Raw genomic sequence first — 57,671 nt, forward strand, 5'->3', positions numbered from 1 at the left:
ACGGCATGGGTGGTGAACGTACGTTTTACGATGTACAGCGCCACGCTTGCACCGTACTTGCAAAAACTTTCCACTGGCAGAAAAGCCTTACTGGCGTACATGCTTTCTGACCAGGCGTTTGGAGTGAGCATGAGTCGTTTTGTTTCAGCACAAGCTGAAATGGATCACCGTTGGTATTTCTTTGGCTCAGCCCTGACGGTTTGGACGGCATGGCAGATCAGTGCAGTAGCCGGGGCGTTGCTGGGTTCGCTTGTTCCTGCCAGTCTCGGTTTCGACTTTGCCTTTCCACTCAGTTTCACTGCATTGATGTTTGGCGCCTTGCGAGACCGACCAACTGTGGTGGCGGCTGTAGTGGGGGGCATGGTCGCTGTGATGGCGAAGGGACTTCCGTATAACACTGGTTTGGTGCTGGCAACGTTTCTTGGCATTGCTGCGGGATATTTTGCAGAAAGTCTGAATCTGCAAAAAGGAGCAGCGGTATGAGCACGTTATCCATCTGGCTGCTTTTCCTTGCAATTGGGTTGGGCACATTTACTCTGCGTTTTTTGTTCATTTATCTTTTCGGGAAGATCGTAATGCCCGAGTGGTTGAGCCGCGCGTTACGTTTCGTCCCTGCGGCAGCGCTGGCAGCCTTGGTCTTCCCTGCGTTAACCCACCCAGCAGGGCATCTTGATGTTTCGTTAAATAATTTTCGATTGATTGCAGGTTTAGGTGGGGCATTGGTGGCGTGGCGTACACGCAATGTCTTGCTTACCATCCTTGTAGGAATGGCGGTCTTATGGGCGCTTGAAGCGGTGTTTGGAATTTAAAAATCCCCGCCAATTTGGCGGGGATTTTTTCACTACCTGCAAGAGTACAGTGTCATATTTTGGTTTCGTGGTCCGCCCTGACCTTGAACTGAGCTTACACTGCTGAAATCATTGACGACAGCACAGGATGAACTCAACCAATTGGTTATATCCTGTTTGTTGCCGCGGTCGCCGCCGTATAGAACATAACGGAGTTCGCCGTTCGCGACCATCGTGGTAAGGTCATCCGCGGTGACGACCTCGTCCTGCCCGCCGAAGCCGCCCATATAGAGTACCGGACGACCGGTTGCCAGTACCAATTCTGCCCCCTGCTGGGATGATGGTACAGCGACCAGGTATTCCACATCCTGTGTATTAGCTTGCAGGAAGTCTACCAACTCAGTGTTTGCGGTTTCGCCGCCATTTCCACCTGGCGCCGGACTGCCGAGGAAACCATCTTGCCCAGTTTGAGCCTGACCTTCATAGGCAGTGGGTAGATTGTTGTTCGAGCTGGATGTGACTGTCATTACACTCCAATAGGCAGGGATGATAAGCGCTGCGCTTAATATGATGGCATACGCTGCGCGCCTCGAGACTGCCATGAGTAGGATCCCCAGCCCAAGCAGAATACCCGTCCCGATCATCCACCACGAAAACTCATTGTATTGTGAGGCTGCAAAGACTTGAAAGCCAAGTGTGACCAGTACTGTGAGGATCAACCCGATCACTGTCCAATTTTTATTTTTGCCCCAGGAGTACAACTGGGCAAAGCCGATTCCAACCATTGCACCCAAAGCCGGAGCGAGCATGATGGCGTAGTAAGCATGGAAGATACCTGAAACCATGCTGAAGAAAACTACACAGGTGAGCAGCCAGCCGCCCCAAAGGATGAGAGCTTTGTGTACACCTGACTCAATCGGGAGTTGAATGCGTGAGCCGAAGAGCGCCAACAAGACACTGATGAGTGCAAAGGGCAGCAACCAGGACATTTGCTTGGAGAGTGGAGAAGTGAAGAAACGTAATACACCGGGGGAGCCTGTTTCCTGACTGAAGGGTGTACCGCCATTCTGTCCATTGGGTCCACCAGCAGGCATTTGCCCGTTTGGAACCTGTCCATTCTGGGGAATCCGATCTTGTGGAGCACAAGCCAGGGCGGTTTGGTTGGGCGGTATGATGCACGAGCCGTTGATGGTATTTCCGTTCTGCGTTGTGAACGAACAGGATGCCCCCTCAGTTTGTCCTTCACAGGCGTTCAGGGCGGCAGGCGGCGGACCTTGGAACTGACCCTGCTGACCTTGACCGGGATTCTGCTGAGGCTGAGTCTCTGCATTGGAGGGCTGACCCGGCTGAGTTCCAGAAGGAGGCGCGCCTCCTCCGCCGTTACTTTCCAAACGAGAGACACCGTTATGCCCGAAGATCAATCCCATTACGGTGTTGTCATCGCTGGAGCCGATGAAAGGGCGATTCTCTGCGGGGACAAGGTCTACAACGACTGCCCATGAAAGCGAGACCGCTACAAGCAAAACAGTGGCAATACCAAGGTTGATGATCTTCTTCAACCAGCCTTCTTTCGAGCCAAAGAAATACAATGCATAGAATGCGGGTAAAGGCAGAAAGGCTTGCAGCATTTTGATGTTAAAGCCCAAGCCCACAATGAACGCACCGAGTAAGACCCAGCGCAGCTTGCCCGACTCTGTGGCTTTGATGAATGCCCATGCTGCTACTAATAATGTAAAAACTAGAATACCATCCATAGTGTTGTTGCGATTGGTGGCGACGAACACTGGAGTGATCGCCATGACAAGGGCGGCGGTGATGCCCGCTAATTCACCCATGTATTTCTTGACCATGCTGTATAACAGACCAATGCCGAACACGCCTGCCAGGATATTGGGCAGGGAGACGCTGAATCCGCTTACGCCGAGGAAGTAGGCGAAGATGGCTTCGATCCACAGCCCCAGCGGGGGTTTATCGACCGTGACCGAACCGCCCGGTTCGGCTGCGATGAAGAAAAAGTTACTCCATGATTTGAGCATGGATTCGACCGCGGCCGTATAGTACTCATTGGCATTGCCGATCGAGTTGATGTTGATCATGTGCAAACCGAACGAAGCGACCATGATGATAATCACGATAAGTGTGCCAATGGTCACACCGGGCAAAATCTTTTTGCCAAGGGTGGAAGGTTGTACTTGTGAAGGAAGGGTTGCTGTTGTCATTTAGAACTCCTAGTTTTACGATGACTATGGTCTATCGTGTATGGTCGAGATGTTTGAACGTCCAGGTTCGATTTGCAAAATAATTCCAAAATACCACCACTCCTGTTGCAAGCACTTTGGCGGGCAAATAGCTCCATTGAGCTGAGCCGAGCCACGTACTGAAAATACCTTCCAACGATAGCACGATCAGGTTGCTCAATCCCAAGCCCACCAAACTGACCATGGTGAACTGCACCAACTGCCTGCGCCAATCGATGTTGACGGTGTCTCGGAAAGTCCACAGGCGGTTCCAGGTGAAGTTGTTGAGTAAACCCGCTGCGAACGATAGACTGTTGGCAGCCAGTGTTGGAAGCCCTGCTAATTTGAGCAGGGTGAGGATGCTGAAATCGAGCAAAGTACCGATGGCGCCAACGGTGAGAAACCGTGCAAAGCGGGTAACTTCTTGTTTCGGAAGGGGAGTGGATAAAGTTGCCATATGCGTCCTTTTGATTTGTAGATTGTGCTTTTGCCAAATACCAGTTGCATCTTCCCAAAGTTTAATTTTTTACTGAAAAATAATAGAGTGTTTCCAATCATGATTCCGAAAATTCACCCATGACTACTGTCATGGGTGCTTGTGACAGGTCATGACACCCGTCACACCCCTGAAAAATCCCTTCGTGATAAGATGCAGGCATGCGCACAACAGATGACTCAACCCGTGTTCTCCGTATTGCCGCCTGGATCTGGCTGGGTTTCCTGTTTGGTATGGCGTTGATGGATTTTGCGCTTTATACACCTCAAGTCCAGCAGTTCTTGGGCGGTGGGGTACGGCTGCAGTCAGCCTTTCCAAACCAGCCATTGCTACCAAACCCTGGCAATACCTTGGGGCAGCCTCCGCGTAGTATGTATTCACCGGTCTACATTTTTTATTTTGCCAATGGATTGATGGCGTTGATTTTCCTGATCTTTACTTATTGGGAGGATGTTCAAGAGAATATCGGTAGAGCTTATTATCCCTTTATGCTGGTTGTCATTTCAGCTGCGCCCATTCTCATTAGTGCGCTGGTTGTACCGCGCTTTCCGCAGGGACCACTCTCGAATGCAGAAGGGATGGCGTTGCGTCAGTTGCCCGTGATGTTCGTTGCCCTGGCTCTTGTGGCATGGAAGTATCGTTTTACACACGTTGTCTTTTTTAGCCTGGTTGTCACCACTTTTGAGCTTGGTTTGACAGCGATCAATCCATTTGAAAATCGCAACATATCTGTTTATTTGTTCATTGCCATTATCCGAACCATCAGTTTTGTTGCTGTTGGTTTCTTTATTAGCTTCCTTGTTTCCCGCCTGCGCGAACAACGGGAGTCACTGCGGGAAGCGAATGCCAACCTCACGCATTATGCGTCCACGCTGGAGCAGCTCACAGTTAGCCGTGAGCGCAACCGTCTTGCACGTGAGCTGCACGATACGCTGGCTCATTCACTCACTGCCATATCCGTTTCGCTTGAAACTGCCAAAGCTTATTTTGATATCAATCCCGAACAATCACGTGAGATGATCGATATCTCACTCGAATCCACCCGCAAAGGTGTGGATGAAACCCGCCGCGCTTTGAAAGCCCTGCGCTCATCTGACTTGGTGGACTTGGGATTGAATCTCGCCATTCGGAAAGCGGCTGAGTCTGCCGCCTCTCGCTTCGGGTTGGACCTCGAATTGGATCTGCAAGACCCAATGCCTTCCCTCAGCCCAGACGTGGAGCAAACCATCCTGCGAGTTACCCAGGAAGCCATTGAGAACCTCACCAAACATTCGCGCGCGAAAAAATTCAGCATTCACCTTTCCAGTAATGGGCTTACCACCCTCATGGTTACAGATGATGGCGTTGGCTTTGACATGCATTCACGCGAAACTTCCGGTCATTTTGGTTTGGTTGGCATGCGTGAACGCGCTGAACTTTCCGGTGGGAGATTGAAAATTGAAAGCGATAAAGGCAAAGGTACCCGCGTGGTACTGACAATATAATCCTGATCGATGGGCGAATCTATGAAAATTCTTCTTTGTGACGACCAGGCAGTTATCCGCGACGGATTGGAAATGCTTCTCACTCTTGAGAAAGATTTTCAGGTTGTTGGTTCTGCTCAAGATGGTTTTGAAGCCATTGAACTTGCCGGGAAAAAGACCCCTGATCTCGTGCTGATGGATTTGAAAATGCCAGGAATGAACGGCATTGAAGCCACACGCGAGATCCGCAAGAAATATCCAGCTATCAAGATCCTGGTGCTGACCACCTATGACGATGATGAATGGGTGTTCGACGCCATCCGTGCGGGCGCTTCCGGGTATTTGCTTAAAGACACACCGCGTCAGAAGATCATCGAAGCCATTCGCGGTACGATGGATGGTAAATCTTTTGTAGATCCTGCCGTGGCGGGCAAATTGCTCAATCAGGTTGCCAGCAATCAGACCCAGCCTGCATCCGTTCTGACCGGTAAGCTTACCGAGCGCGAACTGGATGTATTACGTCTGCTTGCCAAGGGAATGACCAATTCGGATATAGCTGCACAACTTCATCTATCTGAAGGTACTGTACGAAACCATGTCAGTGCCATCCTGGAAAAGTTGGGCGTATCTGATAGGACGCAAGCCGCAGTGATCGCGATACAACATGGGTTATAAAAGAGAAGGTCACCTCCAAGGTGACCTTCTCTTGTTTTATGGCTTGCATTCTTTCTGAAGTAAAGTTTCTGCTTCTGAAATATCTACAGTCCCCGAAACCCTGGTCCACATTGTATTCAATGCCGGGCAGAGCGTGGGCTGACTTTTGATTGTTTTCTCGGTCAACTTGAGTGCGGTATCCATATCACCAGTGTGTACGAAGGCTTCGATAAAAGGCAGATATTCTACAGGCAGGGTGGGGGCGAGTTCTTCTTTTTGCGCATTTTTGTAGATAGCTGCCACATCTTCCCAATTCCCTGCCTGGCGGGCGAGTTCGGCTTGGGCGTAGGTGTAGCACCAGCCATGTGACGGCTCATTCCCGAATAGTTTTTTTTCCATGGCAGGGGTTGATGCATCCGTACGGATCAGCGCCGGATCGGATAGTGCAATAGCATCGGTCAGATAGAAACTTGCGCCGGGAACAGTTTCGGCATTGTTATAAACCGGATCCAAAACACGCAGGCAGCCATCCGCTTCTTTGTAAATGACCACACTGTTTGATGTGTTGCCGCTAAATTTGACGGTACGATAGGTCACTTCGATCGGGTGATCGGCTTTGATCTCCGCGGCTTCAAATCTTGTTTTGAGGTATTGCAATGCATAGGGTAGTTCGCGTCCTTCAAAGTCTGGGGCATACATCCAGTTCAAGGTGGACATCAGTTGGTAGTCTGAGAGATATTTCAACGGCAGTTCGTAGGTCAGTACGGTTGTGCCTTCCTGCAAGTCTGGCATACGCCAAGCCATTTGCCAGAAGAGGTCTTGCATATTTGCCCAATCGCGACGGTAGGTATTCGCCGAGGTGAATTGATATGCCGTAGATATGCCGATAAGAAGGCTCAAGAGGATGAGTTTGGCGCGTCCTTCACGTAAGAGTAGATCTGCCAGCCCAATGATGAATAAACTTGCCCCGAGCATGATCGAGACGAAGAAGCGGTCATAATCGAACTCGATCTTCAGGGGGAGACCCGCAGCCCACGAGGGCAGACGCCCGGCGAAAATGGTGACGATGCCGATGAGGATAAACCAGTAGTGCGTGCCAGAAGATGGCAGGTCCTTGTTATGCGATTCGTAATTCGCTTTTGGTAGTTCAGAATCAGCATTACGTTGTGCTCCGCTAAGGAAATAAACGACCAAACATGCCGCAGTGAAGATCACAAATGCTATGACCTGCGTAGCAGACCCGTCCACTGGCGAGAAAATGCTGAAGGTGCCCAGCCAGGAAACGAAACCGGAAAGCGAAAGTGTGGTGACAAATTCATTGAGGAGGGCAAGCGGGGAAAGTAAAGAGAGAAGACTGATCTGATAGGAGTTGTATGCATCTGAGCGGTGATAGGAATATGTCCATGCGGCGTTGATGGTCCATACGATCAGATAGGGCAGCCATTGAATAAAGGTCTTCTTGATCAGGTCTTTTTTATTTGCAATGGATTCGGCAAAGATCACAAGGATAAAGAAAAAACGCAGGATCTCCAACCCGAAAAAATATTCGGTGGTGAATAGCCCCAGAGCTTGCAGGAGAATGGCAAGCGCAGTGCTTGGTAGTGATGGTTTACCGCTCCGCAAAAGACTTACTGTGAGGATGAAAGAAGAAAGGAGGAGGAAAAGCGGAATTAACTCTTGATTGATGTGGGTCAGGGCGACCCATTGCTGTCCGTACGCGGGGTATACGGTGAAGAGCAGGATGACCCATAGGACCGAACGCTCACGGGTGGGAAAAACTTTCCGAAGCAGCGACCATACCTGAAGTCCAAGAATGAGGCGGATGATCAAGCCAAGCAGCTGCCACGTGAAGGGCTGCCCGCCAAAAATGGCGGTCGTTGCGGCAAAGATATATCCCAGCCCTGGGCGGAAAGGGCGAAAGGCTTCAATGAATTCGATGGGACCGAAGAAGTGCAGGAACCATGCAAAAGGCATATCGTCCCAGTAAAAGCCCATCCATGGGGTGAGTAAACCGTATGCCAGAAGAACCAGTAGGGATAATGCGGCTGGAATTGCAAATGGTTTTTGCAGGAGTTGTTTGATCTTTTCTTTCACAGGGTGATTTTACCATTCTGACTGCGGCGGGTATAATCCGAATCATGAATCGGAATAAGCTTATTGATGTTGCGATCTATATTGGGTTGATCGTTGTTTTTCTTGTGCCGCGCCTTGCAGGGATTGGGTCGTTCGTTACACTCGATGAACCTTCCTGGTTAAGTCAGGGTGCCAACTTCTATTATGCCTTGGGGCAGCGTGAATTTGAGAACACGGTCTATGAATACCAGCCTGCTGTTACAACCATGTCAATCATTTCGCTTGGCATGTTGTTGTACTTTCCTGAATATCGCGGCTTTGGTCAAGGATACCTTGATTATGAAAAAGGACGGCTTGATCCGTTCATGATCCAGCATGGCAAAGACCCATTGATGCTGTTGATCTATTCACGCGTTATTCAGGTCTTTGTATTGCTGGTGCTTTGTTTGACCTTGTATTTTCTACTGCAAAAATTCCTGCCAAAGCCGGTGGCAGTGTTTGCGCTTGTGTTTGCGATGTTCGATCCCTTTTACCTCAGTCAGCATCGCTTGATGGATCATGAGGGCATGGTCTCGCTCTTTGTGCTTATCTCGTTGATATCGTTTGCGTTATACCTTTTTAAAGAACATAAGTTTGCCTTTTTGATTCTGTCAGGTGTGGCGGGCGGCTTTGCGCAATTATCGAAATCATCTGCCGTTGCCATGCTGGCGGCAATGGGTGTGATGCTGCTGTGGCGAATGATCCAGGATCGTGAGCAGGGTTGGGTGAAGGTCTTTATTGATGGCTTGAGATCTTTTGGGATTTGGTTCGCTATTTTACTTGTCACCTATTTTGTGTTCTGGCCTGGTATGTGGGTGGCACCTGGCAAAATGCTCTATACTGTGTATGGCAATGCTTTCAGTTATGCCTTTCAAGGTGCGCGTCTTAAAGTCACCGAAGAATTGGATGTTGCCCAGTTCAGCCTGAACACACGGTTGGGGGATATCTGGGAGGTATTCAAGATCCTCCTGTATCGAACCACACCGTGGACCTGGCTTGGCGTTCTTTTGGGATTTGCCCTTCCGTTCACCCGGGACTCGGAGCATGCTCCGCGGAACAAACTTTTCTTCACACTGCTGTTGACCAATGGCATCGCCTTCGTGCTCTTGATCGGCATTGCGCAGGGTCGCAACTCTCCGCATTACATTCTATCGAGCTATCTCTCCTTCAATTTACTGGCAGGGTTGGGGTGGTTCCATGCCGCTGAGTGGCTGGTCAAACGCATCCCATCCATTCGCCAAACGGGTCAGGTCGTTTTGCTTTCCGTGGTGATGCTCGCTCAAACGGGGAGCGCCCTGATGAATTATCCTTATTACTTTACTTACCGAAATCCCATTCTTGCGGCGGCGGGATGGTATAGAGAGTTTCCGCATTTCCCTTATTGTGAAGGTTTGGAGCTTGCTGCTCAATACCTTGCAGAGTTGCCCGATGCGAAGAACACGACGGTCTTTGCTTATTACAGCCGTGGATGTGTTTCGTATTACTATCCCGGTCCCACAATTAGCTACCGCCCGTATTATTCAGATGGCGACCATACGGAAGACTTGCTGAATAACCTGCGAGCTTCGGAATATTTGGTCGTATATTACGCCAATCAGGGACAGTTGGCGCATCACTTAAATTTCGTCAATGCCATGGCGAAGGCTGAACCGTTCCATGTTATCTGGCTGAATGGATATGAATATGTGCGCATCTATAAAGTGGATGATCTACAGCCGGAGATTTTCGAAGCGTTGGCACATTTAAAATGACGAGCTTCCTGAACACACATCGCCATACGTTGTTGCTTGCCCTGTTTTTGCTTGTTTTTACCCTGCCATCGCGCTTGATCAAAATTGACCGTGCAATCGATATTGATGAGCCCTGGTGGGTGATCTCCGGTTCGAATTTTTATTATGCTGTTACGCACAGGGATTTTCAGGATACTTATTTTGAATACCACCCCGGTGTGACGAATATGTGGATCATCTCCACTGCCATGCAAGTGTACTTTCCGGAATACCGTGGCTTTGGGCAGGGGTATTTCGATCAGCGTAAACCTTTCTTTGAAGAATTCATGCGAGAGAATGGTAAAGAAACACTCAATCTCGTTCGTATCAGTCGTTACATTCAAACAGGGGTGCTGGCGTTGCTGGCGTTGACAGCTTTCTTCTTGTTGAGTTCATTGGCGGGTCAGCATACTGCATTCCTTTCCATGTCCCTGGCAATGATCGCCCCATTTTTCCTGGGACATTCGCGCCTCCTCAATATGGAGGGGATGGGGGCAATGTTCGTACTGGTCTCCTTGTTGGGGATTCACATATACTTTACGCAAGGTCGAAAAACGATCTACCTTTTACTCTCTGGTGCAGCATTCGGGCTGGCGCAGTTGAACAAATCCACTTCGATCGCGCTTTTGGGAGTGATCGGTGTAATGCTTTTGGTGGAGTTGCTAAAACAAAATGGCAGGTCGTTTGGAGCAAGGTTTGGGGATGTAGTGCGAGTCTTTGCCATTTGGTTCGGTGTGGCGGCATTGGTCTATTTCATTTTATGGCCCGGAATGTGGGTGGACCCGGCACGGATGCTGCGCGAAGTATATGGCAACGCATTTAGTTACGCCTTCCAGGGTGCCCGCCTCGACGTGACCGAGGAACTGGATCCTGCTGAATTCACCGTGAACACCCGCCTCGACGGAGTCTTTCTCTATCTGCGTTATTGGATGTCAGGGACGACCTTTATTACCTGGTTTGGCATTGTGTTTGCGGTCTACTTCTTGTTTTCAAAAGATAAAGATGGTATGCCTGCACACGTTAGATCGCTGATCGGGTATCTGGCATTACTGGGAATCCTGTTCGTATTGATGTTCGGCATTGCACAGGGGCGGAATCATGCGCACTACATCATGAATACCTTTGTCTCATTTGATGTCATTGCAGGTATGGGGTGGGGGAATGCTTTGCTGTGGGCTGGGCAGCGTTGGAAGGTGGTAGCAAGAGCAAGTGTTTCTGTGGCAGCATTGGTCGTCATCACACTTGCCCAGATCGGGTCTGGTTTGCCATATGCGCCATATTACTTCACGTACAAAAATCCGTTAGCGAAGGAAGCCGCAACCTATGCCTATGGTGAAGGCTTCTCTGAGGCGGCAGAATATTTGGCGCAAAAGCCGAATGCAAAGGATCTGCGAGCTTATGTTTACATTGGGATGGGCACATTCTCCTATTATTTTCCTGGTGAGACGGTGGTGTTGAAGCGCCCGAACGTCCTGTTCAACGATTTTGTGACTATTACTGAGGAGATGCGCAGTGCCGATTATTTGGTGTTGTACCCGATCGCCCGCGAGAAGCATCCTGAAACTGAAAAGATCTTGAGTGAATTCGAAGGTGTAGTAGCGCCAGAGAAGGTCATCATGATCAATGGGTTGGAGTATCTCCAGATCTACCGGGTGGCGGATATCCCCGAGTCGGTCTATGAAGCGTTGTTGAAAAAACACGAACCGTAAGCAGATAGACGGCATCGCGAGATGCCGTCTATCTGCTTAACCAGCCCGCAGCGTAGGAATCTGTCTGAGGATCACTGGGGCAGGCTCAAGTCAGGGGAGGCGGGCGCGTCACCTTACGCCTTTGTTATGAAAGTACCATACACCTCCGGCTGGAATGTAGAGTAAAATTTCCCTCACATTAAGCCATGAATTTCAATTCAATGAACGGTCGTTTCTCTGAAAAATCGCTGGGACGCATCCTGACGGGGATCGTTTTTCTCTATCAAGTTGTTGCAGCGGTTGTGCTTGTTTGGGCGTTGGTACTTGCTGTTCAGTGGGTGCGTGAGCCTTTTATCGGCTCGTTTTATGAACATTCATTGATATTTAACGACACGGGCGGTTCCAAAGGTGCCTGGGCGTTCAGTGCGGAAGTGAAAAATTGGGATCAAATTCTGGCAGTCAATGGGGTCAGGGTTAAGAATAGTCAGGATATGCGTGACGCGATCGTGGGGAAATTTGCGCCTGGGGAGAACATTACTCTGACTGTGGAGTTCAAGGATGGGGAAGTACGTGACTTGCCCCTCGAATTGCAGCAATTTCCAGACAGCGACATCAGTATTTATCTGGTACTCCCAACCATCCTTAGTTTGATTTTCATGGGATTGAGCATTTGGACTTTTGGCTTACGCCGCAATGAGCCAGCAGGGCGTGCGTTCACCATGTTCGCTTCATCATTCTCGATTGTTACTGGCACGATCTTTAATTTGTGGACCACCCACGAATTTACGCATCTGTGGACATTGGCTGCTGCACTAACAGGCGGCTCTGCGATCGCGCTTTCCCTTTCTTTCCCCGCTTCTCCTCGAATCATTATCAACCGTCCCTACCTCCGTTGGGTGGGGTTTGCTGTTAGTCTTGTTCTGGCAACTATGGCCTTTCCCTCCATTTTTGATGCTGGGAATCCGAAAGCATACATACCTCTTTGGCAGAATATTTTCACTTATGATGCCATTTGTATTTTATTTCTACTTGGGTTTAGTTTTTATTATGCGGCGTATTCCCAGTCGCCAGTTGTAAAGTCACAGGCACGCAGCACTTTGGTGGGAGCCTTCTTTGCATTTACCCCACTGGGAGTATTCCTGGCATTGGGGAAGGTTCTTAACATCGCTTTTTCTCCGTTGTTCTTTTTGCCGGTTGTGATCTTCCCAACTTTAATGGGATATAACATCATGCGTTTCCGCTTCCTGCGCACAGACGATCTTGCGCGGCGGGGTGTGATGTATGCAGTTCTGACGGCTCTTGTTACCTTCGGGTATGCGTTAGTTGCGGCGGGGGCAGGCTTGTTGTTTGGAAATGCGCTTCCTGAAAACTATCTGGCAGGAATCGTGATTCTGGTGCTTGCGCTGGGGCTTGAACCGCTGCGCGTCCGTTTACAAAACCTGACCGATTCGCTTTTTTTTCGCGGCTCACGCGTGATTGCCGAACAGCTGGAAGATTTTTCTCATAGGTTGACGACCACTCTGGACCTGAACTCCATTGGGTCGCTTCTGCGTGATCAGATCGCCTCAACCCTTGCTCCAGATCATATTCACATCTTTACCTACGATTCCCTGAATGACTTTTTTGCGGCTCTTCCTGTGGACGGACGCAATCCCACTACGGATATTCGCTTTCGGGCAGCGAGTCCGTTGGCTGAATATTTCAAGAAGGAAAGCCTGCCTTTATATTTGGATAATGTGGCCAACCTTCCGGATCAGTTAAAACCGGAGCAATCACGGATTGCATTATTAGGCGCACGTTTGTTTATTGCTTTCCCCGGTAAAGATAGACCCAACGGCTGGCTGGCATTGGGCTCACGTCTGACGGGTCAGCCGTATTCACCGGGTGATCTTCGTTTTCTTGAGAACATTTGCGATCAGGCATCTGTTGCAATTGAACGCGTACAAACCGTTGCTCACCTAGAACGCCGCATCCAGGAAATGAATGCATTGACCCGCGTTTCGCAGGGTGTCAACGTCACCCTGACATTTGATGATGTGTTGGAATTGATCTATGCCCAGACTGCCCAGATCGTTCCGACTTCGCATTTCCACATCACACTGTATGATAAAGACAGTGACTATTTCTATTATGGCTTTTGCCTTGAGAATAACGAACGCATTCACGAGCGGGAGAACCAGCCGTTCTCTGCGAATGTTGGGCTTTCTCCAGAAGTGATTCGTAAGAGCCGCCCGATCATGACTCAGGATTACATCCGCGAATGCCAGGCACGCAACCATACCCCCACCATCGAAAATATCTTTGCGTGGATCGGTGTGCCGCTTAATGCGGGCGCGGAATCCATCGGTGCTCTTAGTGTGGGCAGCCGCGACGGTTCCACGGTCTACACTCGTGCGCAAATGGAATTGCTTCAGGCAATTGCCGATCAGACCGCTGGTGCCATCGTCAAGGCGCGTTTGTTGAAAGAGACCCAGGAACGTGCCCGTCAGTTGACGACTTTGAACGAGATCACGCGTCAGTTGACCTCGACGCTGGAGTTGAACCCGCTTTTGCAGAATATTCTTGAGAATGCGGTTGGTATTTTGAATTGCGAAGCGGGTAGCTTGTTTTTGGTGGACGATCAGACGGATGAACTTGTCTTCAGAGTGACGGTTGGTCCGGTGGCAGGTAACTTGATTGGTAAACGCCTTGCACCAGGAACGGGAATCGTAGGTCGCGCTGTCGATATGAAAAAACCCGTCATTGAAAATGAAGAGCATAGCACTACCAACCGCTTCAAGGGCGTCGATCAGCAAACAGGGTTCGTCAGCCGCTCCCTGTTGGCTGTGCCGCTGCAAGCTCAGGATCGTGTCATTGGCGTGGTGGAAGTTATCAATCGCCGCGATGGTCTTCCTTTCGTTCAAAATGATCAGACCTTGCTGGCTGCTTTTGCCGGGCAGGCAGCGGTTGCGATTGAAAATGCGCGCCTTTATACTCTGACCGACCAAGAGCTTGCCAGTCGTGTGGAAGAGTTGTCAGTCATGCAGCGCATTGACCGTGAATTGAACGCCAGCCTCGAAATGGACCGGGCCATGCGCATCACGCTTGACTGGGCGTTGCGACAGTCTGGGGCAGAGGCGGGGTTGATCGGCATCCTTGAAGAAATCAAGCTGCGTGTAATGGCGCATCAAGGGTTGGATGATCAAATGGCATCCATTCCTGATCTGGTGATGAAGGTTGAATTGCCTTCCATGCTTGCTGCTATTGAAACTGGTTTGCCGCAAAACGTGGAAGTGGCAGTCGAAGCCTCGAAGAATAAATTATTGGTGTCCTCTCAAACGCAAATGGTCATTCCGATCCGCCGTGAAACAACGGTTATCGGTTTGTTGTACCTTGAAAGCACCGGCGGCTCGCAGGTGGATATAGATTTTCTGACCCGTCTTACCGATCATGCTGCCATTGCCATCTCAAATGCCCAGCTATATAGTGAGGTTCAACGTGCCAACCTGGCAAAAAGTGATTTCGTATCCTTTGTGGCGCATGAGCTTAAGAATCCAATGACTTCGATCAAGGGATATACAGAATTGCTTGCAAGCGGCGCGGTTGGACAGATCACCGAAATGCAAACGAACTTCCTGTCCACCATTAAATCAAATGTGGAGCGTATGTCCACACTTGTATCCGATCTCAACGACAATTCCAAGATTGAAGCGGGACGGCTGCGCCTTGAATTCAAAGCCACCAAAGCAGTTGACCTTGTGGATGACGTTATTCGCACGTTCAAACGCCAATTGGAAGACAAGAAGCAGACCCTCGAGTTAAACATTCCTACAGACCTGCCTGCCATGTGGGCGGATCGCATCCGTGTGGGGCAGGTGCTTACGAACCTGATCAGCAATGCATTTAAGTACACCCCTGAAAGTGGTTCCATTATTGTAGGCGTGGAAGATAGTCCGAATCATTGGGATGCAGAAGGCGCGCCCCGCGTTATTCACTTGTCTGTGAAAGACAGCGGCATTGGTATGACCCCAGAAGACCAACAAAAGATCTTCCAGAAATTCTTCCGATCCGATGACCCCAAAGCGCGTGAAGCGCCGGGAACCGGCTTGGGGTTGAATATTACTAAAAGCCTTGTGGAAATGCAGGGTGGTAAGATCTGGTTCGAGAGTGAATATCGGCAGGGAACCACTTTCCATTTTACGGTTCCGGTGGCAGAGGAGTAAAAAATGCCGATCATTTCAGCAGTGGGAACCGCTCAGGCCTTGGATGGACGCGAAGCCGGGTTGCAGGCTACACATCAGGCATTGAACCGACTCGGGGCGAATGCTCCTGTTTTGGCGATGGTTATTTCATCGCATCAATATCAGCCGCGTGAAGTGTTAAATGGCGTATCCAGTTTGTTGGGTGATACACCTCTGATCGGATTTAGCTCACCAGCAGGAATGACTCGTGAAGGCTACCATCCGCACTCGGTGGTGGTTGCCATTCTAAGCGGAGATTTTCAAGCAGAGACGCTCTGGCTGCCGGGGTATGCACAGTCTGGGCGTGAAACAGCTTCAAAGATCGAGCAGCATGTCTCGGCGCGGGTGGAGCGGCAGTCCGTTCTTTTTTTTGCAGATGGTTTCAATGGGGATGCTGAGCAATTTTGTAATTCGCTTTCCACCACGTTAGACGTCATGGGTGCGCTTTCAAGCGGTGACCTTCATACAGGGAATACCTATCAGATCAGCGGGAGTCAGACCGGCTCCGGCGGCATGGCGGCTGCTTTGTTGCGTGGCGGTATCCATATTGGAGTTGGTGCGGATCATGGTTGGGATCCGGTCGGGAATCAATTTCGTGTAACTCGTTCGCGCGGATTCTGGTTGCGCACACTGGATGGACGTCCCGCTTCTGAAGCATACGCGGCTTTGTTCGGTTACCCGGCGCGTGATTGGGCATTTCCACCGCTCAGTTATCTAGCTCGCTTGTACCCGTTGGGCATAGAGCAAGGTGATGGAATGGTGCTTCGCGCTCCGATCCGTGTGGAAGCCGATGGAAGTTTTCGCATGAATGCCGTCATCCGTGATGGGGTGGATGCATTCCTCCTGGTGGGGAGCCGCGCCTCATGTGAACGAGCTGCAAAGACCGCTGCACAACAAGCCTTGCTCAAGCTTGGCGACTCCAAACCCAAGCTTGCCCTTGTGCTGGTGGATACTGCCTGGCAAATGTTGCTCAAAGCCCAGCCCGGTGCAGAGGTCGCAGCAGTGCAGGAGATCTTAGGCGAGTCTGTCCCAATTATTGGTGGTTACACTTTGGGGCAGGTATTCAAACCTGAAGATGACGAGGTCAAACCAAAATTTTTAAACCAGCATATTCTGGTCATCATTTTCGGTGAACCAAAGGAATAACCTGAAACCGCAGGATGCCCTGCGGTTTTTATTTTCGCATAGCCATTAATATTGGGGGATTTTTTTCGTTACCTTGCAAGATGGTAAACCCTTCACCTGCCAGATTATTGTATACTGAACTTATACATCGAGGCTGGCTATGACTGGCAAAAAAATTTCATCAAAGAAAACAACCAGACAACAAAGTCCTGAGTTAGAAATTCAAGCGGGAGATGCAAGCGTCGCCGTTGGCGGCTCAATAACGGACAGCGCCATTATTCATGGGCAAACCATCGTGCTTGCAGACCGCTTCTGGCGTGACCTGCAACCTGCAATTCCAGCAGACACCATAAAACAGGCTACGGCTGCATATCTCGCGTACCTTACCGATCGGCATTATTATCTTAGCCTTAAAGGTATGGGGGTTTCAGACCGGGTTCCGCTGAAACTAAAACTGCTTGATCTGTATGTGCCTCTTAAAGCACGTATGGAACTCCCGGAAGGGGAGACTTGGAAACGCGACTTGAGCCTTGCCGGGCGTGACGTTGCCGAATACGAAGACCCGTTGCATTTTGGCGACCCTGTTCCCTTGTTGAACGTCTTGAAGAATTATTCAGGGGTCATTGTATTGGGTGACCCAGGCGCAGGGAAGACCACCTTTGTAAAATATTTAGCAGTGCGATTGGCGCGCGGTGAAGGCGCCGATATGGGGTTAAAGGATTACCTGCCCATACTGCTTCCGCTTGCCGCATTTGCGAACGCACTACAGAATAAAGATACACGCCTGGATGATTTTATTGCCGAGTATTTTTCGGCGATTGGATCAGACCTGCCGATCGGACCCATGCTGGGGGAGGCACTTAAAGCCGGGCGCGCGCTCATCCTTTTGGATGGTTTGGATGAAGTCCGTGACCTGAACTTGCGTAACACCGTTGTTGAACGCGTGGTGGATTTTTATACTTTCCACCGTCACCAAGGTAATAAGTTCGTGCTCACCAGCCGTGTGATCGGGTATCGTGCCGTGCGTCCATCTGCAGAAAACCTGGCTGAATGCACCATCGTGGACTTTGACGACGATGAGATCGAAGGTTTTGTCACCCGTTGGACAAGTGCGCTAGAAAAGCAGGCACAGGGGCATACCTCGGTTGCGCAGGCAGATGCCGAAGCCGACCGCCGCGAATTGTTGGATGCCATCAATCACAACCCGGGCGTGCGGCAGTTAGCTTCTACGCCTCTTTTGCTGACAATCCTGGCTTTGATGAAACGCCAGGGTGTTACTCTACCTGAACGGCGCGTTCAACTTTATGACCAATACGTCTCGACCTTGCTTTCAACCTGGAATCGTGCCCGTAGCATAAGCGGACGTGCCCCAGGGCGAGACATCGACGAAATCCAGACCGTGCGTATCCTTGCACCGCTTGCATTGTGGATGCACGAAGTCAGCCCGGGGGTGGGTTTGGTAGGGCGTGAGGATATGCGCCGCAAGCTGGAGGAACTCTTTCACGAGCGCGGCGAAAGCTCACCACATCAGGCATCCCGTCAATTCATGTTGGATGTACGCGAACATGCTGCCTTGCTTCTTGAACGTGGACCTGGGGAATATGGGTTCATCCATCTTACATTTGAAGAATACCTTGCCGCGGTTGCATTGGCTTTCATGGGGCAGGGCGATTCAAAACCCATCATTGACACCTTATCTCGTCATGTCGGCGAGCAAGCCTGGCGCGAAGTTACACTATTGACCATTGGGTATTTGGGCATTCGTCAACAACTGCCAAAGATAGCTGGTGAGGTTGTCGAGGCGTTGGTGGATGCGCAGCCCGGACCCGCAGGTGAAGCGGTTGTTTTGGCTGGTGATGCCGTGCTTGATACGTGGCCCAATGGTGTGCCTCCACGCAGCCGTGACCATGTCATCGACGCCTTGGTGACTGCCATGCAAGACGAGGGCATTCGCCCTGAATTGCGGCGGCATGCGGGGATCTTGCTGGGGCGACTTGGCTGGAGACCAGGCGACTTGGATCGGTTCGTGGAAGTTCCGTCTGATGAGTATCAAGCCGGAGTTAGGAAAGAGCCGAAGCGTATTCCGCATAACTATTTTGTCGCGCGGTATCCCGTCACCAATATTCAGTTCGCACGCTTCGTCAAAGAGGATGGTTACCAGAACCGGGAATTCTGGAGTGACCTTGGCTGGGAATGGCGTACCGGCAAATATGACCAACGCACCATGGAAGGGGTTGAGCGCGACTGGTTGGAGCATCGTCCGCTTGCCAAACGTAACATGCCGTATTATTGGCACAACATCGAGTTGAGCAACCCGATCGTACCAGTGGTGGGGGTATGCTGGTTCGAGGCTGAAGCTTATTGCAAATGGCTCTCGAAGAAGATCGTGGCAGTGCCAGATGGGTATTATGTGCGTTTGCTGACCACCGATGAATGGGAGCGCGCTGCACGCGGTACTGACGGGCGCGAATATCCGTGGGGTGATGGCTTCAACAAAGCCGCCGCCAATACATGGGATAGCGATAGCACCGGTTCGGGATTGGGCGGTACCACCGCAGTAGTAACCTTCCCGCAAGGTGCCAGCCCTACAGATACCTGGGATATGAGCGGAAATGTCTGGGAGTGGACTGGCTCCTGGTATGACGAAGATAAAAAATACCGCATCGTTCGCGGCGGCTCATGGATCGGCTATCAATGGTTCGCCCGTTCGTCTTTCTGCAACTGGTCGATCCCATTGATGTTCAATGATGATCTCGGATTCCGTGTAGCGATCGCACCAAAAGATTCATAGGAGTGTATATGGCAGGCAGATCAAAAAGCACCAGAATAAGCGGAGGGGATCATAGTGTTGTCGTGGGCAACCAGATCAATAACACGAACATTGTCATTGGAGGGAGTGGCAACGCCTCAAGTACCACGATAAACCTCCCGGCGATCTTCGACAGACTTTATGAAAAGCTGCAGGATAACAAGGCGATCCCTCCTCAGGAAATGGCAGATATAAAGGCAGAACTGCAAGATGCTCAGCAGGAATTGGAAAAGCCCGAGCCAGATGAGTCTTTTCTTGCACGGCGCTTCCGAAACGTTAAACGCATGGCTCCCGAGATCGTGGAAGTGGCGTTCGAAACGCTGAAAAATCCCATCAGTGGTGTATCTGAGGTCATAAAAAAGGTTGCGCAAAAAATGACTGAAGATGCAGGCCCAAAAGAGTAAAATGAACTGGCGGAGACCCTCCGCCAGTTTTATTTTGAAAGGATGAAAATGAAGCGTATATTTCTTCCCATTTTCGTTTTGACTCTCATCGCCTGCTCCGCACCTGTGGACGTGCCTCCGCCTCCTACCTCTATTTTTTCTGCTACGCCGCTGCCAACCTATTCCACATTGATAGCTATTCCTGCCACCTCCATCCCGGCAACAACACCCACAGTGGGCTTGAATGAAGTCCCGGCTTTGCTCACTTCCATTCCTGAAAATTACAATCCCACCTTTTGCCAGGATACCCGTGCTTTGCAGCTGGTAAGTCTCTTGCAAACTTCCATTAAGTCCCGTAATGGAGAATTGCTTGCATCTCTAGTCAGCCCGACCAGTGGAGTGGGAGTTCGTTATCTGCGTGGGGGTAATGTAGTTACTTATTTCGACAATATCAAGTTCATTTTTGAAACCACCTATCAGGCAGATTGGGGACCAGGCATTGGTAGTGGGGAACCGGTGAAAGGCTCATTTCAGGATGTCGTATTGCCCTCACTTGAAAAAGTATTTGAAGCTAATGCTGTTGTCACATGCAATGAACTAAGAACAGGCGGCGTAACTTATCTTGCGGAGTGGCCCTACAATGGCATGGAGTATTACTCTATCCATTTCCCGGGCACCGACCAAAATGGCGGCTTGGATTGGGAAACCTGGGCGGTTGGCATGGTTCGTGAAGAAGGCAAACCCATGCTTGCTGCGCTTGTCCATTTTGTCTGGGAGCCCTAGCTCTTCTTTTTGTACAGCAAAGTGGGTCCCCTTTTCTGACTTCCGAAAAGGGGACTTTTTTGTTTGTAAGAAAACATCCGTTGCGCTCTTCTATAAAATATATTATTGCAAAAAGTTGCAATAAGGAGAAATATGTCCTGTGCCAATGAATATTCCCCTCAACTGCGCGCCCGCGGCTACCGAATGACCCCCCAGCGGCTGGCGATTCTGCATGTGCTTCATCATTCACGGGGACATATGTCACCGGTTGAAGTTTACGAGCAGGCTCGCCATGAATTGCCCGGTCTAACCGAAACCACGGTTTACCGAACTCTCGAATTCCTTGCCGAGAATGGTCTGGCGCGCCCGGCATTGACGGGGAACGGGCACCTTGTTTACGAACTTGCGCGGCATGAGCACCATCACCTCATTTGCCGCACTTGTGGGAATGAAATGGAGGTGGAGCACGAACTTATTAAGTCTATGTATCAAACTCTTGAAACTGCGAGTGGCTATAAACTAACCGATAGCCACCTTACATTTTTTGGTTTATGTCCGAATTGTCAATCATAAAAAGGAGATAACACTATGTTTTATTCCCCCGTACCTTTACACATCCCCGACGGTTTTCTCAGTCTGATCGTTTCGGTCATTTGCTGGGTGATCACTGCCTTGGTGATCGGCGCTGCCATCTCACGTACGAACCGGTCTTTGGGCGAGAAACAGATTCCGCTTATGGGTGTAATGGCAGCCTTTATTTTTGCCGCCCAAATGATCAACTTCCCAGTCGCGGGCGGTACATCTGGTCACTTATTAGGCGGAGCGTTGGCGGCGATCGTGCTTGGTCCTTGGGCTGCCATGCTGGTGATGACTTCTGTCATTGCGGTACAGGCATTACTCTTTCAGGATGGTGGACTGCTTGTGATGGGCGCTAACATCATGAACATGGGGCTTGTGACTGCTGCCATCGGGTATGGACTTTATCGTTCTGTGGCTGGGCGATCGCGTACTGTCAAGCTTGGTGTGGCAGGTTTTGCCGCCTGGCTTTCGGTGATGGCAGGTGCTCTATTGACTGCTCTACAACTTTGGTTGAGTGGGACTTCTCAATTGAGTATTGTCATCCCTGCCATGTTGGGTGTGCATACATTGATCGGGCTTGGTGAAGCCTTGATCACAGTTTCAGCATTGGCATTCATCATTCAGACCCGCCCCGACCTGTTGGGTGAGGGGTCTGAATCGGCAAAAGCCAGCCAGAATTGGGTCTATGTTGGCGGTATCATTTCTCTGGTGGTTGTGCTGCTTTCACCGCTGGCTTCCGCCGACCCGGATGGCTTGGAGCGTGTCGCCATCAATATGGGCTTTATCGATGCAGGGCAGTCTTCTCCATTCCAAATCATTCCTGATTACACCATTCCATTCCTGGGTGAAACTGCCTTATCTACAATTATGGCTGGAGTGGTGGGTGTGATCGTAGTTGCCGCCATTATTATGCTTGTCGGTCGAGGAATGAAGGCGAAGTCTTCATAAGTAGACATAGAATCGAGGTGCGTAAATTTATAATTTATGCACCTCTGAATAGGTTCACATGCACTTTGATGCTTTTGATCGGTATCACGAAAAAGAAAGTTTTTTTCACCGCCTCGATCCGCGGGTAAAGACGCTTGCAACGGTGGTATTTATCGTCTCGAATGCCTTGCTGCCGGATGGCGCCTGGCTGGCATTTGTTTTTGCCTGGCTATTTCTACTTGGCTGTAATCTTCTTTCAAAACTTGGGTTTGGCTATACCCTTAAGCGTTCCATCATTGCATTGCCATTCGCTTTGATCGCGATCACGGTTTTATTTTCCATTCCTGGTGAGGCATTGTTATCGTTTCGGTTTTTGATGCGTGATCTGACCATCACGGATGCAGGTTTATTGCGCTTCGTCAGTATCCTGATCCGTTCCTGGCTCTCAGTGCAGATGGCGATCCTGCTGGTAGCCACAACGCGCTTCCCGGATCTGATCCATGCTTTGGAGCATCTGCGTGTGCCTGCGATCCTGACCACCATTATTGCATTTCTTTATCGGTATCTCTTCGTGCTGACAGATGAGGTCTTCCGCCTGCTGCGGGCGAGGGAAGCCCGTTCGGCGGCAGTGACAGGTTCGAGATCCGGTGGAGGCGTGTTGTGGCGGGCGAAGGTGGCGGGGAATATGGCGGGACAGTTATTCCTGCGCAGCTACGAACGTAGTGACCGTATCTACAATGCGATGGTTGCACGTGGATACTCCGGTCATCTTTATACGTTGAATGCGCATGAGATGAAATCTACAGATTATTTTGCAACAGCGTTCGCGGTTGCTGTTATTTTTGTAATACAGATCATTGGAAGGTTCTAATGCCGGTTACTCATATAAAAAATCAATTTACCCAGCCAGATAATAACGGGGATGTACTCGTCGTCCGTGACTTGCACTTTTCCTACCCGGATGGACATACGGCATTGAACGGCGTGTCGCTTAATTTGCACGAAGGTGATAAGGTTGCGCTGGTGGGTCCGAACGGCGCGGGCAAGTCCACGTTGATGCTGCATCTGAATGGGATATTGATGGGGCAGGGCGATGTGGATATTGCAGGGATGCGCCTCACTCGTGAAAATCTACCCGCCATTCGTTCCATGGTAGGGCTTGTTTTTCAAAACCCGGATGACCAACTTTTTTCACCAACTGTCTTTGAGGATGTGGCATTTGGTCCATTGCACATGGGCTTACCTGAAGCAGAAGTGCGCACACGCGTGGATGCTGCACTCGAAGCTGTGCGCATGTCTGCATATCGTGATCGTTTGTCTCATCACCTAAGCGTGGGGGAGAAGAAGCGCATTGCGATCGCTACTGTGCTTTCGATGAACCCTAGTCTGTTGGTGCTGGATGAACCCTCAGCCGGGCTTGACCCGCGTGCCCGCAGGACACTGATCAACTTGCTGCGCGACCTGCCCATCACGATGCTGGTTTCCACGCACGACATGGCGCTGGTGCGCGAACTTTTTCCCCGTACAGTTGTGGTGGATGAAGGGCGTGTTGTGGCAGATGGCGCAACCGCGGAAATTTTGGAGAATGAAGCGTTGTTGACAGCACATGGCTTAGAAAAGCCATAAAATAAAATAGTAAAGAATTAATCAAAAAGCGCCTCTGAGAGATCAGAGGCGCTTTACCTTACTACTATCTAAATTATTACAGACCAGCAGCTTTTTTCAAAGCGGCAGCCTTATCGGTGCGTTCCCAGGGGAATTCGATGTCATCGCGACCGAAGTGACCGTAGGCAGCGGTCTTGCGATAGATCGGCTTGCGCAGACCGAGGTCACGGATGATCGCGCCGGGGCGCAGGTCGAAGTGTTCTGCGATGAGCGCGGAGATCTTTTCGTCCGCGATCTTAGCGGTACCAAACGTTTCCACGTTCACAGAGAGCGGGTGAGATACGCCGATGGCATACGCAACCTGAACTTCCACGCGGTCAGCCAGACCTGCAGCGACGACGTTTTTGGCTACATAGCGCGCCGCGTAAGCAGCAGAGCGGTCCACTTTTGTGGGGTCTTTCCCAGAGAAGGCGCCGCCGCCATGACGACCCATGCCGCCATAGGTGTCAACGATGATCTTGCGTCCGGTCACACCGGCATCGCCCATCGGACCACCGACCACGAAGCGCCCGGTCGGGTTGACGAAAACCTTGAGTTTCTTGTCTACAAGGTTTTCGGGCAGGGTCTTCATGATGAGTTCTTCAGTAATGATTTCAATGAGCTCATTCTGCGAGATCTCAGGAGCGTGCTGGGTGGAGACGAGTACAGTATCGATGCGTTTGGGTTGACCATTGGAATATTCAATAGTCACTTGGCTCTTGGCATCAGGGCGCAGCCAGGAGATGGCGCCACTCTTGCGGAGTTCACTTTGTTTGCGGGTGAGCTTGTGCGCAAGGTAAATGGGCATCGGCATCAAGGTCGGGGTTTCGTTACAAGCGTAGCCGAACATCATGCCCTGATCACCTGCGCCGATGGATTCAACTTCTTGATCTGTCAGGTGATGACCGTCGCGGGTTTCGAGTGCCTGATTGACGCCCATGGCGATATCGCCGGATTGCTTGGCAATGGCGACCAGTACACCGCACGAATTACCATCAAAACCTTTTTCGCTGGAGTCATACCCGATCTCGTTTACAGTCTTGCGAACGAGTTCGTCGTAATTGATATGAGCATTGGTGGTGATCTCACCGAGCAGCATGACGTAACCGGTTTTTACAGCGGTTTCGCACGCCACACGCGAGCGGGGGTCCTGTTCAAGACAGGCATCTAAAACGGCATCCGAGACCTGATCGCAGATCTTATCGGGATGCCCTTCCGTCACCGATTCTGATGTGAACATCAGACTGGGGGAAGACATAAAAGTATTGGACATTGTTTTTGTTTCTCCTTGATTGAATAAAAATTGCCCTTTCAGACATGCAGAAAGGGCAATTCAAGCTATGCTTTTCGCTACCCTCTCATCTTCCAGCTATCCTGTCGGAATTGGCACCGTGCTCAACTTTCGTTGACCGGTTGTCGAGGCATCGCAGGGCCGTTCCCTCCGCCTCTCTGGATAAGAGCGTCTTTTTAGGACTATTCAATTACAAGTTGGATAATACCATAGCAAAAAATGAGAGTCAATAAAAACAAGCCGCCGGGTTCATCCCGGCGGCTGTTTTAGAAACAAATTGAGGCTTAGTCTGAAGCGCAGCGGAAACCGATCTTGGGAGAAAATTCGCCGAGATAATCTTCCGAATAAATATCATCTGCTTTTGGGTTCGAGCCGCGGACCGATGCGCGATTGGCAAGGCGGACGTCGTCAAAGACATCCTGAAAGTTGCCGCCACGTACCACGCGGTTGAAGTACAACTCGCGCGCATTCGGACCAGTGGGATTTACATTCGCGCCCTGGGCGTAGTAATCACCATCGTAATAGTCAGAGACCCATTCAGTAACATTGCCAGCCATATCGAGGATGCCGTATGGGCTTGCACCTGCGGGATAACTTCCAACACGGGTGGTATCACCAACAAAATAGTTAAAGTTGCCATGTGAGGAATCCGGGCGGTCGTCACCCCACGGGAATGTGCGGAAGTCATTTCCGCGCGCAGCATATTCCCATTCCGCTTCGGTGGGCAGGCGGCGCCCAGCCCATTTGCAGTATGTATCGGCTTGGAGCCAGGTGACATATACAACCGGGAAGTCGTTAAATTCAGGGTTATTGAAATACGACTCGCGCGCTTGTGATTTAAAAGTTTGCGGCGGTTCGCAGGCGCCTGCTTGAACGCAAAGTGCATACATGGCATTGGTCACTTCGAGTTTATCCATCCAGAAATTCTTCATGGTCACGGTGTGATCCGGCTTTTCATCTTTCTTTTCTTCAGGATCTAATGCGCCCATGCGGAAGGTACCATCAGGGATGAACGCAGCGGGCATGCCGTCTGCAGTGGAAACACGCTCCTGCCCGGGTTCACCATTAGTGATACCTTCGGCAGGCGCATTAACCGCAGCTGGGGTCAGTGTGGCTGGGGCGGTTGGCAGGGCGATTGCCGTTGGCTGAGCATTCCCCATGCTGCAGCCAGAGACAAAGATCGCTATTACAGTAAAAATAGGGATTATCTTTTTCATAGTTGGCTCCTTTTGATCTGCCCTCAGTATAAAAAATAAGGATTGCAAGCCTAATCCCCCAAAGGGGGTTAAGTGGGAATGATTTGGACTTTTTTTTCTTACATCTTTGTTAGTTGCATGGATCGAAAAGGGAATCTGGGATTAATCACACCATTTCACAGGCGATTAGCCTGTTTCTTCTTGATTTTGGTTATCTCAGCGATATTAAGCATGATCGCCCCGTCAATGGATTTTCATCCAAGGAACGGGGCGATCATTAATTTTTTTGCTCTTGTACTTACAAGAATTTAATTGGCATCTTCGGCACATCGAAAGCCGATGCGGCTGGAGCTTTTTCCATAATGCGCTTCGTTATTTGGATCTGCTTTCGGGTCTGGACCTTCAAGAAAGTTGCGATTTGCCACTCTAAGAAAAATTCCATCTTCTTGAAAAGAACCTCCACGCATAACGCGCAAGGTGCTGAACACTTCTTCGGCGGAGGGTCCCGGTGGGTTTTCCAATGGAGCGGTACTGTAATAGTTGGGGCGATAAAGGTCTGCCACCCATTCCCAGACATTGCCAGCCATGTCCAATGCTCCGAACGGACTTGCCCCTTCAGCATACGAGCCAACACGTGTTGTATCGCCAACAACATTCACTGAGTTGGAATTGTATTGGTTGGGCTCCTCATCCCCCCAAGGATAGTTGCGTTTATCGTCTCCACGTGCGGCACGTTCCCATTCAGCTTCGGTGGGCAGACGGCGCCCTGCCCAGGTGCAATAGGCATCTGCGTCGAACCAGGCAACATAGACCACAGGATAATCGCGGAACTCCGGGTTTCCAAAATACTCTTCGCGGTTATCCGAACGGATCTCTCGAGGCGGGCGGCAATTACCTGCCTGTACACATAATTCGTACATGCCGTTGGTCACTTCCACTTGATCGATCCAGAAGGAATGAATCTTCACCTCATGGGCGGGTTGCTCATCGTTCTCGCGGTAGACATCCATGCCGCCCATGAAGAGGGTTCCGGCAGCGACTTGGATTTGGGTCATGCCGTCTTTGGCAGAAATACGCAAAGTATCCGCCGTGGCGGTTGCGGCTGGGACAGGTGTTGAAGTTGGGGTACTGGTCTCTGTGGCGGTGGCGGGGAGCGGCGTGACTGACGGTGTCAGGGTCGCTTCAGGCGCGGAGGTTGGCGCTGCCTGGCAGGCAACAAGGAAGAGAATCAAGAGAGGGTATATTTTTTTTATCATGGTCTATCGTTTAATGACTATTGAACAAGCTGCATGGCATTGCGTGCCTGGTCTTCAAAAAAATTAGGGTTGATGGAATCTGCTTTTTGCCAGGCTTTTAGTGCGGCGTCGTAATCTCCTTTGCGGTAGAGACCGTAGCCATACCACAACCATGCCTCCTCAGACATTTCTGTAACGCCAAGCGCGTAGTTGGTCAGGCTGAGCAGGTCTTCATTTCGGTTCGAGTGGAAGTAGGCAAGGAAGGGACCAAACTGATAGCGGAACATGCGCAAAGGCAAGCCCAGTTCCCTGGCTTTGTCGTAAGCACGGGCGGCTTCTTCGTAGCGTTCAAAGAAGACGAGATTGCTGCCGTAGTTGAACCAGTCAAATCCGCTGGCGGCGGGGTCGTTGGCGGCAGATTCAGTGGCGGCAAGGACTCGCTGGCGATTCAGGTTCGGATCCCAGTCTGATCCGAGCAGGGCTTTCATTTCATCTTCGAATTGCGGGAAGTACATCACAAGATAAACGTTATTGAATGGCTTCCAATCCTGATCAAGCTGGGCGTACGAGATGGTTAGATCGGGACCATGGTAGGAATCTTGAATGGTGAATTCCTGTTTGGCATCGTCGTAGGCAGTGATAAGCATGTAATGTGCCGCCCAAAGATCATCCGTAGGACCAAGAGCATCGGCTGGATTTAACGAAGTGACCGTTTCCACGATGACAGGGTAGTTCGCGGCGAGCAGCCGTTTGATCTGTTCAATATTTCCGCCAACTCGATATTCGAGGTTAAGCCAGCCAGCCTGTGTACGTACGAAGTAGCGCAACTCTTCCGGGTTCACGTTGCGGTCGCCGGATACGGGCTTGATGTAATATGAAATGTCGGATTGCTCTCCATCCCAGCCGTAGAGATGCAGAGCCATGGATAAGGTGGCAGGTCCGCAATTGTTGGCGGTCTGTTTCTCGTAAGGAGGCGAAACGATGGACGCTTGCGCTGGAAGCGGGGGGAAGGTTGCGGTGGGGGTGATGCTCGGCGCACTTTGTGCAATAGCCGTGTTCGTGATTACAACTGTGGATGTGACCGGTTGCGGCGTGACGGGCAATGCCGTCGGTACTGGACCAACGGGGTTGATCACATTTTTGACATAGATCTGAAAAACATCCAACCGCCATTCGAGGCGTGATTTTACAGCGGGGATCTGATAGACAAGGACAGCCAGCAGAAGCATGCCTGCCAGCCCCAGCAAGATATTTCTAACTTTTGGTGACATGCCGGTGAGTTTACCACGCCAGCCTGAAAGGCAATTAAGTTTTATTTTGTGTTATTTCCACAAGATAGATGATATACAAGGTAAGGATTTATGCTGCTTCTGTATCAAGGACTTGACGAATTCTGGCTTGACGTGCCCCTCTCCGGCAATTATGATGAAAATGAATGGGAAATTTTTTAACTATGATAAACCTCGACCCTGAAGCCCTGCGGTCTGCCATGCGAGCATGGTCAGCAGGTGTGACTGTAGTCACAGCCGTTCATGAAGGGGAACGGCACGGTATGACCGTCAACTCCTTCACATCCATATCCTTAAACCCGGCACTTGTCACTGTTTCGTTGCAACAACATACGCGCACATGTGAATTGGTGTTGAAATCCCATGCTTTTGGGGTGACGATCCTCGCAGCTGACCAGACACAGGTCTCAGACCTTTTTGCCGGACGCATGCCTGAAGTGGAAGACCGGCTCGCGACCGTTCAGACTAAATCGCTGGCGACTGGCTCCCCCTTGATCGTGGGTGGGCTGGCATGGATGGATTGCCGCGTCGTCCAGACCTATGATGCGGGGATGAATATGCTTTTCATTGCAGTAGTGGTTGCCGCACACGGCACTGGTACGGGGGAGCCGCTGTTGTATCACAACCGCGAGTATTGGAAATTGGCGCACTTGAAATAGGTCAACTTTTGGCGATCCGATGGTGGTGCGATTGGAAGGTCAGATGTCAACATCATTGAATGACGAGGACAGGCAAATACTCTTGCAGCTTGCACGCGAGGCGCTTGAAAACGCAGTTCGGGGAATTGCGTTATTGCCGTTAAACACAGAAACGCTCACGCAAACGTTGCGCGAAAACGGCGCATCCTTTGTCACGCTTACCATTCGAAACGAACTGCGCGGATGTATTGGAGCCTTGGAAGCCTACCAACCTCTGGCAGAGGATGTACGTGAGCATGCCATTGCGGCAGCGTTGAAAGACCCGCGCTTCCCACCCGTAACTGAGTCGGAACTACGCCTCATCAATATTGAAGTCTCCTATCTTTCTGCGCCGCAGGAGTTGGAATACTCCACTGGTGAAGACCTGCCTTCAAAATTAAGACCACAGATCGATGGAGTCATCCTCAAACAAGGCAGGCGCAGGGCAACCTTCCTGCCGCAGGTCTGGGAGAAAATTCCCGACCCTGAGGAATTCCTGAATCAGCTTTGCTATAAGATGGGCGTACCCCCCAATACCTGGCGGAAGGCAAAATTGCAAGTTTATATATATCAGGTCGAAGAATTCCATGAATTGAATTAAAATGAAGCCATGACCGGTGAATTTAAAGCGCAGCACAACAGCGAGCAGAATAGCGATACCATCTTTCAGGATGCCATCAACGCCCTTCGTCGCGGCGACAAACCGCGCGCCAAGGAACTATTGACGCTCCTGCTGAAAACTGACCAGAATAATCCCACCTATTGGATCTGGCTCAGCGCTTCTGTGGATGCCACGAAAGAGCGCATCTACTGTCTGCAAACAGCGCTCAAACTGGACCCGGAAAATTCCACCGCCAAACGCGGCTTGATCTTGCTTGGCGCCTTGTCTCCAGATGAGACCATTCAGCCATTCCCCATGAACCGTCCACGTGCCTGGGAGGAGAAATTACTCCTGGCGCATGAAAAGCCAAAAGAGCGCGGCTTGCGTGTGGCATTACGCAACCCAGTTCTCCGGCTTGGCGGCTTGACGGCGATTGGAGTTGGTATGTGCGCCATTATATATTTTGGCGTTATCCTGCCGCGTTTTGGAGCGATCGAACGAGCCCCCACCAACACACCGGGACCTTCCCCAACGTTCACAGCAACCCCCACCATCTTTGGCGCGACAGCCATTCCCACTGAGGTATTCAGCGGACCGACGCCACTTTCCTCATTCCTCAACGCAACGTATACACCCACTCCATTGTACGTAAATACTCCACGTTCTGCCGCTGCAGTGGATCAGTTCCGCATTGCCCAAAAAGCATATGAAGACGGTGATTGGGATATTTTTATCGAGAATATGCTCCTGCTTAAACCCATTGAGCCGGACGCTGCCGATATTCCTTTCTTGATCGGTGAAGCCTATCGTTTCAAAGGGGAAATAGGACGAGCGCTTGAGTCGTATAACGAAGCGATCGATATGGATCCAAATTTCGCCGCTCCATATCTTGGGCTTGCCCGAGTGCGGCTGATGGCAGACCCTGATGCGAAAGTAGGTCCACTTTTCGCACAAGCCATTGACCTTGACCCGAACTTCGGTGAAGCCTATCTGGATCGTGCGCGCTGGTTGATCCGTCGCGGTGACTTCGCAGATTCGTTTGCCGACCTGGAACTTGCCGAAAAATTATTGCCTGGTTCTCCAGAAGTTTACCTTGCGTATGCCACTGCCTACCTTGGCGATGGCGACAAAGAAAACGCCTTGGAATATGCCCGTAAGGCATACTCAGCCGATATCTTGAACATGTCAACCTATAAAATGCTTGGTGATCTTTATTTGGATCAGGAAGATTATGTTAACGCCGTGGAAGCCCTGCGCCTGTATACGACCTATCAAACAGAGGATGCCACAGGGTTTGGAAAACTAGGTCAGGCGTATTTTTTCCTTGGCGAATATCAGAATACTGTAAATGCCATTAATAGCGGCGAACTGATCAACCGTAATGGCATGAAGAATTACCTAATCTATCGCGGACTGGCGAACGTGGAGCTTGGCAATTTCAAAGATGCCGAAGGCGACTTGAATGCAGCCGTTGAAGAAGAGCCCGAGTCCTTTGAAGCCCGGCTGGGGTACGCAAAAGCCCTCTATGGAGTTGGAAAATTCGGCAGCGCCTTCCTGCAGGCTGAGTCCATGCGTTCACTTGCTGATACCGACGAAGAAAAAGCGCTCGAACTGTACTGGCGCGCGCGTATTCAGGAACAGCGTAACGATATTCGCGATGCCATCAAATCCTGGCAGGACCTGCTAAAACTGGACGAAGAAGTGATGACCCCGGAAATGCGCAACGAAGCCCGCAAACAGCTCACCACACTCGTCCCGCCGACGATTACCCTCACTCCGTCACGCACTCCGAAGGGCAGCGCATCAACCTCCACACCGACACCTGCCACAGGAACCCCGAAGCCTGGTGCCTCGCCGACTGTTTCAGGCACATCCAAAACGCCGTCTGCAACCTCCACCCCTTAACAATACAGAAAATCAAACGGGCGAGTTCGGGATTAGTTTCCCGAACTCGCCCGTTTTGTTTTAATGACCAGATAATCTAAACTACTTCCGACACTCCCCGCATGGACACAGTTTGCGTAGATAATGCCAGTTATAAATGCCGTAATCATGCCCATCTTCCCAGACAACGGTCAACGCATAGGAACCGACCGCGACCACATTCGAGATTCGAGTGGATGAGTTATCTTCCATCTGCTTGGTGAATACATCTGCGTCTGGTTCCGATTTCATGTTCTCATGTCCGCCCCGGCATGAAGCGCATGGACAAGCCGCTCGCAGTAACCCAAAGGGATACACGCTGACATGTCCGCTATCCCATTGCACAGTAAATTCACGCTTGCTTTTGTTTGCAGTAATACCAGTAGGCTTTTCGTTCATTTTTCCTTTTTCTCCCACCTCTAAAGAGAATGGGCAGGGTGAGATTATGGTGCAGGCACAACCGCCAAAAATTCAGCAGCTGCCCAGCCTGCGCGGGTATCATCGTACGGAGCAACCACATACCACCAGCTATATCCATCCGCGCTTTGCGGGCCATCTTTGACCAGAAAGACTTCGGCATCTTCACCGCGGAAGACAGTATCTGTGTTTAAGCCTGGTGCAGAACGGATACGTAAGCCATCTGTGCCGGTACCTGTGATCTGTACATAGCCGTCTATGTGAACTGTGTTCTGATCAATGACCGGGGTGGCGAGTGGGTCAGTGGTGGGGATGGCTGTCGCGGCGGGGGTGTGGGGGGGGGCGGGGATCATGGTCAGATCGGCAGGCGCAAACCCAACTTCAGGAGAGAAGCGGGGCGTGGTCCAGCCGATGAGAATGAGTGTGATCAGGATCAGAGCTGCGGCGATGATCAAAGCGCCGTAGATGACGAAGCGATTCAGGTAAGGGCGTAAGTCCATGTTATCTCTGTGGATTTTTCAATAAGTATAAAGCGTTTTCAGGCATCAGCACTTTGAGCGCGCGGTGTTTAACCTTGATCTCTGCCTTGTGACCGCCGAGCATTGGGTCGCCATCCACTTGAATGGAAAAGTTCGCATCGGATTCAATGCGCACATTTTGGAACGGAATGCAGCGCGCATATTCAGAGTTAAGATGCCTTCCTGCAACGAGATCGAAAAAGTGACGGAAGGTATCTGCAACGTTTTCGCCGCTGAGCAGCCATAGATCCATTTCGCCATCGTCAAGCAGGGCATTGGGAGAAATGACAGACATGCCCCCTGCGTAGTGCCGGATGTTTGTGGCGACGGCGACGAGGATACGCCCTTCCACTAATTTATCTTCGGCATATACTCGCAAGTCAAGTCCCTGCCAAAAGGTGGCTTCCCAAACTGTAGTGACGAAAAAATGCGGCACTGCCATGTGTTTGAAAATGCGTGGACGCGGTTCGATCTTGCTGATGGTTTGCGCGTCCAACCCGATGCCTGCCCACAATAAAAAAGGCTGATCATTACAATCGCCTACATCTACATATTGAGGTTCAACATTTGCAAGACGTTTGGCATTCTCGCGCAGGTTGCCGGGGTGAATCCAGCTGAAAGGTTTTTGTCCCTGTTCGAGTGCCCACACATTGACCGTTCCAGCAGGAATGACGCCCAGCGCCGTCTCTGTATGGACCAACCCGCTGGCGACCTGCCCCACTGTACCATCACCTCCAATGGCAAAGACCGCGTCGTAGTTTTCCCGCGCAGCTTGATGGGCAGTTTGCACGGCATGAGTTCCGCTCAGAGTTTCGGCAATGTCAATACTCCAGCCAGCATCGGTCAGCGGCTTGATGATGCCCCGTACGAATCGCCGCACCGGGAATCGCCCGGCGGCGGGGTTGTAGAGTAAAAGTCCCTTACGCATGGCGGGGATTATATAACGTAACTTGTAATAAATACGGCGGGAATAAACGGTGACGATGAAGATATGGCGGGGATACGCTTTGCCCTTCCCGACTCACGGTATAATCTCAACACAATGACTGAAGGCGCATTACTCAACGACCGATATCAACTCCAGGAAGTGCTGGGTTCAGGCGGCATGGCGAATGTCTATCGCGCGCGCGATGTTGTGCTTGATCGCCCCGTTGCCATCAAAGTCCTGCGCAAGGAATACTCCTCCAACGAGAACTTTCAGAAGCAATTCTGGCTTGAGGCGCGGTCTGCTGCGAATCTTTCGCACCCAAACATAGTCACTGTACACGATTTTGGTGCCGCCGACGAACTGCTTTACATCGTCATGGAATATATTCCCGGCAAAGACCTTAAACAACTTATCCGTGACCGCGGGCGCTTTCCATTTGACCAAGGCATTCCGCTCATGATCCAGGCGTGCGCGGGTGTTGGGTACGCCCACCGTGCCGGGTTGGTGCATTGCGATATCAAACCCCATAACATGCTCATCTCAAAAGACATGCGGCTTAAAGTCACCGACTTTGGCATTGCGCGTGCCCTCGCCACCATTAAACCTGGCGAACGCAACGATATTGTCTGGGGCTCGCCGCTCTACTTCGCGCCCGAACAAGCCGCTGGGGAAGGTCCTACCCCCGCTTCCGATGTTTACTCGTTGGGTGTTGTTCTTTATGAGCTTCTCACGGGCACACCGCCTTTTACTGCCTCCTCGGCAGATGAACTTGCACGTCTGCATCTTTCTGCACGCCCATTGCCTGTTAGTGAATACGTTCCCGATATCCCGCCTGCGCTCGAAGAGATCGTCATGAAGGTGCTTTCCAAAGAACCTTCCATGCGTTACCGTACTGCTGACCAGTTGGGTCGCGTTTTGCAAAAATTTGGCACAGCCCCTGCGCCTGCAAAACCTGCCAAAGAGGCTGTTCCTTCCCAGCCGGTTATCACCATCAAACAAGATATTGCGGATCGAATCTCCCCCTCAAACCAAGCCCGCCCGCCTCAACCGGAATACATTCCCGAGCCGGTTTATCAGCCGCAATATCCGCCTCAGACCATTCAACCTGAGCCTGCTCCCGTTTATCAGGCAGATGCCACTCCCGCCGCACCCATTGACTGGGTTGCTGTGGGACTTGGATTGTTTGCCGTTCTTGCATGGGGCGGGTTGATTCCCTTTGGGCTGATGATCTACTTGAGCTATTTCCCTCCAAATTAAAAATAAGACCTGATGGATTTTGTATTGTCCTTCAGGTCTTTTATATCCCATGACCCAATACCTTATTGCCCCCTCTATCATTGCCTCCGATTTTGCCCACATCGCCGACGAAGTTGCCGCCATCCAATCCGCTGGTGCCGACTGGATCCATGTGGATATCATGGATGGTCACTTTGCGCCCGATATCACCATTGGACCATTATTCGTCAAGTCGCTCAAACGGGTTGCCAATATCCCACTGGATGTTCACCTCATGATCTCCGAACCGGAGAAATATATTCCCGCCTTTGCCGACGCCGGAGCGAACAATATCACCGTCCATGTAGAAACCTGCCCCGATTTGCCGCGTCTGATCGCACAGATCAAGTCTCTGGGCTGCAAAGCAGGCGTGACCTTGAATCCCGCCACCCCCGCTTCGGCGATCGATTCTGCATTGCCGCTGGCAGACCTTGTGCTCGTCATGAGTGTTGTCCCTGGCTATTCAGGGCAGAAGTTCATGCCTGAGATGATCGCCAAAGTAGAGGAGATCCGTGTCAAATTGAACGCGCTCCGCTCGTCTGCACATCTCGAAGTGGATGGCGGCATCAATGTGGAAACCCTGCCGCTCATGAAGCAGGCAGGCGCGAACGTTTTTGTCACCGGCAACGCTGCTTTCAAGCATCCGCAAGGTAGTGGGGCAGGGGTGCGGGCATTGAAAGAGGTTATAAATGCCTCTTAAATGCGACGCATGCCCAGACAAAACAACTTAAACAAAAATCACGGCGCTGAATGCGCCGCGATTCTTGAGTCGAAGAGATCAAACCTTATGAGGATGATTTGCCGAGCGTCTTGATGCACTTGGCGCACAGCGTCTTCTTCACGAGGCGACCCTTCTCCAGCACCGAAACCTTCTGCAGGTTGGGCTTGAACGTGCGGTTGGTTGCACGCTGGGAAAAGGAGCGGTTGTGACCAAAGGTAGTTGCCTTGCCGCAGTGATTGCACTTTGCCATGTCTGAAATCCTTTCTTTCTCGTCTTTCCTTGCAAATATCGCTTGCTTTACTTAAGAAAACCTTTTGCTGAAAATTGCATTTGCCCTTTTCGAAGGCACGGCATTTTACCATAGAACGCAACCAACTTCAAGATAAGATGTTAAAATAAGAACGGTACGCTTTTTCTGCCGCTCCGAGCGGCGGTTTGGTCTAAAATTGAAGCATCCATCTGGCGGTTACGCCTTTATTAAGAAAACGAGGAACCTATGGGCGAAGAAACAACTTCATTGGGCGGGATTCATGTCTCGCCGAACGCGGTGGCGACAATTGCATACCACGCCACCCTGCAATCGTATGGTGTGGTGGGGCTGGCACCCAAAAATTTGGCTGACGGAATCGTTTCTACGATCACCCGTGAGCCTTCACGCGGTATTTCCGTGCAATATAAAGACGATGAGATCCATATCGATGTGCATGTGATCGTGGAATACGGCACACGCATCAATTCGGTGGCGGAAAGCGTGGGGAATACTGTGCGCTTCCATGTGGAGAAAGCGTTGGGGCTGCGCGTTAATACAGTCAATGTGCATGTGGCGGGACTGCGCATCAGTAATACGGATTAGGAGAAGGAATACATGGCGATAGATACCGCACGCGTCGAGAAATTCCGCAAGCGCACCATTGATGGGCAAGCCTTTAAGCGCCTTGTCGAAGCCGGGCTGACCTGGTTGCGTACCAACCAGCAGGTGGTCAATTCATTGAACGTGTTCCCCGTCCCGGATGGTGACACGGGCACGAATATGAGCCTGACCCTGCAAGCGGCTTGGAATGAGGTTAAAGACCTGGGGACAAACCATCTCGGTGAGATGGCAGCGGCATTTTCGAAAGGCGCGTTGATGGGCGCGCGCGGCAATTCTGGCGTGATCACCAGCCAGATCCTGCGCGGCTTTTCGCGCGGTGTGCATGATAGTGCAGTATTAAGTGTTGACGCATTTGCCAAAGCTTTGGGCGAGGCTCGCGACACAGCATACAAAGGGGTCGTGAAACCGGTTGAAGGTACGATCTTAACCGTCATAAAAGAAACGGCGAATGCCGCAGAAGCAGCCCGCGGGTCGGTTAAAGATGCGGTGGAGTTGCTTGAGGTGGCGGTTAAGGCGGCAGATGAAGCGGTCAAGAAGACGCCAGAAATGCTTCCCATCCTCAAACAGGCAGGCGTTGTAGACTCGGGCGGGAAGGGGTTGTACTTCTTCCTTGAAGGGATGCTTCGTCATATTTACGGCGAATCGCTTGAAACGCCCACCATGCAGGTTCAGCCGCTTTCTGCGATGAGCCTCGAAGGCGCGATGGAAGATGTGGAAGAGGGGCAGGATTACGAGATCGTTGTGGACTTTGTGCCCACGGGCGAGCTTGATCTGGCGGCATTCTATGGCAAGCTCGAAGAGATGGGCACATCCATTCAAGTGGGTGAGGGGGATGGCATGTATCGCATGCACATCCATGTGCCGACCGAAAACCGTTATGTGCCGATCGATTACATCATGGGCATTGGTACGGTAACGAAGGTCGCCATTGAAAATTTGATGGCGCAAATGGACGATATTCAGAAGAGCAAGACTACGCAGATTCAATTCGGCGCGGTGGAGCCGGGCAATATTGCCGTGGTGGTCGTGTCGCCAGGCATCGGCATCAGCCGTATTTTTGCCAGCCTTGGTGTGGCAGCGGTTGTGGCGGGTGGTCAGACCATGAACCCCTCTACGCAGGATATTTTGAGCTCGTTCGAAAATATGCCAACCGATAAAGTCATTATCCTGCCGAATAATAAGAACATTGTGATGGCTGCAAATCAGGCAAAAGAAGTGACGGTTAAAAGTGTGCAGGTGGTGCCAACCCGTACAGTGCCGCAGGGACTTGCCGCCATGCTGTCCTTTGACCCCAGCGGCGACGTGGAAGCGATCGCTGCAAAGATGAATAAAGCCATGAGCAATGTAAAGACCGGCGAGATCACCGTTGCCACCCGCTCGGTTGAGATCGATGGTGTGACCGTCAAAGATGGTCAGGTCATTACCTTGTTGGATGGGAAACTCGTTGCTTCAGAGGAGACTGTTGAAGCCGGTATGCTGGCACTGCTTGAAAAAGCAGACGCCGCTGAACATGAGATCGTGACCCTCTTCTTTGGCGAAGATATGCCGCATGTGGAAGCCAATCGCATTGCCGATGTGATCCGCGTGAAATACTCCAACCTCGAAGTTGAGGTGCAGGAGGGCGGTCAGCCGCACTACCAGTTCATCCTTTCAATCGAGTAGTCCTAAAATAAAGAGAGGCAGTCATCTCAAGATGACTGCCTCTCTTTTGATTCTTCTTTACCTTGCCCGGGTACTCATGCGAATTAGTTTATACACAGCCTTTACAAGTTCTATGCTTTGAATAATGACAATGATCGCCAGGACAATGGGGATGGTGTATGTGGCAACAGTGACAAAGACCTCGGCTTGTTCGGCAGAGAAGGGACCGTTGACAAAAGACTCGGCGTTGAAGCCTAGAATATCTGGTGTGCGCAGGATCAACACTGTGAGCGTCAGACTGGCGGCTTCAATAAGGATTTTGAGGATGCGGGTCATAATGTCCCATGCGGCGGTGCGCAGCAGGTAAACATCCAGTAGAATTTCAGCGACGATCACTACATTGATCCATGGTACGAATTGGAAGAAATTTTTGGTGAACATTGGGATGAAGGTTTGTTCACCATCTACAAAGAAGAACATTCCCAGCCATTGCGGGTAAATATTTAAGATGGCAAGCGCAACGAAAGTGAATACGATCTCGGTAATGAGTTCGAAGCGGCTGATAGAGTCAGGGTGTGGGTCTTTGGCGAGGGCAGCGGGGTCCCAGTCCTTCTCCTCATTAAAGCCGCCGATCTCTTTTTCAGGCAGCACCCGCTCCAGGATGGCAAAGACTACCACCACGTTCCCGAAAGCGGCGATGGCTGCCGATAAGGCATTTCCAAGTCCGCCGCCGATGATCTTCACGAAGTCTGAGCCCATAAAAGGAGTATCCGTTACAGCTTGCACGCCTGCCAGTACCAACATCACACTTACCACTACGGTAATGACGATCTTCAATACGAATAAAAAGAACGGAAAGAGCTTGGGTCCGATCAGGTAGGGCTGTGGGTTGTAAGTTGCTGCCACTTTTTGAGGTGAGCCGTATTCTTTTAATACTTCGATTTCCATGGCTTCATCACGTACGCGCCCGGTCTGCTCTGCGCGGTCTTCGAGCATATCTTCCAGCGTAGACTTTAATTCTTTTTCAATATCTTCACGCCCCTTCAAAAGCGGCAGGTTCCTGCCAACTTCTGTTACATAGCGGTCTATCATATTCATGTCTTTTTTCCTTTCTTTTTTACGAGAGCATTTTGTCCATCACAGACACAATACCCGCCCATTCTTTTTTTAACTTTGGCAGAAGTTTCTTTCCCTCTGCACTAATAACGTAATACCGGCGTGGACGCGCTTCTTCCAGCTTCCAGACCGATTCGAGCAAGCCTTGCGCCTCCAACCGGCGCAGGAGGGGATACAACGTACCCTGGTCCACTTCCAAACCGAGGTCGGAGAGTTTTTTTAGCAGCGAGTATCCATACTCCGCTGTACCCAACTGACTGAGCGTTGCCAGCACGATCACCCCGCGCCTTAATTCCAAAACAACATTTTCAAGAGATTCTGTTTTTGCCATATCTCATCCTTTATTGCATTATACTGTGTGAAATACAGTATGTCAAGAAAAAAGTATCAGGTGATTTAACGGTCAAGGTTGTTTTTTCGGGAAGAATACCCTCCTCGTAATGACGAAGGCATTTATGCTAAACTTCGTCCTATGAAACTAGGAATCGTCACCGACTCAACTGCCGACCTGCCGTCCTATCTCATTGAACAACACGAAATTCATGTCGTGCCGACTGTGCTTATTTTGGAGGGAAAGGAATATAAGGACGGGGTTGGTATCACCCGCGAAGATTTTTATAACCAGCTGCCTGCGCTTCAAACCCCGGCGACAACTGCTGCGCCGTCCATTGGGGATTTTCTTACGCCGTATCAGTCTTTGTTCGATTCCGGTTGTGACCATATCCTGTCCATTCACGTCTCGGGGAAATTATCTGGTGTGGTCAATGTTGCCCGTCGTGCCGCACAGGATTTTCCCGGCAAAGTCACCTGCGTGGATAGCGGCTCACTCTCGATGGGAATCGGCTTTCAGGTATTGGCGGCGGCAGAGGCGGCTGAGCTTGGTGTAGAAGCAGCCTTGCAGGCAGTTGAGGATACGCGGAATAGGACGAAAGTGATCGCTGCTCTGGATACCATGGAATACCTGCGCCGCAGCGGACGAGTCCCTGCTGTGGTGGCACGGATCGGCGGACTGCTTTCCATCAAGCCTGTGGTGGAGTTGCGGGACGGTGAAGTGAAGCCGATGTCTATTGTGCGTACCACCAGTCAAGCTGATGAACTGACCCTAGCCCAATTGCTCGAAGTGGGGGAGATGCAGCGCCTCGCCATTTTGCATACAAATGCTGAGCCGCGTGCCCGTCAATTGCTGAATGAGATGATGAAAGAAAAATCACGCATGTTCGTGCCGAGGGATGTGTTATTCGTTAATGTGACTGCGGTGATCGGCACGCACCTTGGACCGCATTGTATTGGGTTTGCAGCAGTGAGGAAATAAAAAGACCCCGATGAGGAGGAACGCCATCCCATCGGGGTCTTTTTATGAAAAAATTCTATATCTGTGCCGTCTGTTCACGATTGGGTTGTACTTCTGGGTTTTGATCGCTTTTCCAAAACAACGTGATCGCAATCGCAACGAGCAGCACGGTCGTCACTGCCAGCCCGCCTTCAGGACCAAATTCGCCGCCTGTAAGCCAGTCTGCGCCGGTTTCCATCAGGTTGATCAACGTGCCGCCACCTGCATTGTTTCCGCTAACTTCAAAACCGAAGAAATTTCCCTGCACCCAATTCCAAACACTGTGTAAAGCGCTGATGCCCCACATGGAGCCTTCACGCATGGCGTATAAACCGGCGAACACCCCGAATAAAGCCAGGTTGATCAGGGCGATCACGCTCAAGTTTGGGTTTAAGCCATGCAGGGTTGCAAACACCAGAGATGAGATCAACAGACCCAGCCAGGGTTTATAACGAGCACCGATCACTGGCAGGACCCAGCCGCGCATGATGACCTCTTCTGCTCCGCCTTGAACGATCCAGCCGATGAGAACAAGGAGCACACCGCCAATGGCAGCAATGCCTTGTTCGGCAGGCTCGCCTTGTTCAAAGGAAACGCTGCCGAATAAAGCTAGAATCCCCACCGCACCGGCAAACATCAAGGAGCCGAATAAAAATCCACGCCCATATTGTGAGAGGGCGTTTTTGGTTTCGTAACCAAGCGTCCAAAACGGACGTTTTTCCACTTTTTTCAGCCAAGCCCAGAGGATGACATAGATCAATCCGAATGCGGTGACGAGTTGTAAGCCCGCCCAGAACCCGGTCAGTGTATTGGAGAGTCCGTTTAGTGAAATGCCTTTGTCTGTAAAGCCATAGAGCAGACCAAGAATGAGAACCAACGGAAGTACGCCGAATTGAGCGATTATCGTAAATACAAATGAAAGCGGAATAACCGCTGCGATGTGCGTAAGGCGTTCTCCCCGACGCGCCAAATCAAAAAGCTTGCTATTGTTGAACCAATTCATGTATGCTCCAAAGTTGATGTAAAATCTTACTACTATCAACTTGATAGTAGTTTCGAATTGTTATTGTGTCAAGCCTCAATTCTGGGACTTTGGGGGCATATGGCACGTTTTCATGGTTTTGTAATCTGCCGGGAGGTTTGCCTGCATTCGCCATGATAAAATTGACCATTATGCAACCGTCTTTGGAAAAACTACGCAAATTCTTTCGCCTCGAACACGAAAACAAATATGAGAATACTGCCATTATTGGCGGACTTGCCAAGATGCTCGATTATTGGGAAGGGGAAGCCCGCGCCGATGGCGTGGCAGAAGAAGTGATCCAGGCGGTCGTTTCGCGCCTGCGTTCGTATGAAAAGCTGAACCCTACCGGTCGCGCAGATTCGCTCAAGGGACTGTGGAAGCGCATTAGCGAGACTTACCCCGAGGCAGGGCAAAAGCCCAAAGCGCCGCCATTGCCGCCCCGTCCGCAGCGAAGCGATGATGAGGAGCCGGCAAATATCGATATCGCCGAGGCGGCTCCAGTGCAGAGTCAAAGCCAGCCGAAGCAGAATCCTCCCCAGCAATTTCAGCAGAAGCAGAGGCAGGCTCCGCCGCAGCGATTTGAATCTGCCACAAGTGCCAAACACAGCCAAACGCCCGCCGCTTTGAGTGCGGAGTTAACCGTGCTAAATGGGGTCGGTCCGAAGAATGCTGAGTCGCTTTCGAACTTGGGCATGAAAACGCTGGGCGATATGCTGTACTACTTCCCGCGCCGCTATGAAGATTATTCGCTGCTCAAGCCGATCCAGGCGTTGATGTATGGCGATGTAGTCACGGTATTAGGTACGATCCAAAGTGTGCATAACCGTCCGGTGCGCGGCGGCAAGATGAGCATCATTGAGGTTGTCATTAGTGACGGTACAGGCGCGTTGAAGATCTCGTTCTTTAATCAGCCGTGGTTGATGAACCGTTTTAAAGTAGGGGAGGCGATCTCAGTCTCCGGCAAGATCGATCAGTATCTTGGGCGCATCGTGATGAACAGCCCCGATTGGGAGTCGGTGGAGATGGAAAACCTCCATACTAATCGTATTGTGCCGATCTACTCGTTGACGGAACGCATCACGCAAAAATGGCTGCGAAATCAAATGAAGCAGGTCGTTACCTACTGGGCACCTGCCGTAGTGGACGCGCTGCCCGATATGATCAAGCGTGAAGCGCGGCTGGTTTCGCTTGGCGAAGCGCTTACACAGGTTCACTTTCCCGATTCGCAGGCGCGGCTTAAACATGCACGCGAACGCCTTGCCTTCGATGAGATCTTTTATTTGCAAATGGGCGTGCTGCGTCAAAAGCGTGACTGGCAGGAAGTGGAAGGCAAGCGCTTCACGGTCTCAGACGAGTGGCTGGACGCGCGTTTAGCAGCCTTACCTTTCACCCTGACCTCTGCCCAACAAGAATCGCTGAACGATATTCGCCGCGACCTGGATTCTGGCAAGCCAATGAACCGACTCATTCAAGGCGATGTTGGTTCGGGTAAGACGGTCATTGCAGCACTGGGCGCAAGCATGGTGGTTTCAAGTGGGGCACAGGCGGCTATTATGGCGCCGACCTCGATCCTGGCAGAACAGCATTACCGCAACTTCTCCAACCTATTGGCAGGAGATGGCGGGTTTTTACAAAAAGAAGAGATCCGCTTGTTGGTGGGGAACACGAACGAGTCTGAGAAAGAAGCGATACGCAGCGGGCTGGCAGATGGTTCGATCAAGATCGTCATTGGAACGCATGCAGTGATCGAACCGGATGTGCTGTTCAAGGAATTGCAATTCGTGGTCATCGATGAACAGCATCGCTTTGGGGTGGATCAACGAGCCGAACTGAGAAGCAAAGGTACGAATCCGCATTTGTTGGTGATGACAGCCACTCCCATTCCACGCTCACTGGCGTTGACGATGTTCGGCGACCTCGACATTTCTGTGATGGATGTGATGCCGGTCGGCAGGCAGCCGATCGCGACCTATGTGCTGCGTCCGCAGGAACGGGAGCGTGCATATACAATGATCCGGTCGCAGGTAAAGAACGGCAATCAGGCATTCATTGTTTATCCGCTGATCGACGAGAATGAGAAGATCAATGTTCGTGCCGCGGTGGATGATTTTGAAACCCTTTCAAATCAGGTATTTTCCGACCTGAAACTGGGTCTCTTGCATGGACGCATGAAGCCCAGTGAAAAAGACGAGGTAATGCTCAAATTCCGTGATAGGGAATATGACATCCTGGTTTCAACTACGGTCATTGAGGTGGGGGTGGATGTACCCAATTCCACATTAATGCTGATCGAAGGCGCGGATCGATTCGGTCTGGCGCAATTACATCAGTTGCGCGGACGTGTCGGGCGCGGGTCGGTGGCGTCCACTTGTCTCTTGATCCCAACCCATGCAGATGCGGCGGAGAATGAACGTCTGCAGGCGATGGCGACCACGAATAACGGTTTCGAGCTTGCTGACCTCGATCTCAAATTGCGCGGACCCGGTGAATTCCTTGGCACACGTCAGGCTGGTTTTGCCTCTTCACTGAAGATGGCAAGCATCACGGATGTGGCGCTGATCGAAAAAGCCCGTGAACAAGCCAAGGCGCTTTTTGCGCGCGACCCCTATCTGAATCAACCCGAGCATGCCTTGCTTGCCGAAGCCTTTGAGCGCTTCTGGAAGGGCACTTCGAGCGATGTGAGTTAGACTGCCTGACTACAGACAATCAAACTAAAGGACAAAACGATACCCATGGTCAGAGCCTTATTTCCCGGAACATTTGACCCGATCCACTATGGTCATATGGATATTGCCAACCGCGCTTCGAAACTCTTCGATGAAGTGGTCATGGCTGTGTATGACAAGCCGCTAAAGAACCTGATGTTCTCTCCCGATGAACGTATGGCATTGGTGCGTGAAGCGTTCAACGATAACCCCAAGATCAAGGTCACCGGGTATAGCGGGCTAACGATTGAATTTGCTCAAAAGATCAATGCGCATGTCATTGTGCGCGGATTGCGCGTGTTCTCGGATTTCGAATTCGAGTTTCGGATGGCATTGGCGAATCAACGTCTGGCGGGAGCTGCTGTGGAAACCATTGCTTTTATTACTGCAGAACAGCACACTTTTCTGTCTTCTTCCACGGTACGGGAGATCGCAACATTGAATGGCAATGTTTCCAGTATGGTGCCATCCTATGTCGAGCACGCGCTTAAGGAAAAGGTCGCCCAACTGGGCGAGCAATCCCTGCCAAATGCGTTACGGGATTAATTTGTGCTAGAATTGTCCGCATATAATGAGTGATACAAGTTCAAACAAAAAATTCTGTGTGAGAAGACCATGGATATTCTTCAATTAATCGACCGCCTGGAAGAACTCTTCAACGACGCGAAAGCCGTGCCTTTCACGCACAATGTTGTCGTGGATGAAGACAAAATGCTGGAGCTGATCGACCAGATGCGCATTGCCATTCCTGAAGAAGTGAAGAAGGCGCAGCAGCTTGTGGCACAGCGTGACCGTGTGATGGCACAGGCTCAGGAAGAAGCCAACCGCACTTTGGCAATTGCCCGCGATAAAGCGGATCAGCTTGCACAAAAGGATATGATCACTCAGGAAGCCCAACGCCGTGCCGACCAGATCCTTGCCCAGGCGCGTGCTGAAGCTGAAGATGTCCGTGCGGATGCGGATAACTATGTCCTCGATACGCTGATGCAGTTGCAGGATCAAATTGCCAAGGCGAGTAATCAGGTCAATAATGGTATTCGTATGGTACAGGAAGACCAGATGCGAAAATCATCTTCCAGCGGCATGCCAGACAAAACAGAGAAGTAAAAAAATCCCCGCCAATTTGGCGGGGATTTTTTTATAGGTTGGGTTATCCCAATTTGAAGCCAGCTACAAAAAGTGCGGTTGTGAGTAGAAGTAATGCTGGGAACAATTTCATGATCGTCTCTCTCGAAACAAGCGGCTTGCCAGTTTTTAGGAACGATAGCAGCAGTCCTACTACGCCGATCAATGCACCGCCAAGCCCAACCAGAGCGAAGAGGGGTTTTGTCTCTCCTTGTGCGGCAATGAAGATGGGCAGGAGGAAGATGGTCATACCGGCAATGCCGTGTGTGATGGCAAGGACAATGACCGGGAGTCTGCTTGGCATTTGGATTGACCGGGTCAAGGTTACGGCAAGGAAACCGATGATGGCGAAGACCAGGTATGAGGTCCGCCAGGAGGCGAGGTGCTGCCAGACGAGCCCAACTGCAAGGCTGAGTGGGATGATGGTTGAGAGGATGACTACGATGGGGGCATCCAGCACCTCAATTCCCAAAATGAAGATCAGCAGTGCGGCGACGAGGATGACACCGAACGCGATGGTATAGGCGGTGATGGGTAACACATCAAATCCATCAATACCGGCTGATACCTGATACGAAGCAAGGAGTACGGTGAGTAACAATAAAAAACGGTTCATTGAGGAGAGTTTCATTTTATGAAGCCTGACAGGCTTCTAGTGTACTCTGCTAGATGACTTCCAGCACGACCAGGATCATTGCAGCGAGCATATACACAGAGGCATATTTGAACAAGCCAAAGTTGACTCGTTCTGTGGGTTTGAAGGTGATGGCGACTGCCAGGGTAAGCATTCCCATGGAAAGTACGCCAAGCAGGCGCAGGAAGCCCCAGTCCATACCGATACCAACACCTGCAACGACCATGGCTGCGGCAGCGAGGACAGAGGAGAAGGCGATGGTGAAGCGGGTGGCAGCAAGACCATACGTCGATGGGAAGGTGGGTATGCCTGCATCGGCATAGTCTTTTTGGAATTTCATGCTGAAGGTGAGGGTGTGGGTGGGGATCCAGAGCAGGATGCCGAATGCGAGCATAAGACCGATCCAATCAATGGATTCGAGACCAAGCACACGACCCGCAAGAATGGGCATGGCACCGGAAATGCCGCCCCAAACGATGCTCCAACAGGTGCGACGCTTGAGCCACATGCTGTACACGACCACGTCGAAGAACCAGCCCGCGAAGACGACCACGCCATACAGCCAGTCCATTGCGAGTGCCCAGCCGATGCCAATGATGGAGATACATACACCAACCACGAGCACTTCTTTATCTGAGACAAGACCCTTGGCGGTGACGCGTTTTTGGGTACGCCCCATCCTGGCGTCTATGTCGCGGTCCCACCACATGTTGAGCAGGGTGCTGCCAGCAATCGCCAGGAAAAGGCTAATGGAAAGCCCAAGAATGGTGGAAATATTGAAGACGGGGCAGCGTGCGCTCATGTAACCCGCAAGCCCTGTAGCAAGCAGAAGACCTGATTGCGATGGCTTGGTCAGCGACCAGAACATGGCGAATTTAGATGTAGGAACAGAATCCCTGGTGGACATGGTTTCTCCTCGAGTTGGATTGCAGACGAAGTTCTAAAAGATTGGCGAAGTATACCTGTCTGCGATATACCCTGTCTATATGATTAATTTCTTAATCTTTAGCAACATGACTTCAAAACCTCATAGGCGATGGGGTTGAAACTCTAATTTGCCGGAATATCGCCCTGACCAAATTGCGTATATAATCCGTAGAGTAACTCACAGACATGCATTCAAAATCAAAAATGTCGCCATTAATTGCATTATTTTCCTACACCGGAGAAAAAATTTCTTCGGTAAATGAATGGCGTGTAAAACTTTTGGATAAGATATTAAAGGCAACTTTTGCCTTGTGGCTCATTGCGCTTGTGGGGGGGATCTATAATGTATTTTCAGAGTATCAGGTATCCGGTGGGGAAATCCAAGATCCGTTGTCACTGGTCGTACCGACAATTTTGATCTATTTGTTGACCACAATTATTTTTACGTTAATCACCTTTAATCACACATTGAGATACGGTCTGCGCGCCGGACTATTATTGTTCGTTTTGTATATCCTGGGGACCACTGGAATGGTTCTAACCTCCTTCAGTGGCGATGGCAGGATTTTTTTCTTTGCTTTCATCATTCTTTCAGTTGTATTTTTTGAACTTCCATATAGTTTGGTCGCATTTATTCTGGCTTTCTTAACCCTGGTAGTGATCGGCTTCCTGCAACTGACTGGCGTCGTGATCGTACCGCCTGAGTGGCAGGTAAATGCCATGCAACCCAGGGCATGGGCTACCGGGGGGATTGTGCTTCTGTTTATGAGTGTTGCCGTTTTTATTTCGGTCAACTATCTGATCCAGGCATTTGAAAAAAGCCTGAGCGGAACCAAGGAAGCGCTCACACGCGAACTGAAGATGGGGCAAACACTCCGTATCGTCAGCGATATTAATCAATTGATCGTACGTACCCGCGACCCGAACACGCTGCTCAATGCAATATGCGATCATCTCATTCTAGGACGTGGATACTCTTTCGCATGGATCGGAATGTTGGAGACCGATGGTAGCACATTGCGGCTTGCCGCACAGTCGGGCGCACCCACAAACTTTGTGAGCACCAAAAGCCGCGTCACTTTAGACCAGGGTCCCGCATGTGCCGCCCAGGCGATTCGCAGCCGAAGCTTTATTCGGATTGATCCTGTGTCTGGCATAGATGATCTATGCATGGCTTGCCTTTGCCGTGATATTCATCCGAATGCTTCCGCCGTTTCCCTGCCGATCCTGCGGTTTGATCGTGTCTTTGGTGTGCTGGTTGTGGATCATAAGGATTCGCCTGCATTTTTTGACGAAGCAGAATCATTATTCCTTCATGGATTGGCAGATGACCTTGCATATGCGCTGGAACATATTGAGGCATCTGAACAACTCAATATTAACGCGCAATATCAGACTTTATTGAATGAGGTAACCCAAACTGCACTTGAGGCGTTCGACCTGGATACCCTGCTGCAAGAGTTTATTAGAAAACTCGAAAAGGCATTGGGTGCCGATGGTTATTACTTTGCGCTTTGGGATGAGGCTCGTCAGATTCCGGCAAAGTTCATTTTTTCTGAGAATTTTAGAGCGGTTTTTTCCAATTTGCCGAATCTACAGCCAGATGAGAGGATCTTCAGCCGCTCAATTTTGAAAGAAGGGCGTGTTCTTGCCATACCAGACACCATGAATTCACCTTTTATCAGTCAGTCCATGGCAGAGCTTTTCGGGATGCGTTCTGCCCTTGGTATGCCTTTGGTGGCTGAAAATACCCGTTTGGGTGCCTTAGTACTGGGGTATCGGCAAGTCCATGTCTTTACCCAGGAAGAAGTGAAACTGGCTGAGCAGGCAGCCCAGCAATTTGCTCTTGCCATATTAAAAGTCAAATTGAATGATGAAATGCGCAACAAAGCTGCTGAACTGGAACGCCTCTACACCGCATCTCAAGATATGGTGTCCAGTTTATTGGATCCGCCTTCTTTGTTGGCAAAGCTGGCGCATCATATGGCTGAGGCGTTAAAAGTAACCAGCTCGTACATCACTTCCTTCAATATCAATGAAGGAAGTATGCGGGTTGTGGCTGAATACTGGAGCAATGATGTTCATCCTTTGGAGCGACATTCTGACCTTGGACGGGATTATCCGTTTGAAGAATATGCTTCTATCGTAGTCGCCATGTTGAAAGGCGAAGTAAGCATCATGCATGATGATGATCTGGGGTTGACCGAAACTGAACACAAACAATTTTCGGAATATGGGGTCAAGAGCATGATGTTTGTGCCCATTCTTGCTCATGGTCAGTTGTTGGGAACCGCTGAATTATGGGAGAGCCGAGCACGCCGCGAATTTTCGCAAGCTGATATAAAACTGACGCAGGCGATGTCCAATTATGCCGCCAGTGTTATCGAGAATTCGACCCTGTTTACACAAACTCGCCAACGAGAGAATGAATTGGCTGCCATGTTGAAGGTGGCACATGCTGTCTCGTCCAGTTTGCAACTTTCCGATGTATTGAAGCAGGCAGCTACCGAACTGGCGCGTCTGTTGCGGGTGGATTTCTGTTCCCTATCGGATTATTTGCCCGAAAGGAATGGAATCGTGACCACGGCTTTATTTTCCGCCGATGGTGATGTGAGTGGGCAGTCAGACCTGGGTCATTATTTTTCACTCGATGATTATCCAACAACATTGAATGTTCTATTAACTGGCAAACCTGCTGTTAACCGCATGAATGATCCTAATACCCATCCTTCTGAGATCGCACAACTCAAACATGATGGGATGTTCACGTCGCTAGTCGTTCCGTTGCGTTTGCGCGGGCAATCCCTTGGTCTGGCTGAATTGTATTCCTCCGATCCAGAACGGTACTTCTCTTCAGAAGAGATACAACTTGTTTCTGCTCTTGCCGACCAGGTGGCGGTGGCAATAGAAAATGCCTGGCTCTATGAACGATCCGAGCAGCGAGAGGCGCATTTCCGCGCATTGATCGAAAACTCTGCCGAAGGTGTGGCGATCTTGGATGCCGAAGGGATAATTCGTTATGTGGCCCCCTCAGAGGAACGCCTGACGGGATATACCGCAGATGAAATTCTTGGAGGAAGTGCCTTTAAATATATTCATCCTGAAGACCTCCCTAAAGTATTGAGAACCTTTAGGGAGGGAATTGCGATTTCGGGTGCAGTTCGAACCATCCAATATCGGTTATTAACTAAATCTGGAGAATGGCGTCATTTTGAGATCACTGGCTACAATATGCTGCATGACCCGCATATCGCTGGAGTCGTTGTCAATTACCGTGATATTACAGAAAGAAAGATAGCCGAAAAAGCGATTGAAGACTCTGAGGAACGATATCGTTTGATCTTTCAATCAGCAGGTGTGCCCATCTGGGAGGACGATTACACTGTACTTATGGATGCTTTGGAGGAACTAAAGGAGCAAGGTGTTGCTGACTTTAACCGATATATAGCAGATCATCCCGAGTTCCTTGAGCATGCCGCCCAATTGATCACAGTCATTAATGCAAACGATGCAGTTGTGGATTTGATGGAGGCCAATCATCAATCTGAGTTGCTGGGCTCGCTAAAAGACATCTTGAAGGAAGATCTCGGAGATACTTTCGTAAATGACATCATTGCTCTTGCTGAGGGTAAAAGGCATCTGGAGCATGAATCCTATTTATATACCCTGAAAGGCAACCGGCGCGATATTTGGGTGTCGGTTACATTTCCTGACTGGAGCGCGGGGAATAACAGGGTGCTGGTCACCATGCTTGATATTACCGAGCGAAAACGAGTGGAACGTGAGCTGATCGATAACAAGTCGCGCCTGGAGGGAATCATTAACACCGCCTTGAATGCGATCATCACCATTAATGAAGAACAGCGCATCGTCCTCTTTAATCCCTTCGCTGAAAAGATATTCGGTTGTTCGGCTGAATTTGCCCTTGGAAAATCCATCGATATCTTTATTCCTGAACGTTTTCGGCAATACCATTACCGCAATATCGAAAAATTTGGAGTGACCAACATCTCCAACCGGGTTCACGGTCAAATGGATACCCTGCGGGGAGTGCGGGTGAACGGTGAGGAATTCCCAATGGAGGCGTTTGTTTCCCAACAAAGGCTTGGTAAGGAGAAACTATATACAGTTATCCTGCGTGATATTACCGAACGTAAACGCGCTGAGGATGACCAGCGCCGTCGTGCAGAGGAGCTTCAGACCCTTGCGATCGTATCCTCGGCATTGCGCTCCGCTTCAAGGTTCAATGAGATCATTCCACTGGCGGTTCGTTATGCTGTGGAGATCGTTTTTGGTGATTACGGCACGATCTATATGCTCGATGAAAAGACTGGCAATCTCGAATCGCCTGGCTGGTATTCAGTTGAAAAGGGGGAAGATATTCGTGTGACTAGCGAGGCGCTTCTCCGCCATTCGCTGGATATGGGGATCACCGGGCATGTAGCAAAGACCGGCGAGATCTATATTACGAAGGATCTTCAGACAGACCCGATCGCCATGATCTTGCCTGAAGAGAGTGCCATATTAAGTAATGCCCGCAGCGGCATCTCGCTCCCATTGTTATCGAAAGAAAAGGTGATCGGTGTTCTGCATATTCGTCTGATAAAAGAACATTACTTTAGCGAAACAGAAACCCGCTTATTAACTGCCATTGCAGAAATGGTCGGTGGTGCCTTGCATCGCGCAACTCTTTATGAGCAAACCCTTAGGCAGGCAGATGAACTCATCCGCGCGTATGACAATACGCTTTCAGGTTGGGCACGTGCGCTTGAAATGCGTGATGAGTTGACCGAAGGTCATACCCGCCGCGTTACCGAATTGACTCTCGAATTGGCGTGCGCCATGAACATACCTGAAAGCGAAATCATCCAGATCCGGCGCGGCGCGATCTTGCACGACATCGGTAAAATGGGAATTCCCGACTCCATCCTCAACAAACCGGGTCCCCTTGCAGCCCATGAACAACGCATCATGCAAATGCACCCTCAATATGCCCATGAAATGCTATCAAGCATTCCTTTCCTTCAAAACGCGCTTGATATTCCCTACTGTCACCATGAATGGTGGGATGGCAACGGGTACCCGCGCGGCTTAAGCGGCGAAGAGATTCCCCTCTCGGCTCGCATCTTTTCTGTAGTGGATGTTTGGGATGCCCTGACATCAGACCGCCCATATCGCTCTGCCTGGGCGCCGGAGCGAACATTGAAATATATCCGAGACGGCTCCGGCAAGCAGTTTGACCCCCGCGTTGTAGAAGCATTCCTTAATCTGATCGAAAACCGTTAACGCATATCACGGTCAAGCAGGTCTTGGTGCGTTTCGCGCCGCTGAATGACTTGCACCCGACCCTGTTCCAGCCATAAAACAGCCGGTCTTCTTGCACCATTGTAATTGGATGACATACTCAAGTGATACGCCCCCGCAACCGGGATCGCGATCAATGCCCCTGTTTCAACACTTGGCATCAATAAATTCTCGATGACAATATCTCCAGATTCACAATACGGTCCGGCAATGGATACGTAATCGCTTCTTTCCCCGCCCAAACCGGATACCGGTAAACAGGCATATCTCGCCCCATAAAGCGCAAACCGCGGATTATCCGCCATGCCGCCATCGGTAAGCAGCCAGGTTTTTTCACCGCGTTTTTTCACCGCCCCCACTTGATAGATAGCAACTCCAGCCCGCGCCACAAGACTTCGCCCTGGCTCGAGGTGCAAATGGGGGAGTGTGAGACCGCGTGTCTCGCAGCCTTCGATCACTGCTTCTGCGATTCCCCTTACATAACTTTCAATGGACGGACTTGGCAATTCATCTTCATGATATGCCACACCCCAACCGCCGCCGGGACAAAAATGCCACTCACCAGTGAACCCGATTTTCTGTGCCAGATCCAATGCCATTTCGATGGCAGGGATTAACGGCTCTGGGTCGCGGAAGTTCGACCCCTGGTGAAAATGAATACCTTTTAATGGCAGGTTGTGTTCCCTGCAAATATCCACCGCTTCCATGAATTCTTCGCGAGTCATTCCAAACTTGCTTTCATGATGACCCGTCTGTGTATGTGTATGATGTGTGGTGACCGATACACCAGGTAACAGTCTTAGCCAAAGGTCGGGTAATTGCGCTTGTCCTGAAAAATGCGAACGGATCCGGTCAAGTTCATAGAGGTTATCGACCACGATCGTATTGGCATGCCTGACCGCAGCGGCTAGATCTGCCACCGATTTATTAACCCCATGAACCAGAATGTTTGCGCGTGGAACCCCGGCTTCAACGGCTATGGCGATCTCGCCTTCACCGGTGCAATCAACGGTCAGACTTTGCAGCTGAGTCCATTGTGCAATGGCAAGGCAGAGGAATGCCTTCCCGGCATAGGTTACAGAGGCAGGTTGGGGGTAATGTGAAGCGAGCGCGGATTTGTATTCCGACACAGCATGGTCAAGTGTGGCACGGTCGTAAAGATAAAGAGGGGTGCCATAGGTTTCTGCCAATGTAGTGAGATCGTGACCGGCAATCTTCAAGCGGTCTTTTTCGACCCTGGCGGTGATGGGGAAAAGGTCAATTCGTTTCTGCATGGTTGTTGGCAAATTTTATACGGTTTCTTCCTTCTTGCTTTGCCCACATGGCGGCATTATCGGCTGCCAGCAATAGGTCGGCAGGCAGGATGGCATCTTGCGGGTAGGTGGCGATGCCCATACTGATCGTGAAGCCGGGTATCCCTTCTCCATTGATGGGTGGGTGTGGCGCTCCTGCTTGCGTGCCTCGCCTCAGACGTTCGGCAAAGAGCATGGCGTTGTGCTGGTTGCAGTTCGTAAGGATGATGGCGAACTCGTCGCCGCCATAGCGTGCAGCGACATCATATTTGCGCAAGTTGGATTTGATCACATCTGCAATAGCTCTCAAACGGACATCCCCCGCGGGGTGCCCCCAAGTGTCGTTATATTGTTTGAATGAGTCAGCATCGAAGACAATGAGAGAGAACTCGATTTGATTTTGTTTGGCACGCTCTACCTCTGCCTGGAGTGCCCGTTCGAAGACGTGCCGGTTTGAAAGCCCGGTTACGGCGTCGGTGGTTGCCATACGTTTAAGCTCAGAATGGAGTCTGGCGTTATCTATCGAAACCGCGATCGGACCAGCGATCGTTGTCAATAACCCAACGTCAGCCTGGGTCAGTTGGTTGGATTTGCCCGACTCAACGTTCAATATTCCAAGTACCTTTTCGTCTTTTATCAGTGGAACGCATATCTCGCTGGTAATAACATGGTCGGCTTTTAGAAAAGTCTTTTCCTTGGTGGTATCTTCGATGAATTGAATGGTGCGTGTTCGGAATGTCTTCCCGATCACTCCCTGGCTGACATGGATCTTGTAAATGATCATTTCTTCCGGGTAGCCCACCTGCGCGGAAAGACGAAGATACTCCTCCTCCAAAATATAAATACTGACATGGGTGTACCCAAATGCTTCCTTCAGGCTTTTGACCACCGTCTGGCTGATGGTCTCAAGGTCGAGCGAACTGACGATCAACCTGGAGACATCCTGAATGGTGGCGAGTGTCAACAGATTATTCTGGGTCTGGAGATATAGCGATGCCCGTTGCAGCGACGCGGAAGCCTGATTGGCAAGTGCCTCAAGGGTTTTTACATCCAGTTCGTCAAAAGCATTTGTTTCAGTGCTTTCCACATAGAGGACACCGAATAACTTTTCTTGCTTCATAATTGGGATGCAGATAGCCGACCCATAATATTCAAAGACCGAATAATAGAAGGGGTCGAGCCCAACATTGTTTGAAATGTACGTTTTCTGGATCTCGGCAGTGCGCCCGATGATCCCCTCTCCAAGCGGTTGTCTAAAACCAGGTTCGTACCCCGGGTGTCCTGCGCCTGCGATCGCGACGACCTCAAGCATATTGTCTTTTGTTAGAACCGAAATTGCAGCTTCTGGATATTGGAACTTTTCTATGATGACCTTCACAGTGCGCTGCAAGATCTCTTTTTCATCGAAACTATCTGCGATGCGCCTGCCTGCTTCTTCCAACAATGAAAGTTGCTGCGAGCGGCGTTTTTCCGCTTTAAGTAAGATTTGTTCATTGGTGATATCGTGGAAGACAATTGCATGCCCGACCAGAGTTTTATCTGTGCTTGTGATCGGAACCATATGGACTTCGTACCATTTGGCGTTTTGGTCGTGAGTCACCGTCAGAGTGATCTTTTTTTCAGGAGTATTCCATAGCTCGCGAATTCGGTCAGCTTCAGGCAGGATGGCAAGTGCCAGCGTATGTTCTTGAACTATAGCGATATTTAACAATCTGGCTGCTGCCTGATTGATGTCTGTGATCTCTTCGTTTCGATTGGTGACTACAATGGCGTCGTTTAAATTTTCCACGACTAATGAAGCCGCCAGTGGGAACAAGCTTGTGACCCCAAAGCGGAAAAATCCCCATGCAATCAGTGGTGCAGATAAGGCAAAGCTAAGCGGAGTGGGATCCAGTTTGAAGTTTTCACCAAATAACAGAAAGAGAATATTGATGATGCCGGTCAGGATCACGCCTGCAAGTGCTACTCCTGCTTTTACCTGGAACACTTTTCCATTTTTGAAATATGCGATGAGATAGAGAATGATCCCGATCAGAATAAAAGTATAGGCGAAGACTGCATACAGCCAAAATATAGGTCCATATTCCAGGGTGAGTGGGGCAGGGGATTCTTCTGAAGCGGATAGCGATCTCCAGATAAGATGATGATATTCATTGGTAAGACCCAACAGGAAGGTGACCCCTCCCGGGATGGCGAATAGAAATGCCCGCCCGCGTTTTGTCAAGCTTGCGCTAATCCCCGTATACCTCATGGCAAATCCCAGCCAAAACGGCGGGGATAATGTCATGCCCAGGTAGAGTATTTTTCTGGCAAGGATTTTGGCAGGCAGGGATGGCAGAAGGATTTCAAGTAGATAAAATGCCACCCAAATTGCCATGACTGTCATCAACAGTCCCAGTGTGCGTGCCCCCGGTTTTTTCCAATTGATCAAGGCGCGGATGCCAATACCCGCTAAAATGATGACTAAAAAAGCCAAACTACCTAGATAAACCGATAAGGAAGTTTCCATTTTTTATGGTGAGCTAACGGTCAAAGAAAAGCATCAACCAGATCTCCCAATTTTGCATTGGCGTTGGCTCCGGTACAGGCGTGCTGGCGATCACAGGTTCACTGCCTGGTAATTCCACCGGAATGACCGGCTGGTCGCCTTCCTGCATATAATGCCCATCCGTCCGTGCCCATTCTTCCACTGCTTCTGTGGAAGCCGCATACGCCACTTGTGTATGCAAGGCGATCTGCGTTTGTACAGCTTGTGTGGCGAGTGCGCGCATTTCATCGCGTTGCTCGTTCAGACGGTTCAATTCTATAAGGCGCGAATTGAATTCGATCACGAACAGAACTAGAATAAATATACCAGCAAATACTGCCACACGTCTGAACTTGATGGGGAACTGGCTCATGGCATTATCTTAACCTTTTTCTTCTGCATTGGCAAATACAAGCGACGCGTACTACGGCTTCGTTAAACCTGAAAAACTTTATGGAAATCACGTAAAAAACGGAACATTTCGTAGCACGTTGTTTTTGCATTTTATCGGGGCAAACTCGAATCCCTGCATCTTTGTGGTAAAATCCTGACCCGCAAGTCGTTGTACCCTTCGACTTGACATCAATTTTGCCGAAAGGGCTTAAATCATGAAAGTATTGCTCATTAAAGACGTTTACAAACTCGGACGTGCCGGAGACATCAAGAAAGTAGCCGATGGCTACGGACGCAACTTCCTGCTCCCGCAGGGTCTCGCTGTTCTCGCAACCGAAGGCGCGCTCAAACAGGTTCAAAAGATCAAGTCTCAGGCTGAAGTTCGCCGCAACACCCAGAACAATGAACTCAAAGGCGTTGCCGACCTCATCAAGGAAGTCACTCTGGTCTTCCCCGCCAAGGCTGGTGACACTGGAAAACTCTACGGTTCCATCACCACTGGCGATATTGCCGCCGCGCTCACCGAAAAGATTCGCTTCGAAGTCAAGCGCCAGCAGGTCGATACCCAGCCCATCCGTACGCTCGGTGAATTCACCGCTCACGTTCGCCTCACAATGGACTTGGTGCCCGAATTCAAGGTGATCGTACACCGCGAAGGTGAAGGCATCGAAACGGTCGCTCATCACGAAGAACCTGCCAAGGCTGAGAAAAGCGAAGAGCCTGCCGCAGAAGCAAAAGCAGAATAGGGAATAAGAACAAAACATCACATCACCGGCGCAAGTGCCAGTGACTCAAAACGTCTCATCCCTTTTGAGATTGAAATAGATTTGTAGCAACAAAAAACGCTCTTGAAAAAGAGCGTTTTTTTATTTGTTATAGTTATTGTCCGAAGTCTTTTAGAATTATTACTACCTGTTTCCGCAAAATGGGGAGGTCATCTTTGGCGGTATCCCAAACCTTTTCAATATCCACGCCAAAATAATCATGGATGAGTTTATCGCGCATGCCTGCAACATCCTGCCACGGAATTTCAGGGTAGGTTTTGCGGATGTCTT

48 protein-coding genes and 1 riboswitch (2 of these 49 cut by a window edge) are annotated in these 57,671 nt (G+C 50.5%); of the genes, 28 read left to right on the forward strand and 20 right to left on the reverse strand.

Annotation, left to right across the window (positions count from 1 at the left end; genetic code table 11):
- Both IPG80_RS06330 and IPG80_RS06335 read left to right on the forward strand, forming a co-directional pair.
- A protein-coding gene (locus IPG80_RS06330; protein WP_345103997.1) for an AzlC family ABC transporter permease crosses the window boundary here: on the forward strand, positions 1-483 show its 3' portion. Its footprint begins 219 nt before the window's first position; only the last 483 of its 702 coding nucleotides appear in the window; its start codon lies off the left edge, out of view; the stop codon is at positions 481-483.
- Positions 480-809: an AzlD domain-containing protein gene (locus IPG80_RS06335; RefSeq protein ID WP_345104000.1), complete on the forward strand. Its 330-nt coding sequence runs from the start codon at positions 480-482 to the stop codon at positions 807-809. Before IPG80_RS06330 ends, IPG80_RS06335 begins: the two co-directional genes overlap by 4 nt.
- A gap of 32 nt (positions 810-841) precedes the next feature.
- Here the strand turns inward: IPG80_RS06335 and IPG80_RS06340 are convergent, their stop codons facing one another.
- A complete protein-coding gene (locus IPG80_RS06340) occupies positions 842-3,007 on the reverse strand; it encodes a glycosyltransferase family 39 protein (protein WP_345104003.1) in 2,166 nt (721 codons plus the stop codon).
- Between the two features lie 31 nt (positions 3,008-3,038).
- On the reverse strand, positions 3,039-3,482 hold the full coding sequence (locus IPG80_RS06345) for a GtrA family protein (protein WP_345104006.1): 444 nt from the start codon (positions 3,480-3,482) through the stop codon (positions 3,039-3,041).
- Between the two features lie 200 nt (positions 3,483-3,682).
- Here IPG80_RS06345 and IPG80_RS06350 point away from each other — a divergent pair, with 200 nt between their 5' ends.
- Both IPG80_RS06350 and IPG80_RS06355 read left to right on the forward strand, forming a co-directional pair.
- Positions 3,683-5,005 carry a sensor histidine kinase gene (locus IPG80_RS06350; RefSeq protein ID WP_345104009.1) on the forward strand — a complete coding sequence of 441 codons (1,323 nt, stop codon included), beginning with the start codon at positions 3,683-3,685 and terminating at the stop codon, positions 5,003-5,005.
- 21 nt (positions 5,006-5,026) lie between these two features.
- The gene (locus IPG80_RS06355) at positions 5,027-5,659 is read left to right on the forward strand and encodes a response regulator transcription factor (protein WP_345104012.1); all 633 of its coding nucleotides are present in this window, start codon (positions 5,027-5,029) and stop codon (positions 5,657-5,659) included.
- A 36-nt stretch (positions 5,660-5,695) separates the two neighbouring features.
- Here IPG80_RS06355 and IPG80_RS06360 read toward each other — a convergent pair whose 3' ends face one another.
- The gene (locus IPG80_RS06360; protein WP_345104014.1) at positions 5,696-7,732 is read right to left on the reverse strand and encodes a hypothetical protein; all 2,037 of its coding nucleotides are present in this window, start codon (positions 7,730-7,732) and stop codon (positions 5,696-5,698) included.
- Positions 7,733-7,776: 44 nt separating this feature from the next.
- Between IPG80_RS06360 and IPG80_RS06365 the strand changes: the two genes are divergently transcribed.
- The 11 genes from IPG80_RS06365 to IPG80_RS06415 all read left to right on the forward strand — a co-directional run bounded on the left by IPG80_RS06365 (position 7,777) and on the right by IPG80_RS06415 (position 23,638).
- Positions 7,777-9,501: a glycosyltransferase family 39 protein gene (locus IPG80_RS06365; protein WP_345104017.1), complete on the forward strand. Its 1,725-nt coding sequence runs from the start codon at positions 7,777-7,779 to the stop codon at positions 9,499-9,501.
- Positions 9,498-11,228, forward strand: a complete 1,731-nt coding sequence (locus IPG80_RS06370; protein ID WP_345104020.1) for a glycosyltransferase family 39 protein — start codon at positions 9,498-9,500, stop codon at positions 11,226-11,228. The genes IPG80_RS06365 and IPG80_RS06370 overlap by 4 nt, the downstream gene beginning before the upstream one ends.
- A gap of 185 nt (positions 11,229-11,413) precedes the next feature.
- Positions 11,414-15,409, forward strand: a complete 3,996-nt coding sequence (locus IPG80_RS06375) for a GAF domain-containing protein (protein ID WP_345104023.1) — start codon at positions 11,414-11,416, stop codon at positions 15,407-15,409.
- Between the two features lie 3 nt (positions 15,410-15,412).
- Positions 15,413-16,573, forward strand: coding sequence for an FIST N-terminal domain-containing protein (locus tag IPG80_RS06380; RefSeq protein ID WP_345104026.1), 1,161 nt, complete (start codon positions 15,413-15,415; stop codon positions 16,571-16,573).
- Positions 16,574-16,712: 139 nt separating this feature from the next.
- Entirely contained in the window at positions 16,713-19,343 is a 2,631-nt protein-coding gene (locus IPG80_RS06385; RefSeq protein WP_345104030.1) for an SUMF1/EgtB/PvdO family nonheme iron enzyme, read from the forward strand.
- Positions 19,344-19,351: 8 nt separating this feature from the next.
- Positions 19,352-19,765: a hypothetical protein gene (locus IPG80_RS06390; RefSeq protein WP_345104033.1), complete on the forward strand. Its 414-nt coding sequence runs from the start codon at positions 19,352-19,354 to the stop codon at positions 19,763-19,765.
- Positions 19,766-19,813: 48 nt separating this feature from the next.
- On the forward strand, positions 19,814-20,527 hold the full coding sequence (locus IPG80_RS06395) for a hypothetical protein (RefSeq protein WP_345104036.1): 714 nt from the start codon (positions 19,814-19,816) through the stop codon (positions 20,525-20,527).
- 132 nt (positions 20,528-20,659) lie between these two features.
- Positions 20,660-21,079, forward strand: a complete 420-nt coding sequence (locus IPG80_RS06400) for a Fur family transcriptional regulator (protein WP_345104039.1) — start codon at positions 20,660-20,662, stop codon at positions 21,077-21,079.
- Between the two features lie 15 nt (positions 21,080-21,094).
- Positions 21,095-22,033, forward strand: coding sequence for an energy-coupling factor ABC transporter permease (locus IPG80_RS06405; RefSeq protein ID WP_345104042.1), 939 nt, complete (start codon positions 21,095-21,097; stop codon positions 22,031-22,033).
- Positions 22,034-22,091: 58 nt separating this feature from the next.
- Positions 22,092-22,883, forward strand: a complete 792-nt coding sequence (cbiQ, locus tag IPG80_RS06410) for a cobalt ECF transporter T component CbiQ (RefSeq protein WP_345104045.1) — start codon at positions 22,092-22,094, stop codon at positions 22,881-22,883.
- The gene (locus tag IPG80_RS06415) at positions 22,883-23,638 is read left to right on the forward strand and encodes an ABC transporter ATP-binding protein (RefSeq protein ID WP_345104048.1); all 756 of its coding nucleotides are present in this window, start codon (positions 22,883-22,885) and stop codon (positions 23,636-23,638) included. Before cbiQ ends, IPG80_RS06415 begins: the two co-directional genes overlap by 1 nt.
- A gap of 76 nt (positions 23,639-23,714) precedes the next feature.
- On the opposite strand, the gene metK is transcribed toward IPG80_RS06415, so the two are convergent.
- The 4 genes from metK to IPG80_RS06435 form a co-directional block, all read right to left on the reverse strand.
- Positions 23,715-24,929 carry a methionine adenosyltransferase gene (gene metK / locus IPG80_RS06420; protein ID WP_345104051.1) on the reverse strand — a complete coding sequence of 405 codons (1,215 nt, stop codon included), beginning with the start codon at positions 24,927-24,929 and terminating at the stop codon, positions 23,715-23,717.
- Positions 24,930-25,011: 82 nt separating this feature from the next.
- Positions 25,012-25,116: riboswitch (SAM riboswitch) on the reverse strand.
- 115 nt (positions 25,117-25,231) lie between these two features.
- A complete protein-coding gene (locus tag IPG80_RS06425; RefSeq protein WP_345104054.1) occupies positions 25,232-26,164 on the reverse strand; it encodes an SUMF1/EgtB/PvdO family nonheme iron enzyme in 933 nt (310 codons plus the stop codon).
- A 287-nt stretch (positions 26,165-26,451) separates the two neighbouring features.
- Positions 26,452-27,399, reverse strand: a complete 948-nt coding sequence (locus IPG80_RS06430; protein WP_345104057.1) for an SUMF1/EgtB/PvdO family nonheme iron enzyme — start codon at positions 27,397-27,399, stop codon at positions 26,452-26,454.
- A 17-nt stretch (positions 27,400-27,416) separates the two neighbouring features.
- Positions 27,417-28,649, reverse strand: coding sequence for a C39 family peptidase (locus IPG80_RS06435; protein WP_345104060.1), 1,233 nt, complete (start codon positions 28,647-28,649; stop codon positions 27,417-27,419).
- A 182-nt stretch (positions 28,650-28,831) separates the two neighbouring features.
- On the opposite strand from IPG80_RS06435, the gene IPG80_RS06440 reads away from it, so the two are divergent.
- From IPG80_RS06440 to IPG80_RS06450, 3 genes are read left to right on the forward strand one after another with little or no spacing between them, the layout of a single operon-like run.
- A complete protein-coding gene (locus IPG80_RS06440) occupies positions 28,832-29,326 on the forward strand; it encodes a flavin reductase family protein (protein ID WP_345104063.1) in 495 nt (164 codons plus the stop codon).
- Between the two features lie 43 nt (positions 29,327-29,369).
- Complete coding sequence (gene amrA, locus IPG80_RS06445) at positions 29,370-29,945, forward strand: AmmeMemoRadiSam system protein A (protein ID WP_345104065.1); 576 nt, start codon at positions 29,370-29,372, stop codon at positions 29,943-29,945.
- Positions 29,946-29,954: 9 nt separating this feature from the next.
- Positions 29,955-31,850, forward strand: coding sequence for a tetratricopeptide repeat protein (locus IPG80_RS06450; RefSeq protein ID WP_345104068.1), 1,896 nt, complete (start codon positions 29,955-29,957; stop codon positions 31,848-31,850).
- 81 nt (positions 31,851-31,931) lie between these two features.
- Here the strand turns inward: IPG80_RS06450 and IPG80_RS06455 are convergent, their stop codons facing one another.
- From IPG80_RS06455 to IPG80_RS06465, 3 genes are read right to left on the reverse strand one after another with little or no spacing between them, the layout of a single operon-like run.
- Complete coding sequence (locus IPG80_RS06455) at positions 31,932-32,267, reverse strand: DUF971 domain-containing protein (RefSeq protein WP_345104071.1); 336 nt, start codon at positions 32,265-32,267, stop codon at positions 31,932-31,934.
- A 44-nt stretch (positions 32,268-32,311) separates the two neighbouring features.
- Positions 32,312-32,785, reverse strand: a complete 474-nt coding sequence (locus IPG80_RS06460) for a hypothetical protein (RefSeq protein WP_345104074.1) — start codon at positions 32,783-32,785, stop codon at positions 32,312-32,314.
- A 1-nt stretch (position 32,786) separates the two neighbouring features.
- A complete protein-coding gene (locus tag IPG80_RS06465; protein WP_345104077.1) occupies positions 32,787-33,731 on the reverse strand; it encodes a diacylglycerol kinase family protein in 945 nt (314 codons plus the stop codon).
- A gap of 114 nt (positions 33,732-33,845) precedes the next feature.
- On the opposite strand from IPG80_RS06465, the gene IPG80_RS06470 reads away from it, so the two are divergent.
- On the forward strand, positions 33,846-34,988 hold the full coding sequence (locus tag IPG80_RS06470) for a protein kinase (RefSeq protein WP_345104080.1): 1,143 nt from the start codon (positions 33,846-33,848) through the stop codon (positions 34,986-34,988).
- Between the two features lie 49 nt (positions 34,989-35,037).
- Positions 35,038-35,706 (forward strand): ribulose-phosphate 3-epimerase, encoded by a 669-nt coding sequence (rpe, locus tag IPG80_RS06475; protein ID WP_345104083.1) that lies wholly within the window; start codon positions 35,038-35,040, stop codon positions 35,704-35,706.
- An 85-nt stretch (positions 35,707-35,791) separates the two neighbouring features.
- On the opposite strand, the gene rpmB is transcribed toward rpe, so the two are convergent.
- Positions 35,792-35,977 (reverse strand): 50S ribosomal protein L28, encoded by a 186-nt coding sequence (gene rpmB / locus IPG80_RS06480; RefSeq protein ID WP_345104086.1) that lies wholly within the window; start codon positions 35,975-35,977, stop codon positions 35,792-35,794.
- Positions 35,978-36,223: 246 nt separating this feature from the next.
- On the opposite strand from rpmB, the gene IPG80_RS06485 reads away from it, so the two are divergent.
- Complete coding sequence (locus IPG80_RS06485) at positions 36,224-36,580, forward strand: Asp23/Gls24 family envelope stress response protein (RefSeq protein WP_345104089.1); 357 nt, start codon at positions 36,224-36,226, stop codon at positions 36,578-36,580.
- 12 nt (positions 36,581-36,592) lie between these two features.
- Entirely contained in the window at positions 36,593-38,260 is a 1,668-nt protein-coding gene (locus tag IPG80_RS06490) for a DAK2 domain-containing protein (RefSeq protein WP_345104092.1), read from the forward strand.
- A gap of 57 nt (positions 38,261-38,317) precedes the next feature.
- Here IPG80_RS06490 and IPG80_RS06495 read toward each other — a convergent pair whose 3' ends face one another.
- Both IPG80_RS06495 and IPG80_RS06500 read right to left on the reverse strand, forming a co-directional pair.
- A complete protein-coding gene (locus tag IPG80_RS06495; RefSeq protein ID WP_345104095.1) occupies positions 38,318-39,337 on the reverse strand; it encodes a hypothetical protein in 1,020 nt (339 codons plus the stop codon).
- Between the two features lie 19 nt (positions 39,338-39,356).
- Entirely contained in the window at positions 39,357-39,686 is a 330-nt protein-coding gene (locus IPG80_RS06500) for a PadR family transcriptional regulator (protein ID WP_345104097.1), read from the reverse strand.
- A 141-nt stretch (positions 39,687-39,827) separates the two neighbouring features.
- On the opposite strand from IPG80_RS06500, the gene IPG80_RS06505 reads away from it, so the two are divergent.
- Positions 39,828-40,667: a DegV family protein gene (locus IPG80_RS06505; RefSeq protein ID WP_345104100.1), complete on the forward strand. Its 840-nt coding sequence runs from the start codon at positions 39,828-39,830 to the stop codon at positions 40,665-40,667.
- 55 nt (positions 40,668-40,722) lie between these two features.
- Here the strand turns inward: IPG80_RS06505 and IPG80_RS06510 are convergent, their stop codons facing one another.
- Positions 40,723-41,688, reverse strand: a complete 966-nt coding sequence (locus tag IPG80_RS06510; RefSeq protein ID WP_345104103.1) for a type II CAAX endopeptidase family protein — start codon at positions 41,686-41,688, stop codon at positions 40,723-40,725.
- A 170-nt stretch (positions 41,689-41,858) separates the two neighbouring features.
- Here IPG80_RS06510 and recG point away from each other — a divergent pair, with 170 nt between their 5' ends.
- From recG to IPG80_RS06525, 3 genes are all read left to right on the forward strand, one after another.
- Positions 41,859-44,396: an ATP-dependent DNA helicase RecG gene (recG, locus tag IPG80_RS06515; RefSeq protein WP_345104106.1), complete on the forward strand. Its 2,538-nt coding sequence runs from the start codon at positions 41,859-41,861 to the stop codon at positions 44,394-44,396.
- 45 nt (positions 44,397-44,441) lie between these two features.
- Positions 44,442-44,960 carry a pantetheine-phosphate adenylyltransferase gene (coaD, locus tag IPG80_RS06520; protein WP_345104109.1) on the forward strand — a complete coding sequence of 173 codons (519 nt, stop codon included), beginning with the start codon at positions 44,442-44,444 and terminating at the stop codon, positions 44,958-44,960.
- A gap of 69 nt (positions 44,961-45,029) precedes the next feature.
- Entirely contained in the window at positions 45,030-45,521 is a 492-nt protein-coding gene (locus IPG80_RS06525) for a hypothetical protein (protein WP_345104112.1), read from the forward strand.
- A gap of 43 nt (positions 45,522-45,564) precedes the next feature.
- On the opposite strand, the gene IPG80_RS06530 is transcribed toward IPG80_RS06525, so the two are convergent.
- A complete protein-coding gene (locus IPG80_RS06530; protein ID WP_345104115.1) occupies positions 45,565-46,155 on the reverse strand; it encodes a hypothetical protein in 591 nt (196 codons plus the stop codon).
- Positions 46,156-46,204: 49 nt separating this feature from the next.
- Positions 46,205-47,080, reverse strand: coding sequence for a heme o synthase (gene cyoE / locus IPG80_RS06535; protein ID WP_345104117.1), 876 nt, complete (start codon positions 47,078-47,080; stop codon positions 46,205-46,207).
- A 224-nt stretch (positions 47,081-47,304) separates the two neighbouring features.
- Between cyoE and IPG80_RS06540 the strand changes: the two genes are divergently transcribed.
- Positions 47,305-52,386: a GAF domain-containing protein gene (locus IPG80_RS06540; RefSeq protein ID WP_345104120.1), complete on the forward strand. Its 5,082-nt coding sequence runs from the start codon at positions 47,305-47,307 to the stop codon at positions 52,384-52,386.
- Here the strand turns inward: IPG80_RS06540 and lysA are convergent.
- Genes lysA through IPG80_RS06555 form a run of 3 tightly spaced genes read right to left on the reverse strand, consistent with a single transcriptional unit; the run spans position 52,383 to position 56,596 of the window.
- Positions 52,383-53,678: a diaminopimelate decarboxylase gene (gene lysA, locus IPG80_RS06545; protein WP_345104123.1), complete on the reverse strand. Its 1,296-nt coding sequence runs from the start codon at positions 53,676-53,678 to the stop codon at positions 52,383-52,385. The two genes, IPG80_RS06540 and lysA, sit on opposite strands and share 4 nt — an antisense overlap.
- On the reverse strand, positions 53,662-56,205 hold the full coding sequence (locus tag IPG80_RS06550) for a histidine kinase N-terminal 7TM domain-containing protein (RefSeq protein WP_345104126.1): 2,544 nt from the start codon (positions 56,203-56,205) through the stop codon (positions 53,662-53,664). Before IPG80_RS06550 ends, lysA begins: the two co-directional genes overlap by 17 nt.
- Positions 56,206-56,218: 13 nt before the next feature.
- Complete coding sequence (locus IPG80_RS06555) at positions 56,219-56,596, reverse strand: hypothetical protein (protein WP_345104129.1); 378 nt, start codon at positions 56,594-56,596, stop codon at positions 56,219-56,221.
- Between the two features lie 235 nt (positions 56,597-56,831).
- Here IPG80_RS06555 and rplI point away from each other — a divergent pair, with 235 nt between their 5' ends.
- On the forward strand, positions 56,832-57,362 hold the full coding sequence (rplI, locus tag IPG80_RS06560; protein ID WP_345104131.1) for a 50S ribosomal protein L9: 531 nt from the start codon (positions 56,832-56,834) through the stop codon (positions 57,360-57,362).
- Between the two features lie 133 nt (positions 57,363-57,495).
- On the opposite strand, the gene IPG80_RS06565 is transcribed toward rplI, so the two are convergent.
- Positions 57,496-57,671, reverse strand: the 3' portion of a protein-coding gene (locus IPG80_RS06565) for a DUF86 domain-containing protein (protein ID WP_345104134.1). 169 nt of this gene lie beyond the right edge of the window; only the last 176 of its 345 coding nucleotides appear in the window; the start codon falls outside the window, past its right edge — the gene reads right to left on this strand; it ends in the stop codon at positions 57,496-57,498.

This window comes from Candidatus Villigracilis vicinus (assembly GCF_016702885.1).
Taxonomy (GTDB): Bacteria; Chloroflexota; Anaerolineae; order Anaerolineales; family Villigracilaceae; genus Villigracilis; species Villigracilis vicinus.

Coding starts and splice junctions, on each gene's coding strand:
- IPG80_RS06380 (WP_345104026.1), top strand. CDS start 15,413: ATGCCGATCATTTCAGCAGTGGGAACCGCTCAGGCCTTGGATGGACGC.
- IPG80_RS06385 (WP_345104030.1), top strand. CDS start 16,713: ATGACTGGCAAAAAAATTTCATCAAAGAAAACAACCAGACAACAAAGT.
- cyoE (WP_345104117.1), bottom strand. CDS start 47,080: ATGTCCACCAGGGATTCTGTTCCTACATCTAAATTCGCCATGTTCTGG.
- IPG80_RS06355 (WP_345104012.1), top strand. CDS start 5,027: ATGAAAATTCTTCTTTGTGACGACCAGGCAGTTATCCGCGACGGATTG.
- IPG80_RS06510 (WP_345104103.1), bottom strand. CDS start 41,688: ATGAATTGGTTCAACAATAGCAAGCTTTTTGATTTGGCGCGTCGGGGA.
- amrA (WP_345104065.1), top strand. CDS start 29,370: ATGTCAACATCATTGAATGACGAGGACAGGCAAATACTCTTGCAGCTT.
- IPG80_RS06495 (WP_345104095.1), bottom strand. CDS start 39,337: ATGAATATGATAGACCGCTATGTAACAGAAGTTGGCAGGAACCTGCCG.
- IPG80_RS06365 (WP_345104017.1), top strand. CDS start 7,777: ATGAATCGGAATAAGCTTATTGATGTTGCGATCTATATTGGGTTGATC.
- IPG80_RS06345 (WP_345104006.1), bottom strand. CDS start 3,482: ATGGCAACTTTATCCACTCCCCTTCCGAAACAAGAAGTTACCCGCTTT.
- rpe (WP_345104083.1), top strand. CDS start 35,038: ATGACCCAATACCTTATTGCCCCCTCTATCATTGCCTCCGATTTTGCC.
- recG (WP_345104106.1), top strand. CDS start 41,859: ATGCAACCGTCTTTGGAAAAACTACGCAAATTCTTTCGCCTCGAACAC.
- IPG80_RS06405 (WP_345104042.1), top strand. CDS start 21,095: ATGTTTTATTCCCCCGTACCTTTACACATCCCCGACGGTTTTCTCAGT.
- IPG80_RS06460 (WP_345104074.1), bottom strand. CDS start 32,785: ATGGACTTACGCCCTTACCTGAATCGCTTCGTCATCTACGGCGCTTTG.
- IPG80_RS06490 (WP_345104092.1), top strand. CDS start 36,593: ATGGCGATAGATACCGCACGCGTCGAGAAATTCCGCAAGCGCACCATT.
- IPG80_RS06455 (WP_345104071.1), bottom strand. CDS start 32,267: ATGAACGAAAAGCCTACTGGTATTACTGCAAACAAAAGCAAGCGTGAA.
- IPG80_RS06395 (WP_345104036.1), top strand. CDS start 19,814: ATGAAGCGTATATTTCTTCCCATTTTCGTTTTGACTCTCATCGCCTGC.
- IPG80_RS06390 (WP_345104033.1), top strand. CDS start 19,352: ATGGCAGGCAGATCAAAAAGCACCAGAATAAGCGGAGGGGATCATAGT.
- IPG80_RS06435 (WP_345104060.1), bottom strand. CDS start 28,649: ATGTCACCAAAAGTTAGAAATATCTTGCTGGGGCTGGCAGGCATGCTT.
- IPG80_RS06370 (WP_345104020.1), top strand. CDS start 9,498: ATGACGAGCTTCCTGAACACACATCGCCATACGTTGTTGCTTGCCCTG.
- rpmB (WP_345104086.1), bottom strand. CDS start 35,977: ATGGCAAAGTGCAATCACTGCGGCAAGGCAACTACCTTTGGTCACAAC.
- IPG80_RS06375 (WP_345104023.1), top strand. CDS start 11,414: ATGAATTTCAATTCAATGAACGGTCGTTTCTCTGAAAAATCGCTGGGA.
- IPG80_RS06530 (WP_345104115.1), bottom strand. CDS start 46,155: ATGAACCGTTTTTTATTGTTACTCACCGTACTCCTTGCTTCGTATCAG.
- IPG80_RS06555 (WP_345104129.1), bottom strand. CDS start 56,596: ATGAGCCAGTTCCCCATCAAGTTCAGACGTGTGGCAGTATTTGCTGGT.
- IPG80_RS06470 (WP_345104080.1), top strand. CDS start 33,846: ATGACTGAAGGCGCATTACTCAACGACCGATATCAACTCCAGGAAGTG.
- IPG80_RS06500 (WP_345104097.1), bottom strand. CDS start 39,686: ATGGCAAAAACAGAATCTCTTGAAAATGTTGTTTTGGAATTAAGGCGC.
- IPG80_RS06415 (WP_345104048.1), top strand. CDS start 22,883: ATGCCGGTTACTCATATAAAAAATCAATTTACCCAGCCAGATAATAAC.
- coaD (WP_345104109.1), top strand. CDS start 44,442: ATGGTCAGAGCCTTATTTCCCGGAACATTTGACCCGATCCACTATGGT.
- IPG80_RS06350 (WP_345104009.1), top strand. CDS start 3,683: ATGCGCACAACAGATGACTCAACCCGTGTTCTCCGTATTGCCGCCTGG.
- metK (WP_345104051.1), bottom strand. CDS start 24,929: ATGTCCAATACTTTTATGTCTTCCCCCAGTCTGATGTTCACATCAGAA.
- IPG80_RS06440 (WP_345104063.1), top strand. CDS start 28,832: ATGATAAACCTCGACCCTGAAGCCCTGCGGTCTGCCATGCGAGCATGG.
- IPG80_RS06430 (WP_345104057.1), bottom strand. CDS start 27,399: ATGATAAAAAAAATATACCCTCTCTTGATTCTCTTCCTTGTTGCCTGC.
- IPG80_RS06505 (WP_345104100.1), top strand. CDS start 39,828: ATGAAACTAGGAATCGTCACCGACTCAACTGCCGACCTGCCGTCCTAT.
- IPG80_RS06340 (WP_345104003.1), bottom strand. CDS start 3,007: ATGACAACAGCAACCCTTCCTTCACAAGTACAACCTTCCACCCTTGGC.
- IPG80_RS06465 (WP_345104077.1), bottom strand. CDS start 33,731: ATGCGTAAGGGACTTTTACTCTACAACCCCGCCGCCGGGCGATTCCCG.
- IPG80_RS06485 (WP_345104089.1), top strand. CDS start 36,224: ATGGGCGAAGAAACAACTTCATTGGGCGGGATTCATGTCTCGCCGAAC.
- IPG80_RS06425 (WP_345104054.1), bottom strand. CDS start 26,164: ATGAAAAAGATAATCCCTATTTTTACTGTAATAGCGATCTTTGTCTCT.
- cbiQ (WP_345104045.1), top strand. CDS start 22,092: ATGCACTTTGATGCTTTTGATCGGTATCACGAAAAAGAAAGTTTTTTT.
- IPG80_RS06525 (WP_345104112.1), top strand. CDS start 45,030: ATGGATATTCTTCAATTAATCGACCGCCTGGAAGAACTCTTCAACGAC.
- rplI (WP_345104131.1), top strand. CDS start 56,832: ATGAAAGTATTGCTCATTAAAGACGTTTACAAACTCGGACGTGCCGGA.
- IPG80_RS06450 (WP_345104068.1), top strand. CDS start 29,955: ATGACCGGTGAATTTAAAGCGCAGCACAACAGCGAGCAGAATAGCGAT.
- lysA (WP_345104123.1), bottom strand. CDS start 53,678: ATGCAGAAACGAATTGACCTTTTCCCCATCACCGCCAGGGTCGAAAAA.
- IPG80_RS06335 (WP_345104000.1), top strand. CDS start 480: ATGAGCACGTTATCCATCTGGCTGCTTTTCCTTGCAATTGGGTTGGGC.
- IPG80_RS06400 (WP_345104039.1), top strand. CDS start 20,660: ATGTCCTGTGCCAATGAATATTCCCCTCAACTGCGCGCCCGCGGCTAC.
- IPG80_RS06550 (WP_345104126.1), bottom strand. CDS start 56,205: ATGGAAACTTCCTTATCGGTTTATCTAGGTAGTTTGGCTTTTTTAGTC.
- IPG80_RS06540 (WP_345104120.1), top strand. CDS start 47,305: ATGTCGCCATTAATTGCATTATTTTCCTACACCGGAGAAAAAATTTCT.